Below are 56431 nucleotides of genomic sequence, written 5' to 3' on the forward strand. Positions count from 1 at the left end.
ACCGGTGGCCTGGTCGGGCTCGACGCCACCGCCGACGACGTCTACTCCCGCACCTACCCGCGCGTCCGCGACAAGGTGAACCGCTACTTCGCCCGCTACCCGCACGACTCTGAGCGCCTGGACGCGATCGCGGCCCACCTGCGTCTTCGCGAGGTCCTCCTCCCCGACGGCGACGTGCTGACCGTACGCCGCCTGCAGACCCTCGGCATGTGCCTGGGCATGAGCGACGGGGCCGAATACCTGCACTGGGTGCTGGAGGAGGCCTGGAGCGGCGGCAGGCTCTCCGACCTGTTCCTGTACGAGGTCATGATGGCCACCGGCTTCGTCGGCAACCCGCTCTACGCGGTCCTGCACGAGTCGATCTACGCCCAGGGCGCCGCCACCGGCTGGGCCGCGCACCGGCTGCTGCCCGAGGAGTTCCGCGAGGACGCCGGGCCGACGCTGCCCACCGGAGAGATGATCTATCCGTGGATGTTCGACGAGATCGCCGCGCTCCGCCCCTTCAAGGGCGCCGCCGAGATCCTCGCCACCGTCTCGGACTGGCCCGCCCTCTACGATCCCGCCCGGCTGGCCGCCAACCGGGTTCCGGTGACCGCCGCCGTCTACTACGACGACATGTACGTCGATCAGGGCCTGTCCATGCGCACCGCGAAGGCGGTGGGCAACGTGCGGACCTGGGTGACCAACGAGTGGGAGCACGACGGTGTCAGGGTCTCCGGCGGCAAGGTCCTCGCCCGTCTGATGGAGATCGCGGGCGGCGCCCACGGTTCCTGAGCGCCCATGACCGCTGAGCGTCCACGGCTCCTGAGCACCCGCGCTTCCCGAACGCCCACGCCTCCCGAACCGCGGTAACCGGCCGGACGTCACGGAGGCCGTGGGGTCCTCCCGCCGCCGGGCAGGAGGACCCCACGTTCCGGTCTCAGCCGGGAGCGGCCGTCTCGGTGAGGGGCAGACGCACCTCGAAGCGGGTGTCGCCGGGCTTCGACTCCACGCGCAGGTCGCCGCCGTGTCGGCCGGCGACGATGCGGAAGGAGATGTCCAGGCCGAGCCCCGTGCCCTCGCCGACCGCCTTCGTGGTGAAGAACGGCTCGAAGATCCGCTCGCGCAGGGCCTCGGGGACGCCGGGGCCGCTGTCGCAGATCTCGATCAGCGCGATCGTGTCGTGCTCAAGGCGGGTGCGGACGGTCAGGACGCCGGTGCCGGCCATCGCGTCCAGCGCGTTGTGGATCAGGTTGGTCCACACCTGGTTGAGCTCCCCGGCGTAGGCAGGGACGGGCGGCAGTTCCGGGTCGTAGTCGGTGACGATGCTGATCCCCGGCGGGATCTTGCCGCGGAACATGGTGAGGGTGCTGTCCAGGAGTTCCCGCACGTCCACCGTCTGGTACGGCGCCCGGTCCATCTGGGAGTACTGCTTGGCGGAGGCGATCAGCGAGGAGATCCGCTCGGTCGCGTCGGTCACCTCGTCCAGCATCTGGGTGATCTCGATGGCCTCCGCCAGCCAGTGCATCGCCCCGGACAGATACCGTTCGCCCAGTGCCTCGCGGATCTTGTCCAGCTTCTCCGGCTTGAAGCCGGCCGCCACCAGAGGCGAGGCGATCTCCCAGGGGTCCTCCACCCCCGCGTCCTCCATGGCGTCGGACAACTCGTCCTCGGCGTCGGAGATCTCCATCGGGGAGCGGGGCGGCATCTCCGCGAGGCTGGTGGCGCACGCCTCCTGCAGGTCGACCAGGGCGCCCAGCCGGTGGGGCTCGATGCCGTCCTCGGCCAGCACGGCCAGCCGCCTGCGCGAGGTCTTCATCCTGACCCGCAGGTCGTCGACGGCCCGCACCGCCGCCGCGGCCGGGTTGTTGAGCTCGTGGGTGAGCCCGGCGGTGATCGTGCCGAGCGCGGTCAGCCGCTGCCGCCGGTCGATGAGCTCCCGCTGTGCCATCCCGCCCAGACGGGCCCCGTCCAGAAGGTGCACCGCCATCGGGAACCACTCGGCCATGATCATGCCGTACTTCCTGGCGGGGAGCATGAACATGCGGGTCGGCTTGGTGGCGCGCAGCGTGTGGGCGTAGGTGGCCGGGGCGCGGTCTCCGAGGTAGGCGAGGACCGCGCCGCCGTAGGCGCCGGGCTGCGAGGTGGGGTTCATCGTGACAGGTCCGGCGGTGGTCTCGGTGACCATCACCACCTCGCCCTCGACGAGCACGGCGAAGCATTCGGCGGGATCTCCCTGCTTGACGATCGGGTCGCCCGCCTCGTACTCCTCCTCGTCCCCGTACCTCGCGAGCCACCGGAGCTTCTCGTCGTCGAGCTTCTCGAAGAGGAACAGGCCGCGGAGCACCTCGATGTCGATCATGTGACCTCCTTCGTGAGCGCCGCAGGAGACCTCGTCGGGGGCACTCACGTCTTCTCCAGGTAGCGGTGGACGAGGGCCACGGCCATCGCGCCCTCACCGACCGCGGAGGCGACCCGCTTGATGGAGTCGGCACGGACGTCGCCGGCGGCGAACACCCCCGGCACGTTCGTCTCCAGGTGGTACGGCCCGCGCCGGAGCGGCCAGTTGCGCGGCCTGTTCTCGTCGGCGGTCAGGTCGGGGCCGGTGAGGACGAAGCCCTTCGCGTCGCGTTCGACGGTGTCGCCGAGCCAGTCGGTGAACGGCTGGGCGCCGATGAAGACGAACAGCCACTCGGCCTCGACGGTGCGCTCGCCCTCGGGACCCTTCAGTGTGATCCGCTCCATGTGGCCCTCGCCCTCGGCGCCGACCACCTCGGTCTCGGTGTGCACCTCGATGTTCGGGATCTGGGAGATCTGCTCGATCAGGTAGTGCGACATGGTCCTCTCCAGCCCGTCGCCCCTCACGATCAGGTGGACCTTGCTGGCGTACCCCGACAGGTAGACCGCGCCCTGGCCCGCCGAGTTGGCGGCGCCGACGATGTAGACCTCGCGGTTCGCGCACTCGGGCGCCTCGGTGAGGGCCGCGCCGTAGTAGCAGCCGGAGCCGATGAAGTCGTCGAGGCCGGGGGCGTTCAGCCGCCGGTAGGAGACGCCGGTGGCGAGGATGACGGTGTGCGCGGCGATCGAGCCGCCGTCGGCGAAGCCGACCACCCTGGCCTGGCCCTTGACCTCAAGGCTGGTGACCGTGCGGGCGGTGAGCAGCTCGGCGCCGAATTTCAGCGCCTGGCGCCTGGCGCGATCGGCGAGCTGGGCGCCGGAGACGCCGTCGGGGAAGCCCAGGTAGTTCTCGATCCTGGAGCTCTGGCCCGCCTGCCCGCCCGAGGCGTGCTGCTCGACCATCACCGTGCGCAGCCCCTCCGAGGCGCCGTAGACCGCGGCTCCCAGGCCGCCGGGACCGCCCCCGATCACGATCAGGTCGTAGAAGTCGGTGGCCGGGGCGGTGGACAGCCCCACGGCCTCGGCCAGCTCCGAGGTGCTCGGCGCGGTGAGCTTCGTGCCGTCGCCGGTGATGACCAGTGGCAGCCTGGCCGGGCCGGCGGACCCCTTCTCCCCGGTCTCCGCGGCCGCCGCGAGCAGCTCGGCGCCCTCCGAGGAGTCGTCGAGCATCCAGCGGTAGGGCACCTGGTTGCGCGACAGGAACTCCCTGACCTCGTACGACGGGGCCGACCAGCGCGCGCCCACCACCCGCAGCTCGTCGGACTCGCGCCGATCCGTCCGCTGCCAGGCGTCGAGCTGGGCGTCCAGCACCGGGTAGAACTTCTCCTCCGGCGGGTCCCACGGCTTGAGCAGGTAGTGGTCGAGATCGACCACGTTGATCGCCTGGATCGCGGCATCGGTGTCGGCGTAGGCGGTCAGCAGTACGCGGCGCGCGTAGGGATACAGGTCCATCGCCTGCTCCAGGAACTCCACGCCGTTCATCTGGGGCATCCGGTAGTCGGCGAGGATCGCCGCCACGTCGTCGCCCCTGAGCCGCAGCTCGCGGACACTGGCCATGCCGTCGACCGCGGTGTCGGCCCGGATGACGCGGTAGGCGTGGCCGTAGCGGCGCCGCAGGTCGCGGGCGATGGAACGGGACACGCCAGGATCGTCGTCGACCGTCATGATGACCGGTTTTTCCATGTCCTGCCTTCCCCCGAGATGGAGATAGCCGATATTAAGGACAATCTCTCCGAAGGATGTCACACCCGTGTTAAAGCCAGCATTGATCAGGCGTGGTCATGAGAGGTGGGAGTCGCGGGGGGCGCGAGGGAACCGTAGGGACGGTGACCGGGCATCCCGGCGGCGCGCAGCAGGGCGGCCGGGCGGTCGCGGTCGGTGAGGAAGCGTCTGAGTTCGGGGTCGGTCGTCCAGATCTCGCGCATGGCCTCGCGTCCGACCCGGTCGGCGACGATCTGCAGGGCGATGTCCTGCCTCACGTACTCGACCGCCATCGCGACGACGGCCGGGTCCTCGGTGTAGACGCCCCACGCGGTACCGCCGGCGAAACCGCCGACGAGGGCCTCCCGCCGGTCCCCCGTGACGACGAGCAGCCGGTGGTCCTGGTCCTCCTTCACGTTCCCCTCGCCCTCGTGAAGGGGTACGGGGAAGGGGAAACGGCGCTCGTACAGGTTCCCGACCGGCTCCCGCGCCGCGCCGAAGTGCATCACCGAGGTCTCGACCCCGCGCTCGACGGCACGCTTGATCAGCGGGGAGAGCGGTTTCATCTCCTCGGGCCAGATCGACACGAACAGGTCGCCCCGTGCCCCGGCCACCACGTCCTCCGCCCGGTCGAGCAGCGCCACGGGGTCCTTGAGGCTGTGGATCAGATAGGCCTTGGGCGGCGCCACGATCGCGGGCAGCGCGACCTCCAGTGCCCCGATCGAGTCGGCGAACTCCCTGCGCATGCGCTCCAGCAGGGATCGTGGCGGCAGCGGCAGGTAGTCGGTGGCGTCGTCGGAGCCGCGCAGCTCGTAGGCCGCGCCCTTGGCCACCAGCTTGCCAAGCGTCTCGTAGACCGTGCTGCGCGGCACCCCCGAACGTTTGGCGACCTCGTAGCCGTTGAGGGGCTGTCCGGCACCGACCAGGGTGACGTACGCCTTGGCCTCGTAACCCGACATGCCCAAGCGCTGTAATTGCTCCACTACGTCCCGCATCGCAGTTATGGTACGGCGCGAGCTACCCGTTTAGCGCTGTCCTAAAGCACCTGTTTGTAGGATTTTTGTGACGTGAGGTCGTCCGGACCCATGGAACGGGGGCGCCGAAGCGTGGGAGCGCTCCACCGGGAGGCGTTTCGCTCTTGTCCGGTCGCTGACGTCATCATGCGTGCTCAGGTGCCTGCGACGGGCACCGCCCGATCCTGTCCGGGACCGGAGCCCGCCGGCTCCGGCGGCCCCGGCGGCCTCCGCGGGAGGGGGCGCCGCGGGCCGGGGCCCGTCCCGCGCGGGTGGCGTGCGCGGTAATTTCGGTCGCGGTCTCCGCGCCTCCGCTATGCCGCCTTCAAGGCCCGCAGGGCGAACTCCACGAGCGTGTCGGCGTACTCGTGGGTGAGAGGGGCGGTGCGCAGCATCCAGCGGTGGTAGATCGGTCCGTACAGCAGCTCCACGGCCACGTTCAGATCCGCGTCCTCGGCGACCTGGCCCACCCGCTGGGCACTGCGCAGCCGTTCCCTGGTCGCCTCCAGGTGCGGCCCCAGGAGTCGCGCGGTGATCTCGGTGCTGATCGCGGGGTCGTTCAGGGACTCGACGGTGAGTGCCCTGGTCATCGTGTCGAGCCCGGGATCGTTGTACTCGTCGACGATGGCCCGCAGCGTGAGGCGAAGGTCGGCCCCGAGGTCGCCGGTGTCGGGGAGTGCGACGCTCCCCTCCTCGTCGGAGGTCCTGGAGAGGAAGGCGTCGATGAACACGGCGCCCTTGGAAGGCCACCAGCGGTAGATCGTCTGCTTGCCCACTCCCGCGCGGGCGGCGATCGCCTCTATCGTCAGCTTGGCGTATCCGGACTCGGCGACCAGGTCGAAGGCGGCGCTCAGGATGGCCCGGCGCGACTGCTCGCTGCGACGGGCCGGGTTCGGGGTCTTCACGTGCCCGAACGTACCATTTAGCGAGTCGAAACGTATCGTCTTGCTCGGCTCGCGGTATTGGCCGCGTTCGCGGGTTGATTCTCCGAGAAGCCCCGGACACCGCCGCCGAAGGGGCGCGGGCGGGTGAGCGACGAGAGGAACGCCGAAGACCGCGGAGACCCCCGGCAGGGCTTCCGCGGCCTTCGAGTCTGCGGTCGGATCAGACCTGGCCGGCCTTCTCCAGAGCGGAGCAGCAGGTGTTCACGATGAGGCGGGTGACGAGGTAGGGGTCGACGTTGGCGTTCGGACGCCGGTCCTCGATGTAGCCCTTCTTCTCCACCTCGACCTGCCACGGGATGCGGACCGAGGCGCCGCGGTCGGAGACGCCGTAGCTGAACTCGTTCCAGGGGGCGGTCTCGTGGAGGCCGGTGAGGCGCTCCTCGATGCCGGCGCCGTAGTGCTTGACGTGCTCCAGGGCGTTCGTGGCGAGGGCCTCGCAGGCGGTGACGATCGGGTCGTACTCCTCGCGCATCGCCTTGGTGGAGAAGTTGGTGTGCGCGCCCGCGCCGTTCCAGTCGCCCTTCACCGGCTTGGCGTCCAGGGTCGCGCCGACGTTGAAGTCCTCCGCGGTGCGGTAGAGCAGCCAGCGGGCGATCCACATGTGGTCGGAGGCCTCGACGGGGCCGGCCGGGCCGATCTGGAACTCCCACTGGCCCGGCATGACCTCGGCGTTGATGCCGGAGATGGCCAGGCCCGCCTCGATGCAGTAGTCGAGGTGCTTCTCGACGATCTCGCGGCCGAAGACCTCGTCGGCGCCGACGCCGCAGTAGTAGCCGCCCTGCGGGGCGGGGAAGCCGCCGATCGGGAAGCCGAGCGGGCGGCCCTCCTTGAAGAAGGTGTACTCCTGCTCGATGCCGAACCACGACTCCTGGTCGGCGTACTTCTCGGCGACCTCGACGAGGGCGGCGCGGGTGTTGCTGGAGTGCGGGCTCATGTCGATGTTGAGCACCTCGCACAGCACCAGCACGTTGGCGCCGCCGCGGATCGGGTCCGGGCAGGTGAAGACCGGCTTGAGCACGCGGTCCGAGGAGGAGCCGTCGGCCTGGTTGGTGCTGGACCCGTCGAAGCCCCAGATCGGGAGCTCCGCACCGTCCGCCATCACCTTGGTCTTGGAACGAAGTTTGGCGGTCGGCTCGGTGCCGTCGATCCAGATGTATTCAGCCTTGAAGGTCATCGGCGGAGTCCTTGAGGATGGAGGGATCTTCTGCTCTCAAAGATTCGCAAGTCGCGATTTCGCATCTGTTGCCCATGTGTGAACAGAGTGTTACTCAGGCCTATATGGGCAGGCAGTGGCTGTATTGAAATCCTCACAGATGTTTTCCAGGGCTGTGAGCTGCCCTTTCATAGGACGATTGGAACGATTGAGACATCCGTCACAGGTGACGCTGGTTATTGCGCTGAGTCATTTTCGTCACCTTTGTCTCATGTGATATCAGGTGCCGAGGAGACGGGCCGAGACCGACTCGTGGGCGAGCCGCCGCATGATGTCGAGGACCCTGCCGTGCACGACGGTGCCAAGGACGAGGGCCTCGACCGCGGCCTCGCGGGGTCCGTCGAACGGGACGGTGCCGATCTCGTGCTCGGTCACGAGCCGCAGGGCGACGTCGGCGTAGGGGCGCAGGGCCTCGCCGTCGGCGGGCATGCCGAGCCGGCCGAGGGTGAGGACGGCCTGGGCCAGCTCGTCACGGGCCGGGGCTTCGGGATCGATCTGCCAGCCAAGATCTGTGATCATGGTGTCGGCCTCGGCGCGGGCACGCGTCCACTCCTCGTCGGGCGTGTGCGGCTCGACCGCGGGCGCGAGGGCGTACTGCGCGACCCCGAGGACGTGGTGCAGGTCCAGGCTCTCGTCGTCGACGGCGGCCACCACCTTGCCGATGGAGGCGATGGGCAGCCGCCCGACCTCCAGCAGCGCCCGGATCAGCCGCAGCCTGCGCACATGGCCCTCGCCGTACCGCGCGCTGGTGGCCGAGGTCTGCTCGCCCGCGGGAAGCAGGCCCTCGCGCAGGTAGTACTTGATCGTCGGGATGGACACGCCCGATGCGGCGCTGAGCTCGGATATCCGCATCATTGGATAGTACAGATGGCCAGTGTGGGGGGCGTCTAGCGCAGCGAGGGGCGGACGTCGATGACGGTCATCCCCGCGGCGAGGGCGGAGGCCACCCCCTCGTCGGTGTCCTCGTAGGCGACACAGGCGTACGGGGCGACGTCGAGGAGGCGCGCGGCGAGGAGATAGACGTCGGGGGCGGGCTTGCCGTAGCGGACGTCGTCCCTGGTGACCACGGTGTCGAAGAGGGGGCGTAGGCCGGTGACACGCAGGGTCTCCTCCACGGCCTGGCGGGCGCCTCCCGAGGCCACGGCCATCGGCACCCGTCCCCGGTGAGCCTCGGCGACCGCGCTGACCGGCCGGTGCGGGGTGACCGTGTGGATCAGCCACTGGTAGGCGTCGAGCGCCGCCGCCCGCACCGCCTGGTAGTCGAGTTCGGCTCCGGTCTCGGTCTCCAGCTCCGCCAGCAGACGGTCGGACGACAGGCCCGTGCGCGCCCGGTACCACGCGGAGTCGAGGTCGACCTGCCACCCGGCCAGCGCGGTCCGCCACGCGCTCTCGTTGGCGGAGGTGGTGTCGACGAGGGTCCCGTCGCAGTCGAAGATCAGGGCGGCGTAGGGGGTGGAGGGCTGGAGTCGCTGGTGGAGCATGGTCGCCTAACACGTGACGGTGGATCTACGCCCACTTTAACCCGCGCTGGAAAGGGAGGGCGCCTGTCCGGGGGGTGGTCGCGTCACCGTGACGGGTGGGATCGCGACGGCGGGTGCGAGGGGCGGTCAAGGCGGCGAATGTGCGGTTTTCGGCTTCCGCCGGTAGGGCGGGTAAGGCTTCCGAACTCGTCCGGCCCGGCGGGTGCGCGGTAGCCCGCGTACGGCCGAACGTGCCGATCCGTCGGAGCGCGGCCGGTGCGGGAGGACTCAGCTGATCTCGTCGCCCCAGCCGTCGTGCCGTGCCCTGGCCAGCTCGGTCTCCATCTCCTCAAGCTCCCGCATGAACCCCTGGAACCCCCGCGGGCCCAGGCGGCGCCAGACGAGCAGCTGCAGGGAGCGCGTCTCCTCGTCGATGAGCGGCTCCTGGTGAGGCGGCGATGTCAGCAGCTCCTGGGCCTGGCGCTCCGCGGCCCTGAGTTCTTCGGCGGTGAATCGGATGCCGTGCTCGTGCTCCAGCAGCCGGATGTGCGGGTCGTTGCGCAATCTCTGGTCCCGGGCGCGCCGTGCGCGCCGGGCGGCGAGCTCGTCGTGGACGTGCGCGCCGGAAACCTGGTGCGGCGTGTCGGCCGGACGTGGAGTCATCGTGGGGTTCGCCTCCGTCAGGCGGCTCCTTTTCTGGAACCTCTGTTGAGAACGACGCTCGAAAGGCGCCGAAGGTTGTCGATTTTTCCCCCCAAACCCCGGCCGGGTGGGCGCGGCGCCTCGAACGGTGCCCCCGACGGCCTTGACGCGAGCTTGACTTGATAATAATTTTCATCCAGAAGAATTCTGGTGAAAGGAATGCTTGTGGCCGCAGGTGCGCTCGGACGCATACAGACCGAGACACCCGCGCTGCCCGAGGCGCTGCGCAGGGTGGGGGAGGCGATCCTGGCCGACCCCGCCGAGGCCGCGCGATCGACGATCATCACGCTCGCCGAGCGGAGCGGCAGCTCACCCGCCACGGTGACCCGCTTCTGCAGGGTGTTCGGCTTCGCCGGGTACGCCGGGTTGCGGGTCGCCCTCGCCACGGAGAACGGGCGTGCCGCGCAGGCCAACTGGGACGCGGGGGTGGGCCACGAGATCGGTCCCACCGATCCGCTCGACGCGGCGATCGGCGTGATGGCCGCCGCCGACTCCCGGCTCATCCAGGAGACCGCCGCCCAGCTGGACGTGGGCACCGTCGCCACAATCGCCGACGCCATCGTCGCGGCCCGCCGCGTCCTCATCTTCGGGGTCTCCACCAGCGGGGCGGTCGCCGTGATGATGGGCGGGCGGCTGCGCCGCATCCGGATCCCCTGCTGGAGCCACGCCGACGCGCACGAGGCGCTCGCCGACGCCGCGCTGCTCGCCGACGGTGACGTCGCGATCGGCATCTCCCATCAGGGCCGCACCCGCGAGGTGCTGGAGTCCCTCGGCGAGGCGGGGGACCGGGGCGCGCTCACCGTCGCGGTCACCTCCTTCGCCCGCTCCCCGCTGGCCGAGCTGTCGGATCGGGTGCTGACCACCGCGAGCCGCGAGACCACCTTCAGGCTGGGCGGCCTCGCCGCCGTCCACTCCCAGCTCTTCGTCCTCGACACCGTCTATGTCGCGGTCGCGCAGCGCACCTACGAGCAGACCAACGAGGCGTTCGAGTTGACGATCAGGGCTCTGGAGAGCCATCGCGTGGAGAGGAGCTGACCGTGCGGATCGGTGCTGCCGAGTACGTTCACGAGGTCAAGGAACTGGTGGACGAGGTCTTCGGGACCCAGCAGGACGCGGTGGGGGCCGCGGCGGCGCTGATCGTCGAGTCCCTGCGCGGTGGCGGCGTGATCCAGGCGTTCGGCTCCGGGCACTCCGAGGCGATCGCGATGGAGATCGCCGGACGCGCGGGCGGCCTGGTGCCCAGCAACCGCCTCGCCCTGCGCGACGTCGTCCTGTACGGGGACGCCCCGGTCGCCACCCTTCTGGGAGCACCCGGCGAGCTGGAGCGCGACCCCTCGGTCGCCCGGCGGATCTACGACCTGGCTCCCGTCCGTCCCGAGGACGTGTTCGTGCTGATCTCCAGTTCAGGGGTGAACGGATCGGTGGTCGAGCTCGCCTCGATCGTCAAGGAGCACGGGCACGCCCTGATCGCCCTGACATCGGTGCGGCACAGCACCGCGATGACCTCCCGCCACCCCTCGGGCCGCAAGCTCCTCGACCTCGCCGACGTGGTGCTCGACAACCGCGCCCCGTACGGCGACGCGGTCCTCCCGCTCCCGGACGGCGGCACGTTCGGTGCGGTCTCCACCATCACCTCGGCGCTGCTCGCCCAGATGGTCGTGGCCGAGGTGGTGCGCGACCTGAGCGAGGCGGGCCTCACCCCGCCGATCTACCGCTCCGCCAACGTGACCGGCGGTGACGAGCACAACCGCGCCCTTGAGAACCGCTACGCCGGAAGGATCCGGCGAGGTGCCTGAGCACCGCCCTTCACTCCCAGGCCACTTCCAGGAGGAAGCATGACCCAGCTATCCAGGCGCGAGCTCCTGCGCGGCGCCGCCCTGGCCGGTCTCACCGTGCCGGTCCTGTCCGCGTGCGCCACCCCCGCGGGCAACGGCGGCGCCGCGTCCTCGGCGCCCGTCGTCGGGGCCACCAGCGCGGCCAACCCGCTCGGCCTCGTCGAGGACAGGCCCCTGGAGGTCTGGATCTTCGACGGCGGTTTCGGCGACGCCTACGCCACGGACGTCCACGAGCCGCTGCTCAACACCAAACACCCCAACCTGGAGATCAGGCACAACGCCACCAAGGAGATCGCGAAGACCCTCCAGCCGCGCTTCGCCGGTGGCGACCCGCCGGAGTTCGTCAACAACTCCGGCGCCAACGCGATGGACTTCGGCGCCCTCGTCCAGGACGGCCAGCTCGCCGACCTCACGCCGCTGTACGACGCGCCGAGCTGGGACGACCCCGCCGTCAAGGTGCGCGACACGATCGACCGGAACGCCATCGAGCTGGGCAGCTACGACGGCACGCCGTACGTCCTCAACTACGCCAACACCGTCTGGGGCATCTGGTACTCGCGAAAGCTCTTCGAGGCCGAGGGCTGGCAGGTCCCCAAGACCTGGGCCGACTTCCTGGCCCTGTGCGAGACCATCAAGAAGTCGGGCAAGATGGCGCCCTTCACCTACGCGGGCAAGCACCCGTTCTACATCTACGAGGCCATCCTCACACTCGCCGCGAAGATCGGCGGCAAGGACGTGCTGAAGAACATCGACAACCTCCAGGACGGCGCCTGGAAGGCCGAGCCGGTCAGGCAGGCCGCGGGGGCCTTCGTCGAGCTCGGGTCGAAGTATCTGCTCCAGGGCACCGCGGGGCTCGACCACGTGCAGACCCAGACGGCGCACAACAAGGGCCAGGTCGCGATGCTGCCCTGCGGCTCCTGGCTGGAGAACGAGCAGAAGGACTCCACGCCCGAAGGCTTCGACTACGCGATGTTCGCGCTCCCCGACTTCGGCACCTCCGACGCCCTGCCGTACGGCACCCTGCACGCCCAGCCGGGCGAGGAGTACGTCGTCCCCGCCAAGTCGGCCAACCCCCGCGCGGGGCTTGAGTACATGCGCGCCATGCTCTCCAAGGAGGGCGCGGGCAAGTTCATGGAGATGGTCTCCACGCTCACGGTCGTCAAGGGCGCGGACGCGGGCCGCACCCTCCAGCCGGGACTGAAGAGCGCCTCGGCCGCGCTGGAGGCGGCGGGCGACAACGCCGTCTGGTTCCTGTTCCGCAAGTGGTACGTCGAGCTGCACGACGAGGTGGCCGCCGCGACCGGGCAGCTCATGGCGGGCAAACTCACCGTCGACCAGTGGGCGGACCGGGCGCAGAAGAAGGCGGACGCCATCAAGAAGGACGCCTCGGTGAAGAAGTTCAGCCGATGACGGTGGGAGGCGACGGGGCGCCCGGGGGACGGCCCGTCGCTCACCGGGCACCGGTCATGGGCCGTTCCCTCGGTGGCGTGACGACGCCGAGGAAACGGTAGGCCGGCGATGGACCACGGCAGGACGCGGTTCGTCGCGGGGTTCCTCGCGATCCCGGTGACGCTCTACCTGATCTATGTGATCGCGCCCTACGCGCAGGCCTTCTACATCGCGTTCACCGACTGGCGCGGGGTGAACGCGACCCCGCGCCTCGTGGGGCTGGAGAACTTCCGGCGGCTACTGGCCGACAACGTGTTCTGGCAGGCGGTGAGCCACAACCTGATCCTGCTCCTCCTGCTGCCGATCCTCACGCTCGGGATCGCTCTCTTCTTCGCCTTCCTGCTCAACGCGGGCGGGCGGGGCGGCACCGGGGGCATCTGGGGGTCGAAGTTCTACCGGGTGGTGTTCTTCTTCCCCCAGGTGCTGGCCGTCGCCGTGGTCGCCGTACTGTTCCAGCAGGTCTTCAGGCCCGACCGCAGCGGCATGCTCAACGCGCCGCTCATCGCCCTGGGGTTCGAGCCGATCGGCTTTCTGTCCAGCACCGACGTCGCCTTCTGGTCGATCCTCGCCGTGCTGGTCTGGCAGGCGGTCGGCTTCTACGTCGTGCTCTTCTCCGCGGGCATCGCCTCCATCCCGCGCGACCTCTTCGAGGCGGCGGCGATCGACGGCGCCGGGGGGCCCTCGCTGTTCCTGAGGGTCACGCTGCCGCTGCTGTGGGACACCATCCAGGTCGGCTGGGTCTATCTGGGCATCGCCGCGCTGGACGTCTTCGCCATCGTGTGGGTGATGACGGCCGAGCACGGCGGCCCCGACCACTCCACGACCGTGATGGCGGCGGAGATCTACCGCACCGCCTTCCAGTACTTCAAGTTCGGCTACGCCTCCGCGATGGGCGTGGTCCTGTTCTTCTTCACCATCGGGTTCGCGGCGCTGGCCCTGCGCCTGTCGCGGCGTGAGCGGATCGAGTTCTAGTGGCCGACGTCGTGACATCCCCGAGCAGGGCGTTCGCCCGCGAGGAGCGCAGGCGGCGCCTGGGCCCCCTGGCGGCCCTGACGCACGTCGCGCTGCTCGTCTGGACGGTGCTGGTCGTCGTGCCGATCGTGTGGACGTTCCTCGCGTCGGTGAAGAGCGAGGACGAGATCTTCGGCGACGCCTGGTCGCTGCCCGCCCACCTCCGCCTCGACAACTGGGCCCGCGCCTGGGAGCAGGCGCACATCGGCCAGTACATGATCAACAGCATCGTCGTGGTGGCCTTCGGCACCCTGGGCACGATGCTGTTCGGCTCGATGGCCGCGTACGTGCTCGCCCGCTACCGCTTCCGGGGCAACCGGGCGATCTATCTGCTCTTCGTCTCCGGCCTCGCCTTCCCGGTCTACCTGGCGCTGACCCCGCTGTTCTTCGTCGTACAGAACATGGGGACGGTCCCGGTGATCGGCCCGTTCATCGGCCTGAACACGCACGGCGGGCTGGTGCTGGTCTACATCGCCTACTCGCTGCCCTTCACCGTCTTCTTCCTCGCGGCCTTCTTCAGGACGCTGCCCGGAGCGGTGGCCGAGGCGGCCTTCGTGGACGGGGCCTCGCACGCCCGGGTGTTCTTCCAGATCATGCTGCCGATGGCCAAGCCGGGCATCGTGAGCGTGACCATCTTCAACGTGCTCGGCCAGTGGAACCAGTATCAACTGCCCCTCGTCCTGCTCAACTCCAACCGGGACAAGTGGGTGCTCACCCAGGGCATCGCCGACATCTCCACCGCCGCGGGCTACGACGCCGACTGGTCGGCCCTGTTCGCCGCCCTCAGCATGGCCATCCTGCCGATGCTGATCGTCTACACGATCTTCCAGAGCCAGATCCAGAAGGGCCTCACCGCCGGCGCCCTCAAGTAGAGCGCCAAGCCGCTGTAGCCTCGGCAGCCTCGGCCGCGTTCCCAGTCGCCTCCGCGAGACGACCGGGTCTATCGGTTGGGGAGGTTTTTCAGGGCCTCGCGGCGGCTCAGGCCGCTGATGCGGGTGTGGTCGACGTAGCGGACGACCTCGTCGGGGTTGGTCTTGGCGTACTCGCGCAGGGCCCAGCCGATCGCCTTGCGGGCGAAGAAGTCGTTGTCGGACAGGCTCGGCTCGATGCAGGCGTACAGCAGGCCGGTGTCGGTGGCGGACTTGAAGCGGTTCTGACTGAGGATGGCCGTACGGCGCTTCCACAGGTCGGTGCCGCGGGCCCAGCGGAGCATGAGGGGGCGCATGGTGTCGGGGAAGGCCGCGAGCAGGCCGCCGACGCGGTGGACGGCGAGCTCGTCGACGTAGTCCCACCAGGCTCCGGTGACGATCATCTCCTCGTACATCGGCAGCGCGTCGAGCGTCTGGAAGGAGCGGTAGAGGCGGAAACCGGTCAGCTCGACCGCCGCGTAGCGCTCCTCGCGGTATTCGGCCTCGCGCCACAGAGTCAGCGCCGCCTCTCGCCACGCGGACGCCTCGTCGACGGGATAGTCGGCGAAGACCCGCCTCAGCGCGGCGCGGCGGGGCGCGGCCTGCACGCCGAGAAACGGCATCGACGACCTCATGTAGGTCTGCATCACCGGGGCCTTGGCGGGATCGGCCACGTCGGTGAGCGCCATTCGTACGGCCTTCTGCAGAATCTCCACGCTGCCCACCACTTCCCGTTCGCTTCGCGGACGCTTGATTCTCACAGGCCGCGCCGCCCGCCGCGCCGGTTCCGTGGGCGTTATTCCTTCTGGCTACTCCGCTCGCCGGTCGCCAGGCCGTCGAACAGGATGGTGATGTAGTGCTCGGCGAGGCCCGCGGTGTTGAGGCGGCCCCCCGGTCGGAACCAGCGCACCGTCACCCAGATGGTGTCGCGGATCATGCGGTAGGTGAGCTTGGGGTCGACGTCCGCGCGGAGCAGGCCGGCGGCCTGGCCGAGCTTGATCTGCCCGACCCACATGCGTTCGACCTCCTCCTCGGCCCTGACCAGGTAGTCGAAGCGGTCGCCGGGGAGCGACCTCAGGTAACTCCAGTCGTTCTGCATGACGGTGATCGCCGCGCGGTGGGGCTCCAGCGTGCCGAACCCGATGCGCACCATCTCTGAGAGGATCGTGCGGGGGTCGCCGTTTCGGTCCAGGGCGGCGCGGTAGCGGCCGACGAGGTCGTCGAGGAAGGTGGTGAGCACCTCGTCGACGATCGTCTCCTTGGAGTCGAAGTGGTGATAGAGGCTTCCGGACAGGATGCCCGCCTCTTCCGCGATCTCCCGGACGGTCGTCGCCTGGAAACCCTTGCGGGCGAAGAGCTCGGCGGCGAGTTTGACGAGATGGTCACGGCGCTCCGAGGCGGGCCCTGATGTGGCCGCGCGCTTGGTCCCGCCCTGGCGCCTGATCCGGGTCGTGGTCGCGCCGCCGGAGTTCTTTCGCGTGTTCACGCCCCCATTTTGACATCCTCCCCGCTCGTGAACGAGCGGGATTCCCACGGGGTCGCCCGTGAGGGTTCCTGCTTCAATGCCAATCGCCCGCCCGAGAGGACTCTCGTTGAGGTCTTACACCGGCTCCACAGGCGTTTCACCTCTCCGCCAGCCCGGCGGCGAGGATGTTCTTCGCGGCGTTGACATCCCGGTCATGGACCGCGCCGCAGGCGCAGGTCCACGACCGGACACCGAGCGGCATCTTACCCTGCGACGCCCCGCACGCCGAGCACAGCTTGGAAGAGGGAAACCAGCGATCCACGATCAGTAGCTCCCGCCCGTACCACTGCGCCTTGTACTCCAGCATCGAGCGCATCTGACGCCAGGAGGCATCAGAGACGGCGCGGGCCAGGCTGTGGTTCTTGACCAGGTTGCGCACGGTCAGGTCCTCCACGGCGATCACTTGGTTCTCGCGAACAAGCCGGGTGGTGACCTGGTGCAGGTGATCCCTTCTGCGATCGACGATCCGGGCATGCACCTTGGCGACCTTCAGCTTCGCCTTGGCCCGGTTGGCCGACCCGTTCTCCTTGCGGGCGAGGTCGCGCTGGGCTTTGGCGAGTTCGCGCCGGTCGGCCCGCTCGTGCCGGGGGTTGTCGATCTTCTCCCCGCTCGACAGCGTGGCCAGTGCGGTGATGCCCGCGTCCACCCCCACATTCTGATCGACCGGAGGCAGCGGGCTGATCGTCTCCTCGATGAGCAGGGACACGAACCAGCGGCCCGCCGCGTCCCTGCTCACGGTGACGGTGGACGGCTGCGCGCCTGCGGGCAGCGGACGCGACCACACGACGGCCAGCGGCGCATCCATCTTCGCCAGCGTCAACTCCCCCTCCCGCCAGCGAAACGCCGGCCGGGTGTACTCGGCCGCCGCCCGTGCCTTCTTCCTGCTCTTGAACGTCGGGTACCGGGCGCGCTTGGCGAAGAAGTTGGTGAACGCCGCCTGAAGGTGGCGCAGCGCCTGCTGCAGGGGCACCGACCTCGGGTTCAAGGGGTCGTTGCAACACTGCCTGTCAGCGAGCGTAGATGCTCGTTGAACGCCTCGGCGGGAGTACGCCAGCCGAGTGTCTTGCGAGGTCGGCTGTTGAGCGCGGCGGCGACGGCGTCCAGCTCGTTTCGGCTGTGCCTGCTCAGGTCGGTTCCCTTGGGGAAGTATTGGCGCAGCAGGCCGTTGGTGTTCTCGTTGGTGCCGCGCTGCCACGGGCTGTGTGGATCGGCGAAGTAGACCTGAAGCCCAGTGTCGATGCGCAGCCGAACGTCCGGACCAGCTCATCGGCCTGCTCCGGGGTCGGGTGGAAGCGGTACCTGTAGGCCCGCCTCACGATCTGCGCCATGGCCCAGATGTTAACCACGACCGGCTAAAGATCGTGCGGGTTCGGTACGACCCTCCGACTGACGGCGAATCGCCAATCCTTGTCCTGCTCCGCGGGGGTCAGATTCCTCTCCGTGGAGACCCCCGCCCTGAAGGCGGGGGTCTCCACGGAGAGGAATCTGACGAGCTCTTGCGCAATCGCTTGTTCATCGGAACGCGCCAGCTCATCCCGGTTCTCCCCCGCGACCGAACGCTCGTCACCTTCGGCGCCCTGCGGGTCTCGCCGTACGCGCGGGCCTCTCGTTTTCCGCCGGCCTATCAGCGGACCTTCGGCTCGTCCATCGTCGCGATCCGCAAAATCCTGAGCGGAAGCCCTATGGTCAGCCCACTAGCAATTAGGAAACTTTCCTATTAGATTTGCGCAGAGCCGCCGTGGGAGCGCTTTCCCCGGGGGTCCGGTGACAACGCGGTGCCTGCGCGTTCACGGCAGGAACGCCGACCGGTCGTCAGGCGAGGAGGGGTGAATGAAGCGCGGCCCAGAGCTGCTCCGTCTGGCGGAGACGGTCGTCTTTCCCGGGTTCGAGGGCAAATCGCCGCCGGACTGGATCCGACGCCGGATCGGCGAGGGACTGGCCGGAGCGGTGCTCTTCTCCAGGAACATCGCCACCCCCTCCCAGGTCGCCGACCTCACCGCCGTACTCCGAGGAGAGAACCCCCAGGTCCTCGTCGGCATCGACGAGGAGTCCGGCGAGGTCACCCGCCTGGAGGCCGCGGGCGGGAGCACCCGGCCGGGCAACTTCGCCCTCGGCGTGGTCGACGACACCGATCTCACCGAGGAACTCGCCGCCGACCTCGGCCGCGACCTCGCCCTCGCCGGCGTCAACCTCAACTTCGCCCCCTCGGCGGACGTGAACTCCAACCCCGACAACCCGGTCATCGGCCTGCGCTCCTTCGGCGCGGACCCCGACCTCGTCGCCAGACACACCGTGGCCTGGATCCGGGGCATGCAGTCGGCGGGAGTGGCGGCCTGCGCCAAGCACTTCCCCGGCCACGGAGACACCTCCGTCGACTCCCACCACGGCGTACCGCTCGTCACCGCCACCCCCGAGGAACTGCGCGACGTGGCGCTGCGGCCCTTCCGCGCCGCCGTCGAGCAGGGAGTGCGCACGGTCATGACCGGGCACCTGCTCGTCTCCGCCCTGGACCCCGCGATGCCCGCCACCCTCAGCCGGCCGGTCCTGCACGACCTGCTCAGGGTCGAGCTGGGCTTCGAGGGCGTCATCGTCACCGACGGCATCGAGATGGCCGCCGTCTCCGGCCCCTACGGCATCGGCGGCGCCTCGGTCCTCGCCGTCGCAGCGGGCGCCGACGCGATCTGCGTGGGCGGTGAGCACGCGGACGAGGAGACCGCGCTCGGGATCCGCGACGCGATCGTGGACGCCGTGATCGAGGGCAGGCTCTCCGAGGAGCGGCTCGCCGACGCCTCCCGGCGCGTCTGCGAACTCGCCCTCTGGACCACGGCCACCCACCGAAACGCGTCGGCGGGCTCCGCCTCCGGCCGACCCGGCGACCCGTCGATCGGCCTGACCGCCGCCCGGCGGGCCCTGCGGATCACCCGCCGCTCCTCGACCGCGGTCTTCCCCCTGTCCGCACCGCCGCACGTCGTCGAGCTCGCCCCCGAGATGAACCTCGCCATCGAGAAGGACACCCCGTGGGGCGTCGGGGAGCCGCTCGGCAAGCTTCTCCCCGGCACCACGGTCACCCGGCTGACCGCCTCCGGCGCCACCGGAGGCGCCATCGAGGCCGCACTCGCCGCGGCGGCCGAGCGTCCCCTCGTCGTCGTCGTCCGCGACGCCCACCGCCACCCCTGGCAGGCCGACGCGCTCCTGCACCTGCTTGCCGCCCGCGCCGACGCGGTCGTGGTCGAGATGGGACTGCCGGGCCGCTCCGACCTCGGCGCCGTCCACATCGCCACCCACGGCGCCTCCCGCGTCTGCGGCCAGGCCGCCGCCGAACTCCTCGCCGGGGATCAGGGCACGGCCTGAGCGGGAGCGCTCCCACCGACCACGACGACCCCGGAGCGCCGTGGCCTCGCGGAACGCGGGACCTCTTGGACCACAGGGCCTTCCGGAGTACGGAGTCTCCGGAAGGCCCTGTGGTCTCCCGGAGCGGGGGGTGAGAATTCTGTCGGTGCGGGCTGCTTGAATCGCGGAATGAATGCGGCACGGTTGCTGACAGAGCAGCGGGAGATCCACGGGGTCGATCTGGCGGGGCTCTCGCTCGGCGATCATCTGACCGGTGAAGGACCCTACGTGTTCAGGGAGTGTGATCTCACCGGCGCGGACCTCGCCGGGGCGTCACTGGTGGAGGCCTCGTTCGAGAAGTGCGTGCTGGAGCGGACCGACTTCCGCCGCGCGGACCTGGACGGGGCGCGTTTCTCCGGCGGCGGGGGAGCGGGGCTCAGGTTCACGAACGCCGAGCTGGTCGACGCGACCTTCACCGACGTCGACCTGTCGGGCGCGCGCTTCGAACTGGCCCTGCTCACCGACGTCACCTTCACCGGTTGCCGCATGATCGGCGCGGTGCTCTCCTCCTGCCGGGGCACCGGCTACCGGTTCGACGGCTCCAACCTGGCGTTGGCCGACCTCGCCGGCTGCTCGATGCGAGGCCTCCACCTGCGGGGCGTCCGCTTCGACGACGCCAACCTGTCGGGCTGCGACTTCACCAAGAGTGTGTTCGAGGACTGCCGCATGATCGGCGCCCGCACCGTCGAGACGGTCTTCACCAAGACGGACCTGCGCGGCGCCGATCTCGGCGAGGTCGACGACACCCGGCTCCGATCGCTACGCGGAGCGGTCGTCAGCCCCACCCAGGCTGCCCTGATCCTCGCCTCCCGGGGACTGACCGTGGGCTGACGGAGGCTCACCGCAGACCAGACACACCGGTCCCGACCGGCCGGCCCACCTCGACCGCACCCGCCTGGAGCCGTGACCCCCGACCCTTGTCGAGCGGGAATCGCGATCGGTCAGGGCCGAGCGTTGACCGGACGCCGAGCCCTCCAAGACCTGACAGAAGGTCGGCCGCCCACCTCGCGAGCGCCCGGACTTCCGGCCTGGTCAGAGCTGTCTGCCCGCATTGACGCTCTCGACTCCCAGCCACGGGATCCTGGTGGCGCGCTCAACAGCATCACTGAGACCGCCGCCGTGACCTGGGGGCGGCAGGGGGTCCGTGTGAACGGCACCACCCCCGGCGGCACCGCGACGCAGATGATCGACGAGTGGGAGGCGGTGTCCCCGGGGGCGTCGAGCGCATCAACGTGAGCATCCCGCTCGGCCGGATGGCCGAGCCTCGCGAGGTCGCCGAGGTGGCGGCGTGGCTGCTCAGCGATCGGGCCTCGATGGTGACCGGCGGCGCCGGCGCTTGAGTCCGCGCTAATCAGTAGCTTGGGCAGTTACTGAGACCAGCTCTCCAGGGTTAGGCCGGTTCGAAGGGCAGGTATCGCCTGCGTTGTCCCGCCGGATGACGCGGGCTGACCGGCCAAGAGCCGTAGCCGGTGCACCGCCCCACCAAACGTGCCCCTCGTGCACTTCACAGGGGATGTGCACGAGGTCATCCCGTTCGATGGCAGATCCGAAAAACAGCGCGTAGGCCACAGCGCAACCAAGTTCCACAGTGGGCCGGTCCGGTCGGCGCATTTCACCTGCTCCGACGACATCGGCCCTGCAGTGGTGCGTGAGATACGCGTCAGCTACGGCGATCGACCCTGAGCGGTCCCGTCGCGGGGGCTTCAGCATCGGAGAGCGCGCTGGGCGGTCGGAGAGTGAGCGACTACGGTCCGCGCATCGTACGGCGGGGTGGGGGAGCGCGGAGGTGGGTGGGTGTTCCGGCCGGCGTACAAAAGCCCGCAACCATCGCGCCCGAGCAGGCCGGAGGCCTGAAACGCCAGGGAGCAACTGAGACGGCCGGCCGGAGCACCCGCCTACCGGAGCGCGCACATCGGATCAGCCGGGAAACAACCGCAGCGCCCCCGTAACCCGAGAACACCACAGAACACGACCCGCACAGACCGACCCGCAGCCGAAAACACGGCCATAGGTAAGGTGCCTTATGTCTAATTGATACTGACATAGGGGGATACCTCATGCCTGCTTCCGCGGCCTACGTGACCTTCACGGATCCGGACAAGATCGATGACGAGAAGGGAATCGCCGTCGCCGCCTGGGCCGACCAGGGGATCACCGGTCACATCGTGCGCTGGGACGACCCCGACGTCGACTGGGCCGCGTTCGACGCCGTCGTGGTCCGCACCGCCTGGGACTATGTGGCGAGGCGGGCAGAATTCCTCGACTGGGCGCGCCACGTGGAGTCCGTCACCCGGTTGCTCAACCCGGCCGCCGTGCTGGAACGCAACACCGACAAGGTCTATTTGAAAGACCTGAAGGCGCCGATCATCCCCACCTCCTGGGGCGCGCCGGGCGAGGCCGCGGACCTCCCGCACCTCGACGAGTATGTGGTCAAGCCATCGATCTCGGCCGGAGCCCGCGACACGATCAGGACCACGGACCGCGCACAGGCCGAGGAGCATGCGGCCAAGCTGGCCGCCAACGGCCGGACCGCGATGGTCCAGCCGTACCTGGACATGGTCGAGGGCGAGGGGGAGACCTCGCTGCTCTACTTCGGCGGCAGGTTCAGCCACGCCGTCCGGCGCAGCCCGATGCTGACCGAGAGCGCCACCAAGCCGGGACAGGGTAACGACCACGGGGAGCTTCGCACCCCGGACCCCGACCAGTTCGCGCTCGCGGAGCAGGTGCTTGGCGAGTTTCCCGAACTGCTCTACGCCCGGGTGGACCTGGTCCGGCTGGCCGACGGCAGCCCGGTGCTCATCGAGATCGAGCTCACCGAGCCCTACCTGTTCCTGGGCTACGCGCCCGACGCCGCCGCGAACCTGGCGACCGCCCTGGCCAAGGCGATCTGACCGATCGCGTTGGTGTAGAAGCACGACGCTCTTGCTCAGCGGCTCCGGACCACATTCCTCCGGTGCTTCGAAGCCGAAAATGCTCCAAGGTCCGATGGCGGAGGACTACGCGCAGCCGGAGATGCCGCCGTCGACGGGGATCACGGTCCCGGTGAGGTAGGCGCCGGCGCGCGAGGACAGGAAGATCGCGGTGCCCGCCATGTCCTCCGGGCTGCCGATCCTGCCCAGTGGGACGTGCGAGGCGACGGCCGCACGCATCGCCGGGTCGTCGAGCGCGAAGGCCATCATCTTCGACTCGAACGGCCCGGGAGCGATCGCGTTGACCGTGATCGACTCTCCCGCGAGCCGCTGGGACAGGTGCCGGGTGAGCATGTGCACGGCCGCCTTCGCCGCCGAGTAGGCGTAGTTCTCCATCGCCGGCACCCGGAGACCGTCCACCGAGCCGATGTTGATGACCCTGGCAGGGTCCTCCGGGCTCGCGGCGGCGCGCAGCAGCGGCAGGAACCGCTGGGTGAGGTGGAAAACGCCCTTGACGTTGATCCCCCAGAGCTTGTCGAAGGCGTGCTCGGGATACTCCTCCAGTGGCGCCCCCCAGGTCGCCCCGGCGTTGTTGACCAGTACGTCGAGCCGAGCCTCCCGCTCCGCGACCGCCTCGAACAGCGTGGACACCCCCTCCTGTGTGGACAGGTCGGCGGGTATCGCGGTGCACCCCAGCTCGGCGGCCGTCTCGCCGACCTCGGCCGCCTTGCGCGAGGAGATGTAGACCGTGGCCCCCGCGTCGACGAACCCGGACGCGATCATCCGGCCGATTCCCCGGGATCCGCCGGTGACGACGACCGTCTTGCCTTCCACCGAGAACAGAGTCATGTTCCGCAGCATGCCGCACCCCGGTGACCTCGTCCATACCAGCCGGTCGGTGCAGCGCATCGGCCGCCCCTTTCTCGAATAAAAATCCCTTTTGTCAGCATTCGTCCCAGGGAATCTGAAAAATAATGTCGCCAAATAAAACGAGAGTGAAACAATCTTCCACCGCCCGTTGACACGCGCTGTTTGTATGGTGTGCCTTCGTTGTCAGGGAGTCACCGATCCGGAGGTGGGTACGGCATGCTCAGAAGGGGTGCGCGCCTGGCGGCGCTGAGCCTGGGACTGTCAATGGCACTCTCGACAACGGCACTTCCCATGGCACACGCCTCACCCCCGGAACACCTCCCGTCGTCTCCAAGGCACTTCCCCCCACTTCCCGAACGCCCTCCGTCTCCCCAGCCCCTCACACTCTCCGCCGCGGGGGCCTCGCAGTCGCAGCCACAGCAGCAGAAGAGGATCGTCCGGCTGGGCGCGACGCAGAGCGTGGACTCGATGAACCCGTTCCTGGCGGTCCGGGTGGTCTCCACGTCGATTCACCGCTGGATGTACGGCTTCCTCACGGTGCCCGACTTCAAGACCCTGAAGCCCGGCCCGGACCTCGCCGAGTCGTGGGAGACCTCACCGGACAAGCTGACCTGGACCTTCACCATGCGTGCCGGAGCCACCTGGTCGGACGGCAGGCCCGTCACCGCCCAGGACGCCGCGTGGACCTTCAACAAGATCATGACGGATGACGGGGCCAAGACGGCCAACGGCCCCGCCGTGGAGAACTTCGACACCGTGACCGCGTCCGACGACCGGACCTTGGTCATCACCACCAAAAAGCCTCAGGCATCGATGCTGGAGCTGCCGATCCCGATCATGCCCAAGCACGTCTGGGAGAGCGTCCCTGACATCGGCACCTACGAGAACGAGGCCTACCCCGCCGTCGGCAGCGGCCCCTACATCGCCGTCGAGCACAGGAAGAACGCCTATGTGAGGCTCAAGGCCAACCCGTCGTACTGGCGCGGCGCTCCCGGCATCGACGAGCTGCACGTCATCTTCTACGAGAATCCCGAGGCGGCGATCGCCGGTCTGAAGAAGGGCGACATCGACTGGATCGGCCGCCTGCAGGGCCCGCAGTTCCAGGCCCTCGCGAACGACGCGAACATCACGCAGTGGAACACCCAGGGCCGCCGGGCCGCCTACCTGCAGTTCAACCCGGGCGCCGCGACGGCCGACGGCGAGCCGATCGGCGACGGGCACCCCGCGCTGAAGGACGTCAGGGTGCGCCGGGCCATCCACCACGCGATCGACAAGAAGACCCTCGTCGAGCAGGCGCAGAACGGTCTCGCCGTACCGGCGGACGGTTCGATCGTCCCGCCGATGTACCAGGAGTTCTTCTGGAAGGCCGAGGGCGAGGCGGCCGTCGCCTTCGACCTGGCGGAGGCCAACCGCATCCTCGACGAAGCCGGCTACACCAAGGGCGCGGACGGCATCCGCACCATGCCCGACGGCGGACGCAGGCTGGAGATGCGCTTCAGCATCCACACCGACGAACCCGTCGAGGACAAGATCGCCCAGTTCCTCACCGGCTGGCTGAAGGACATCGGCATTCAGGTCACCACCCGCAAGCTCGACTCCAACAAGTTCACCGAGGAGACGGGCAGCACGGCCCTCTACGACATCGCGATCAGCGGCTGGTCGGTCAACCCGGACCCGGAGGAGATCCTCGCCACCCACCTGTGCAGCCGCAGGCCCACCGCGAGCGGCCAGGGCGGCGGCACCGAGTCGTTCTTCTGTGACAAGGAGTACGAGCGGCTCTACCAGGCCCAGCTGGCCGAACTCGATCGGGCCGCCAGGGTCGAGCTGATCAAGCGGATGCAGGAGCGGCTCTACACCGAGGCCCCCGTCGTCGCGCTCTACTATCCCAACAACCTGGAGGGCTACCGCAAGGACCGGATCGCCGCCATCACCCCGATCCCCGAGGACAGGGGCATCCTGTACGGCGGGAGCAGCTACTGGCCGGTCTACTCGCTGCGTGCGGTGGAGCGCGTCGCCGCCCCGGCCGGGAGCGGTTCGGGAACCGGCACCGTGGTGGCCGTCGCGGCGGCCGTTGTACTGGCTCTCGGCGCCGGGGCTTTCCTCCTGCGGCGCCGCCGCGCCTCCGTCGACGACCGCGAGTAGCAGCCGATGCTCACAACACCGCAGGAGATGAGGGACGGCACCGAGGAGGGCGGTGCCCGCCGGGCCGTGGTCCGCTACGCGCTGGGCAAGCTCGGCGGGGCGCTGCTCGGCATCGGGCTGGTGATCGTCGCGACGTTCTTCCTGTTCCGCCTGATTCCCGGCGACCCGACCATCGCCTACACCCGCGACGTGCCGGTCACCCCCGAGCAGCTCGCCCTGCTCAGGCGGCAGATGGGCCTGGATCGGCCGCTGGGCGAGCAGTTCCTGGACTTCGTGCTGCGAACCCTGCGGCTGGACCTCGGCACCTCGTACGAGTACCGCAGGCCGGTCGCCGAGCTCATCGGCGAGCGGGTGGGTCCCACGCTGCTGCTGGTGGGTACCGGGCTCGCCGTCGCGGTCGGCCTGGGCATGTGGCAGGGCACGAGGGCCGCCTGGCGTCACGGCGGTCGGTTCGACCGCCTCTCCACGGGAACCGCGCTCACCCTGTGGTCGGTGCCGACCTTCTGGCTGGGACTGCTGCTGCTCATGGTCCTCGCCGCGGGGGCGGGCCCGATACCCGGCCTGTTCCCCACCCGGGGCATGCGGGACGTCGACGCGCCGGACGGGCCGCTCTACCTCCTGCACGTCGCCCATCACCTGGTGCTGCCGTGCCTCACCCTGGTCGCCGTCGTCTACGCGCAGTACCTGCTGGTCATGCGCTCCTCGCTGCTGGACGAGATCGGCCAGGACTACGTGACCACCGCCCGCGCCAAGGGATTGCGCGACGACGACGTGCGGCGGCGCCACGCGGTGCCGAACGCGCTGCTGCCGACGGTGACCCTGGTGTTCATGCAGATCGGTTTCGTGGTCGGCGGCGCGGTCTCGGTGGAATTCGTCTACTCCTGGCCCGGTCTCGGCCTGCTGTTCGTCGAGGCGATCAGGGGACCCGACTACGCGGTCATGCAGGGGACCTTCATGCTCGTCTGCGTCGCGGTGATCGTCATGAACACGCTGGCCGACGTGGTCTACCACGTCCTGGATCCGAGGGTGAGGTCGGCGTGAGCACGAAGGAGGAGGACGCGAGGGACACGAGTGAGGAGCGGGCAGGCGAGGAAGGCTCACCGGTAACCGCCGATGGAGCCGCCATGACGTCGCGAACCGCCGATGGCGACTCCGCGACTCCGCGCACGATCGCCAGGACGCGCCGCCGTGCCGCGTTCGCGCGATTCCGTCGCGCGTACGGCCGCGACAGGGCCGGGCTGTACGGCGCGGCGATCCTGCTGGTCGCCGTCCTGGCGGCCCTCGTCACGCCGCTGGTCACCGACCCGTCCGGCCTGGACGTGACCAGGGCGACGGGAGCCAAGATGGCTCCGCCGGGCGTCGGCTTCCCGCTCGGCACCGACGAGTCCGGCCGCTCGGTCCTGCTCATGCTCCTGTGGGGCGCGCGGGTCTCGCTGCTCATCGGGTTCATGTCGGCGCTGCTCAGCATGGTGATCGGTACGGTCTTCGGCATCGCCTCCGGGCACTTCCGGGGCTGGGTCTCCGCCGTGCTGATGCGCGTCACCGACTGGTTCCTGGTGCTGCCCGCCCTGGTCCTCGCCCTGGTGCTCGCGGCCGTACTCGGCGGCGGCACCTCCACGATCATTCTGGCGATCGGGGTGACCTCGTGGGCCTCCACGGCGAGGCTGATCCGGGCACAGACGCTCGCGGTCGAGGCGAGGCCCTACATCGAGAGGTCCAGGGCACTGGGCGCCGGGCACTGGCACGTGATGACCCGGCACGTGCTGCCGAACGTCGCCCCGCTGGTCCTGGCGAACACCACCCTCACGGTCGCCGGCGCCATCGTCACCGAGTCCACCCTCGCCTTCCTCGGCGCCGACTCCGGCCAGGTGTCGTGGGGCGGCATGCTGCGCGCCTCCTACGACTGGGGCGCGGCCACCTCGGGCGCCTGGTGGTACGTGCTGCCGCCGGGCCTGTGCATCATCCTGGTCGTCCTGGCGTTCACCCTCTGCGGGCGCGCCCTGGAGACCGTACTCAACCCACGCCTTCGGAGGGCCTCGTGACCGTACTCGACCGATGGTCTCCGGGGGTCTCGTGAGCCTGCTCGAACTGCGCGACGTGGCGGTGACCTACCGGAGCACGACCGGAGACGTCCCCGCGGTGCGTGGGGTCTCACTCGGCCTGGCGGAGGGCGAGGCCCTCGGCGTGGCGGGGGAGTCGGGGTCGGGCAAGTCGACGCTGGCCATGTCGCTGCTGCGGTTGCTGCCCAGGGACGCGCTGGTGTCCGGGGAGATCCTGCTGGACGGCGAGGATGTTCTCACGATGAGCTGGGGGCGGCTGCGCGCGGTCCGGTGGGCGTCGGCCTCCCTGGTCTTCCAGGGGGCACAGCACGCCCTGAACCCGGTGCGCAGGATCGGTGACCAGATCGCCGAGCCGCTGCGGGTGCACGGGATGGCGACCGGCGCGGCGGCGCGGCGCAGGACGGCGGAGCTGCTCGAGCAGGTCGGCCTGCCCGCCTGGCGGGCTCGCGGCTACCCGCACGAGCTGTCCGGCGGGCAGCGCCAGCGCGTGATGATCGCGATGGCGCTCGCCTGCTCCCCGCGCCTGATCGTCGCCGACGAACCGACCACCGCGCTGGACGTGATGATCCAGGCGCAGGTGCTCTCGCTCATCCGCTCGCTCATCGCCGAACACGGGATCGGCCTCATCATGATCTCTCACGACCTCTCGGTCCTCGCCGCGACGTGCGACCGGCTGGCGGTGATGTACGCGGGCCGCGTGGTCGAGTCCGGTCCCTCGCGCGAGGTCTTCCTGGACGCGAGGCACCCCTACGGCAGGGCGCTGGCCGAGGCGTTCCCCACCGTCGGTGACCCGGCCTCCAGGATGGCGCCGAGAGGGCTGGGCGGCGACCCGCCCGACCCGGCCCACCTGCCCGCGGGGTGCTCCTTCCATCCCCGCTGCCCGGTGTCGCTCGTCTCGTGCGCGTCGGAGCCGGTCGAGCTCAGGGCGGTGGGCCGTACCGGGCCGGGTGGCGCCGAGGTGCCGCACAGCGCCGCGTGCGTCCACGTCTCCGAGGAGGCCCGATGACTCCGATCGAAACGCGGGACGCGGAGTTCTTCGTCCACGTCCTGTGTTCCCGAGGAGGCTCGATGATCCCGCCCGACGAGTGCGTCCACGGCGTCCCCGAGGAGGCCCGATGACCCTGCTCGAAGCGCGGGACCTGCGCGTGGAGTTCGCCTCGCGCGGGCGCCGCGCCCGCGCGGTGGACGGGGTGAACCTCGCCGTGGGCGAGGGGGAGATCGTCGCGCTGGTCGGCGAGTCCGGCTGCGGCAAGACGACGCTCGCCCGCACCCTGCTCGGCCTGGAGCGGCCCGCCTCGGGGTCGGTCCAGTACGGCGGGGCACCGCTGGCCTACTCCTCACGCGCGCTGCGGGCCCACCGGCGCGAGGTGCAACTCGTGCTCCAGGACCCCACGGGATCGCTCAACCCCCGGCACACCGTCTACGAGGCGGTGGCCGAGGGGCCGCGCATCCACCGCCTGCCCGCGGAGGCGGACCGGGTCGCCTCCGCGCTGTCGCGCGCCGGGCTGCGGCCTCCCGAGCGGTTCTTCGGCCGCTACCCGCACGAGCTCTCCGGCGGCCAGCGCCAGCGCGTCGTCATCGCGGGAGCCCTCGCGCTGGAGCCCAGGGTGCTGGTCGCCGACGAGCCGGTGGCCTCGCTGGACGCGTCGGTACGCGGCGAGATCCTCGCCCTGCTGCTGCGCCTCCGCGACGAGTTCGGCCTGTCGGCGCTGGTCGTCACCCACGACCTGGGACTCGCCTGGAACATCGCCGACCGTGTCGCGGTGATGTATCTCGGCAGGATCGTCGAGGCCGGACCCGTGGAACGGATCCTCACCGCGCCCTCGCACCCGTACACCCAGGCGCTGCTGTCGGTGCTGCCGGAGTCGCCGTCGCCCGTGGTGCTGGGCGGCGAGCCACCGGACCCGACCCGCGTCCCGCCGGGCTGCCGCTTCCATCCGCGCTGCCAGGTCCTCGCCTCGGGCGCGGCGGCCGAGGCGGGGGTCGACGGACTGTGCGCGTCACGGCCGCTTCCCGTCCTGCCCTCCTCGGCCGAAGCCCAGGTCGCCTGCCACCACGCCGAGGCCCGCCGAGGGGTGAGAGGTTAGAAGCGGGAGACGGTGACCGGGAGAGGTCACAGACCGGGGAGGCGGCCGTTCCTGAACAGGTCGACGAAGAGACCGTGGTCGGCCCTCGCCCGTGCCCCGTAGGTGTGGGCGAACTCGACGAGGCCGCGGGTGAAGCCGTCGGTGTCGCCGTCGATCACGGCCACGATCGCGTCCTCGGTGGAGAAGTCGACCAGGTCGTGACTGGACTCGTCGTCGGCCACCGAGTGCATCCTGGCCACGGCCCGGCCCAGGTCGCGGATGACCGAGGACAGCTCGTCCGGCTCGTTGACGTCGCCCCAGTCCAGGTCGGCGGAGTAGGGGGAGACCTCGGCGACCATCTGGCCGACGCCGTTCAGCGTGGTGTAGCCGAGCCACGGGTCGGCGTACGCCTGCAGGGCCCGCTGCGACTCGGCGGTGCGGTGGCCCTGGTGCTTGAAGTAGCCGTGCACCTTCTCGTCGGTGATGTACCGCGCCACGGCCGGCACCTGGGCCTGCTTCATGTAGAGGATGACGTCGTTCTCCAGGGCCTGGGTGTGGCCCTCTAGGAGCATGTTGTACGAGGGCAGCCCGGCCGAGCCGATCCCGATGCCGGTACGCAGCGCGAAGTCCTTGATCGTGTGCTCGATCTCGGAGGCCGCGGGGAGGGTCGTCAGATAGTCGCGGAAGGCCACCTCCACCGCCTCGCGAGTCTCCTGGTCCACCGGATAGCGGCCGTCCATGACGGCGAACCTGCGGTCGAAGTTCTCGATGGTGGTCTCCAGCTCCAGCAGCGCCACCCGGGTGTTCAGCCGGGCGTGCTGCAGCACCCGGTGCAGCACGCCGGTGGTGGTCTCCAGGGTGAGCGAGCCGATCGCGTCGTCCCCGCCCTCCGAGATGCCGTGCAGCTCGGAGAGATAGGAGTGGGTGAACCCGGTCACCAGCTCGCCGATGACATCGTCCGACAGCGCCTTGGCGTACCCGATGAGCGCGACGCTGGCCGCGAACCGTCGCAGGTCCCAGATGTACGGGCCGACGTAGGCCTCGTCGAAGTCGTTGACGTTGAACACCAGGACGCCCGAGGCGTTCATGTAGGTGCCGAAGTTCTCGGCGTGCAGGTCGCCGTGGATCCAGACGCGTCGCGTCTGGTCGTCGAGGAAGGCGTCGTCGGTGAACTCGCCGGTCATGTCCGCGTAGAACAGGCAGGCGCTGCCCCGGTAGAAGGCGAAGGGCGAGGCGGCCATCTTCCGGAACTTGCGCCGGAAGGCGGCGGGGTCGCGCTTCATGGAGTCACCGAATTCGGTGATGAGGACGTCGAGAATGCGCGCCGAGCGCCCATCGGTGGTCATGGTGGGCAGATTAGGTCGCGGGACCGAAATTCCGCCAGGGCCGGAGCATTACGGATCTGGAACGCACCAAAGAACCGGCCCCGTTCCCATCCGGCGCGCGAGCTCGGGCGCGGCCGTCCAAGAGGACGGAGAGGCATCGACAAACACGCCGGTTGATCATAGATTCGCGGGAAGCCGAGGGCACGGACGGGGAGCGAACGCGAAGGCGCGGTCGGGGAGTTCACGGGAGAGGCGGAGATCGGCATGGCGGTGCTCGAAGGCAGGACGGCGGTGGTCACCGGGGGGTCCAGGGGCATCGGCCGGGCGATCGTGGAGCGCCTCGCCCGCGACGGGGCGGACGTCGTCTTCGGCTACGCGAACGCCGCCGTGTCCGCGAACGAGGTGGAGCAGATCGTCAAGGAGGCGGGCGGCAGCGCCCGCGCCGTCCAGGTGGACCTCGCCAGGCGCGGCGCCGCGGAGTGGCTGATGGAGACCGCGGAGCAGGTCCTCGGCGGCCTCGACATCCTGGTGAACAACGCCGCGCTGAGCTTCACCCCGATCTCCATCGCGGAGACCAGCGAGAAACTGTACGACCGCGCCATGGCGGTCAACGCCAAGGCCGCCTTCCTCACCATCCGGTACGCCGCGAGGCACATGCGCGACAGCGGCCGCATCGTCAACATCTCCACTCTCAACACCGTTCGCCCCGCGGCCGGTATCGCCCCCTACGCGGCGAGCAAGGGCGCGCTCGAACAGCTGACCGCCGTCGCGGCCCGCGAGCTCGGCGGGCGGGGCATCACCGTCAACACGGTCTCCCCGGGCGCGACGGACACCGACCTGCTGCGCGGTACCAACCCGGAGAAGGTCCTCACCGAGATCGCCGCACTCACCCCGCTCTCCCGCCTCGGCGCCCCCTCGGACATCGCGGACGTCGTCGCCTTTCTGGTGGGACCCGACGGCCGCTGGCTCACCGGCCAGAACCTCCAGGCCAACGGCGGCCTCAGCTGAGCCGCGCGGTCCACGACGTCGAGGAGACGTCCGAGCGCGAGCCGTGAGTGGTGTCAGGTGACCCGGCTCGTGTGGGTGAACAGGCCGCTGTAGGCGTTCAGCGCCGGCTGGCCGCCCAGGTGGGCGTACAGGACGGTGGAGTCGCGGGGGATCTCCCCGCCGGTGACGAGGTCGATCAGGCCGGCCATCGACTTGCCCTCGTAGACCGGGTCGATGATCACGCCCTCCAGTTCGCCGGTGAGCCGGATCGCGTCCAGGGTCGACCGTACGGGGATCCCGTACAGGTCGCCCGCCCACCCGTCGAGGATCGTGATCTCGTCCTCCCTCAGGGGGCGGCCGACGCCGATGAGCTCGGCCGTGGCCCGCGCGATCCGGGCCACCTGGTCGCGGGTCTCCTCAAGCTTCGCGCTCGCGTCGATCCCGATCACGCGGCGCGGCCGGCCACCGGCCTCCTCCAGGGCGGCGAACCCGGCGATCATGCCGGCCTGGGTCGAGCCGGTGACCGCGCAGACCACGACGGTGTCGAAGAAGACGCCCAGTTCGCGTTCCTGCTCCGCCACCTCGTACGCCCAGTTCGCGAACCCGAGCCCGCCGAGCCGGTGGTCGGAGGCGCCCGCCGGGATCGGGTACGGCGTGCCACCGCGAGCCTTCACGTCCTCGATCGCCCGGTTCCACGAGTCCTTGAAGCCGATGCCGAAGCCGGCCGGGTCGAGCCGGACCTCGGCGCCCATGATCCGGCTCAGCATGATGTTGCCGACCCGGTCGTTGACGGAATCGGGCCAGTCGACCCAGTTCTCCTGCACCAGCACCGCCTTCAACCCCAGCGACGCGGCGACGGCGGCGACCTGGCGGGTGTGGTTGGACTGGTATCCGCCGATCGACACCAGCGTGTCGGCGCCCTGGGCGAGCGCGTCCGGGACGATGTACTCAAGCTTGCGGGTCTTGTTGCCGCCGTAGGCGAGCCCGGAGTTGCAGTCCTCGCGCTTCGCCCAGATCGCCGCCCCTCCGAGATGCCGGGTGAGCCGCGGCAGCGGATGGACGGGACTCGGCCCGAAGGTCAGCCGGTGGCGGGGGAAATCGGACAGGGTCATACTCGCTCCACGGTGGCGGGGAAATCGGACAGGGGCATGCTCACTCCTCGGTGGCCGGCAGCGTGCGCCAGGTGTCGAAGGCGATCGCCGCCGCCTGGTCCGCGTCTCCGGCGGCGCAGAACCGGATCAGCTTGTCGTGCCGGGTGAGGGAGGCGCGCCCGCCCAGCGACGAGAAGCGCAGCCGCTCGGCGCGGCGCAGCACCGGCGTGAACTGGTCGAGGACCGAGGTCAGGGCCCGGTTCGAGGCCACCCGCACGGGGATGCCGTGCAGTTCGTCGTCGGCGCGCAGGGCCGCCTCGACGTCACCCCGCTCGATCGCCGCGCGGAACCGGTCGTTGGCCTCGCGCATCGCGTCGAGGTCGGCTTCGGTGAGATCGCCCACCGCCTCACGGACGGCGAGTTCGTGCATCGCCGCCACCACGTCGCGGGCCTCACGGATGTCGCGCAGGTTCAGCGAGCTCACCGTCGTGGAGCGTCCCGGCTGGGCCACGACCAGCCCGGCCTCCGCGAGCCGCAGCAGCGCCTCGCGGACAGGGGTGCGGCTGACCCCGAGCCAGGTCGCCAGCTCGACGTCGCGTAACTGCTCGCCCGGCGCGAGGCTGCCGTCGACGATGGCGTCGCGCAGACGGTGGTAGACGTCGTCACGCAGGAGGCGTCGGTCGATGGCGGGCAGGTCCCTCGGGATGGGCATGCAATATATTGCACACATTAAACGGAAATCTTCAACCGGAGCCGATGTCGACGTGCGCCGTCGCGCCGGATGTCGTCCGGGATTCCCGTCCGGCCGAGCGCGGTGAGGTGCGCCTCGCGGGGAGGCGGGTGGCCACGCCCCGGCGGGTCCCTTCCCGCCAGGACGCGTTCCCGTGATGGGAAGCGCGCCCTGGCGGGCGTGGGGGACCCGCCAGGACGCGTTCCGCCCCCGGCGCGGCGACGGAGGACCCCGGCGAGGGATGGGGTCCTCGGTCCGCTAGTCGCGCTCGGAGCCTGTGGCGGCGAAGGCGTGGACCGAAGGGTCCGCCGCCTCCTCCGGGAGGTCGTCGTCGGGTGTGGGCCGCCGGTAGTGCCGTGAGATGAGACGGGCCGCTCCCGCCGGGTCGTCGGCCGGGTGGGACGACTCGACGCCGTCCTCATTCCAGACAAATAGCCCGTTTTTGCACCAAACGGTTAGATCGGTCATTACCGAGAGTACGGACATGCCGTTTCCGTTGCTCTGGTAGGTGTGGGTGAATCCCTGACGGTGCAACGCGTGACGCAGCAGACGCGTCGCCTCGCGGGGCTCACGCCAGGGCGCGTGCGGCGTATTCGTGCGGACCGACAGCACCGGCTTCCACCCCCTCGTAGACCTTTCGGTGGATTTGTACCAACGATTGGATGATGCGGGTCTTGGGAGGTTGGGTCAAGGGGCTGTTCCCCACTAGAACCAGATCGTCTAGTTTTGTTGGCACAAAGGGGACTTAATGGCACGGTCAACGCTGTATCAGCAGGTGGCCTCCGACCTGCGGAGGACCATCTACTCCGGTGCGCTCGGGCCGGGAGATCAGCTGCCGACCGAGGCGGAACTCATGCTCGTGCACCAGGTGAGCCGCAACACCGTACGGCTCGCCCTCGGCGAGCTCGTGAACGAGGGCCTGGTCACCCGCACCCCCCGCAGGGGCACCGTCGTGAGGGAACGCCGCCCGCTGCTCATGCACCCCCAGCGCGAGCTGCAGCCGCGGCGCGAGGAGACCATGGAGGCCTTCGCCTGGGCCGTCTCCCGCGAGGGGCGCGCGCCGAGTCAGGAGATCGAGGTCTCGATCGTGCAGCCGGCCGAGGAGATCGCCAGCAGGCTGGAGCTCTCCGACGAGGAGCTCGCCGTGGTCCGCCGCAGGCTGCGCTTCGTGGACGGCCAGCCGTACAACACCAACGACTCCTACTTCCCCCTCGCCCTGGTCGCGGACTCCGAGATCACCCGTCCCGGTGACATCAAGCGCGGGGCGAACAAGGTCCTGGAGGAACTCGGCCACCGTCAGGTGCGGGTGGTGGACGACATCTGGGCGCGGATGCCCAACAGCGCCGAGAGCGAGCGGCTCCAGCTCCAGCTCGGCACGCCGGTCGTCGTCTACATCCGGGTCGGCTACGACGAGGACGACACCCCCGTGCGCGTGGCGGTCTCCGTGCTGCCCGCGGACAAGCACCTGATCCGGTACGAGCTGGAAAGCCGTTGACGTCTCCGTGACCGCCCTGACGGGCCGGCCGCCGTTCCGCCCGCGCCGCGGGCGAGCACAGGGCCGCGCCCGCCGGGTGGCTAGACGCCGCTCTCCGCGCCTGCCCGCGCCTCTCGTCCTGGCGGGCCTCTCCGCGCCGCCTCTCCCCATCGCGGTCTCGCCGCTCACCCCAGACCCCTAGGCATCCGCCTAGCCCGGCATGGCTGCCGTGCGCCATCCCATGGTCACGCTCCGTGTCATTTCACGCACCAAACGCAACGAAGGGATGAACCATGCACTCGAACACCGCCAGTCCCACCGCCACGCGCCCGTTCACGCTGCGCAGGGCCACGGACGGTGACCTCGAAGGAGTGCTTGCGCTCCTCGCCGAGACCGCCGGATGGCTGAACGGCCGCGGCGTGCGGCAGTGGCCCGCGGACGGCTTCCCCGCCGGGCGCATCACCCCGCTGATCGGCGAGGGGGTCCTGTACCTGCTGGAAAGGCAGGCCGGGGAGGAGCAGCCCGACCTGGACGCCGACGACGGACGGGTCCGGGAGGGCGGACCCGTCGCAACCCTCGCCCTGGACGGTCACGCCGACCCCGAGTTCTGGAGCCGGGACGACGAGCCCTCCTCAGCGCTCTATGTCCACAAGCTGGCCGTGGCGCGCGACCACGCCGGTACGGGCCTGGGAGAGGCGCTCCTTGACTGGGCGGGCCTGCGGGCCCTGGCCTTGGGGAAAAGATGGCTCAGGCTTGACTGCTCCAAGGACAACCCAAGGTTGCAGGACTACTATCGGGGACAGCGTTTCGCGCATCTCCGCACGGTCGACCTGCCGCACCGCGCCTCCGGCGCCCTGTTCCAGCGGCCGGGGGGCCTGCGCGCTCGCGCGTCCGGCCTCGTGCTGCCCTTCTCGGACCGGCGCGGAGCGTTCGTCTCCGAGCATGTCTGAACCACGGCGATCCCAGGACAAAACCATCCGATAACCTCCATTCATGACCGGATCCTTACTTGAGGTGATCACGCTCGATGTGCGTGACGCCGTCGCCGCGGAAGCGGGCGGCGCCGATCGCCTGGAGGTCGTCGCCGACATGACCTCCGACGGGCTCACCCCGGCGGTGGAGACGGTCGCGGCGATCTCCAGGAAGTGCGCGCTTCCGCAGATGGTGATGCTGCGCGGAGAGGCGTCGTTCCTGGCCACGCCCGAGTCGCTGAAGGCCCTGAGCCGCGCTGCCAGGGCCCTCGCCGACGCGGGCGCGGCCGGGTTCGTGTTCGGTTTCCTCGACGAGGCGGGAGCGGTCGACCTGGCCGCCACCGAGACGCTCATCCATGCGGTCGCGCCGCTGCCCTGGACCTTCCACCGGGCGGTGGACCACGCGGCCGACATCCAGGCGAGCTGGCGCGCCGTCCGCCTCCTGCCCAACCTCGCCACCGTGCTCACCTCAGGCGCGCCCGGTGGCGTGGCGGACGGGCTGCCGGTGCTCAAGACCCGGTGCGAGGCCGGCGACGGCCCGCTGATCATGGCCGGCGGCGGGTTGCGGCCCTGCCACGTCGGAGCGCTGATGGAGTACGGCGTGCGGGCCTTCCACGTCGGCAGCGCCGTGCGGGCGTCCTGGTCGGACCCGGTCGACGCCCACCGGGTCCGCGAGTGGCGCACCCTGATCGACTGAGCCCAACTGAGCCTCGTCGGGCCGTGTCGGGTCCCGACGAGGCCTTCGGGGCGCGGTGATCGGCCGCGAGGTGGCGGGATCCCCGCCGTACCACTCGGCTCGGGCGTCGCTCGGCGGAACCCGTGTCCGGAACCCGTGTCCGGAACCGGGTCCGGGAGGTGACCGGGGTCAGGCCGGTGGCTTCGCGAGGCCGTCGCCCAGTGCCAGGTCGGCGCGGCGGAGAGCGGCGGCCATGGTCTTGACCGTGGCGGGCTCGTCCATCACGCCCTCACCGGCGTCGCGCCGCTCCTCCCAGGCGCGCACCCGGTGGGCGTACTCCCCGTACCGGGACAGGTGGAAGGCGTAGACCGCCGCGTACCGGCTGACCAGGTGTGACGGGTGCATGTCCCAGCCCTGGTAGAAGCCGTGTCTCAGGGAGTGCCCGACGAGCTCCGCGTGCCGCCGCCACAGGGCCCGCACCTCACTCCCGCCGTCCGAGGCGGGGGAGGCGGCCAGCGAACCGTCGGACAGCTCCACCCCGGTCCCGGCGAAGACGGTCTGCATGACGTGCCTGGCGTGGTCACAGGCGGGGTGGTCCAGCCGCTGCTCGTGCGGGGGAAGGGCGCAGCTCGCCGTGTAGTCGAAGACGCCGAAGTGGGCCGCGGCCAGCCTGCCCCGCAGGGAGGTCACCAGGCCCGCGTCGAGGAACAACACCGTCTGCGGCGCCTCCACCTGGATCTCGAACCTCAGCGCGCCCCGGCCGAGACCCAGTCCGTCCTCCAGCGCGTCGAGGCAGTCGGCGAACTGGTACAGGTAGTCCCTCATCAGCACCTTCGGGAAGGTGACGACGAAGCCCTCGGGCAGGTGCCCGGCCCGATCGAGCACGCCGGTGAGGAAACCGTCCAGGGTCCTGACGGCGCGGACCGGGTCGCCGTCGGCGAAGGACTTCACCCGCAGCCCCCAGCGGCGGGGGAGCGTCCCGGACGCGTGCATGGCCGCGATCGCCCTGGCGGCGGAGGAGGCGTGGCCGTCCTCCTCCGCGGGGTGCGTTCCGTAGCCGTCCTCGAAGTCGATCCGCAGGTCCTCGACGGGCTCCCCGGTGAGCTTGGCGGCCACCATCCGGTGCACGGCTCCGGCGACGTCCTCGCCCGCGCCGAAGGGCGCACCGAGGGGAGCATCGAGAAAAACGCCGGGGGTCGTGTCGAGGATCGCGGCGAGGTCGCCTTCCGGCAGGTGCCGCCGGAACAGCTCCAGCGCCGTGTCCCCCCACTTCCGCGTCGTCGCGGCGTCGAACCGGTCGGCGGGGACGTAGACCGTGTGCACGGGCTGCCACTCGACCGGTCGGTACGGGTACAGCGCGGCCTGCTCACGATGGGTCTGCTCGAAACCCGGGATCAGGGCGGACGGGTCGGCGAGCGTGACGCGCATGCTGGTGCTCCTCCTGGACGTGCTGGTTCGCGCGGGGGCCGGTTCGGGGTGGGCATGCCGATTCGGCCGGGGCGCGCGGGCGCGGAAGCGCCCCGATCCCCGGCCATCCCCGGCCATCGGCCGGTAGAGCCTGCCCGGCCGGTTGCCGGTTCAGCCTGCCTGGCCGGTTCGGTCGGCCTCCAGGTCGCTTCCCGACCGTAGCTCCCGATCGCAGGCGGTGAGCATGGCGGCGAGACCGAGGAGCTTCACCCGATCTCCTCGGTCGAGGGACCTGGCCAGAGCCGCCTCGGCCGCCTCGATGGCGAGCCAGTGCTCGTAGGTGATCGGCGAGACGCCCCGGGAGGCGAGAAGCTCGTCCGGGTCCGCGCGAGGTACAGGATCGAGGTCGGCGAGGTCGGCGAGGAGGGTGCGGACCGTCTCCGCGGCGTCGGACTTGTTGGTGCCGATCACACCGGTGGGACCCCGCTTGAGCCAGCCCGCGACGTATTCGCGGTCGCGGACCCGGCCGGCCTCGTTCGGCACGGTCATGCTGGTCTCCGAGAAGGGAACGCCGGGCAGCGGCACGCTCTGGTAGCCGACCGAGCGCAGCACCATGCCGACCGGGAGGGTCTCGAACTCGCCGGTGCCGACGACCCTGCCGTCCTCCAGCCGGGTGCGCTCCAGCCTGAGCGCCTCCACCCGCCCTTCGCCGAGGATCTCCACCGGGCGCATCCAGAACCGCACGTCCAGCCGCCGGGGGAGGCCCCTGGAGGGGCGGGTCGCCCAGCTCCGCAGAACCTCGACGTTCCCCCGGACCTGCCGGGAGGCCGCCGTGACGTCCGCCACGCACTCCTCGGGCCGTACGCGCACGTCCGCGTTGGCCAGCTCGCCCAGCTCCCTGAGCTCCTTCAACGTGAACTTGGCGTGCTCGGGTCCCCGGCGCCCGATCATGTGGACGGTCTTCACCTCGCTGGCGGCGAGCCGGGTCAGCACCTCCTCCGGCACGTCCGTGGCGCGCAGCTCTTCTGCGGTCTTGGCCAGGACGCGCACCACGTCGACCGCCACGTTGCCCACGCCGATCACCGCGACCTCGGGGCTGTCGAGGACGAAACGGTCGGCGGGCATGTCGGGGTGACCGCAGTACCAGTTGACGAAGTCGGTGGCGGCCACGCTGCCCGGCAGGTCCTCGCCGGGAATGCCCATCCGCCGGTCCACCATCGCGCCGGTGCAGTAGACCACGGCGTCGTAGCAGTCGAGCAGGTCGGCGACGTCGACATCCTTGCCCAGCTCGACGCCACCGAGGAACCGCACCTCGGGAAGCTCCAGCACGCCGCGCAGGTAGCCGGCTATCGACTTGATCGAGGTGTGGTCGGGAGCCACCCCGTACCGCACCAGCCCGTACGGCGTCGGCAGCCGTTCCAGCACGTCCACCCTGAGAGGCACGGTGGCCTGTTTCGTCAGAGCCTCGGCGGTGTAGATCCCGGCGGGTCCTGACCCCACGATCGCGACTCGCAGTGACATATCGCCTCCTCGGCGTTGGATGTCATGAACGCGACGCCCTGCTCGATTCTGTATCACCGAGGGGGGCGACTGCCAGACTCACGCGCTGACATGATCGAGCTTTTCTTCGGTGAACGGCGGATGTGGTGATCAAGATGTCATCCGATGCCGGGTTCCGCCTCCCGTCGTCGCCGGAAGATCCTTCACGGGAGCGTCAGGGACGTGTTCCCGTGTTCTCCCACGTGGCCCCCCGCCCACCCGACGGTGAACCGGTCCGGGGGTCCGGAGGCCGGAATGCCGGGGGAGAAAGGCGCAGGCGGCGTCGCGAGGCTCCGGCGGAGCTCCGTGAAAGATTAATCAAATGCTCAAGGAAAGCCGGGAGGCAGCAGTTTGGCCAAGTGCTCGCTTGCTTTGCGAATTTGATATATTCGAGATGTTGTCGCAGGTCAGATACACTGCCGATGGCCACTAGCAAATGTGATCGGGGGATCAGTGGCTTTGGTGGAACGCAATTACACGCTTGACTTCGCCGCGGGAGACCGCCGGGACCGCGCCATCCTTCGGCACATGCTCCTCTCGCTCTTCGTGGGAATGTTGCTCGGGGGCATCGGAGCGCTGGCGGCATACGGGCCCGATCTGCTGTACGCGCTTTACAACCCGTACGCCTACCTTCTCCTCGTCGTCGTCGTGGGGCGGACCGCGACCGGCTTCGGCTGGGCGGTGCTCTCCAGCGTGCTGGCCACGTTCGGGCCGATACTCTCGCTGCTCGTCGCCGCGATCTTCGAGTCGAGTGCCTGGAGCATGAGCCTCGGCGACGACGGCACCTCGATAAACCTCATGATCACGAACCTCGTCGCGATCGGCGTCCTCTCCTACCTCGCCAAACGCCGCGACCGCTGGGGGACCACCGCGGCCGGCGGCGCGGCCGGGCTGGCGCTGCTCGACGGGATCGACAAGACGATGCCCGGTGGGCCCGAGTACGTCTCCGGTTTCTGGCCGTGGGGCGTCGCGGCGGTGGCCGCGATCGCGGTGGGGATGCTGGGCTCGCTGGGGCGCGGACGCGACCATGTCTGCTCCGCGCTGATCGCACTGGTCCTCGGGGCCTCGTACTTCGTTTTCCTCACCGGGCTCTGAGGGGCGCGGTGAGGGTTCGGAAGCCGCCGACCGCAGACAATCGGCTTGCGAGACTCGATAGCCTGTAGGGCATCAAACCTCGCTAGCTAGGAGTAGCCGTGCTGCTGCGCATGTCGTCGCTGTTTCTTCGAACGCTGAGGGACGACCCGGCAGACGCGGAAGTCCCGAGCCACAAGCTGCTCGTCCGCGCCGGTTACGTCCGCCGCGTCGCGCCCGGCGTCTATTCCTGGCTGCCGCTCGGCAAGGCGGTCCTGGAGAACGTCACGCGCGTCGTGCGCGAGGAGATGGACCGCATGGGCGGCCAGGAGGTGCTCTTCCCCGCCCTGCTGCCCCGCGAATACTACGAGGCGACCGGCCGCTGGACCGAGTACGGCGACACGCTCTTCCGCCTCAAGGACCGCAAGGGGGCCGACTATCTCCTCGGGCCCACCCACGAGGAGATGTTCACCGACATGGTCAAGGGGGAGTACTCCTCCTACAAGGACTATCCGGTGACCCTCTACCAGATCCAGACCAAATATCGCGACGAGGCCCGTCCCCGGGCCGGCATCCTGCGCGGGCGCGAGTTCGTCATGAAGGACTCCTACTCCTTCGACCTCGACGACGACGGCCTCAAGCGTTCCTACGAGCGCCACCGCGAGACCTACATCAAGACCTTCGACCGCCTCGGCATCGCCTACAAGATCTGCTTCGCCACCTCGGGAGCGATGGGCGGGTCGGCCTCCGAGGAGTTCCTCGCTCCCGCTGCCACCGGTGAGGACACCTTCGTCGCCTGCCACAACTGCGGCTACGCGGCCAACGCGGAGGCCGTCGTCACCCCCGCGCCGGCCGCGATCACCGGTGAGCGGCCCGCGATGCGGGTGCTCGACACCCCCGACACCCCGACCATCGAGTCACTGGTCGGCCACGTCAACGAGCACCACGGCCTCGACATCACCGCGGCCCAGACGCTCAAGAACATCGTGGTCAAGGTGACGGTTCCCGGCACCGGCAAGACCGAGACCCTGATCATCGGCGTGCCCGGAGACCGCGAGGTCGACTTCAAGCGGCTGGAGGCATCCCTCGCCCCCGGCGAGCCCGCGATCTTCGAGGCCGAGGACTTCGCCAGGCACCCCGGCCTGGTCCGCGGCTACATCGGCCCCCAGGTCCTCAGGGACCTCGGCATCCGCTACCTCGTCGACCCCCGCGTGGTCGACGGCACCGCCTGGGTGACCGGCGCGAACGAGCCGGGCAAGCACGCCGTGGACGTCGTCGCCGGCCGTGACTTCGTCGCCGACGGCACCATCGAGGCCGCGGAGGTCCGCGCGGGCGACGCCTGCCCGGTCTGCGGCTCCGGCCTGTCCATCGACCGCGGCATCGAGATCGGCCACATCTTCCAGCTCGGCCGCAAGTACGCCGACGCCGCGAAGCTCGACGCACTCGGCCCCGACGGCAAGCCCATTCGCGTCACCATGGGCTCCTACGGCATCGGCGTCTCCCGGGCCGTGGCGGTGCTGGCCGAGCAGAGGCACGACGAGCTCGGCCTGATCTGGCCCCGTGAGATCGCCCCCGCCGACGTCCATGTCGTGGGCACCGGCAAGGACGGCCAGATAGAGGCCGCCACCCGCCTCGCCGAAGAGCTGGAGGCCCGCGGGCTGCGCGTCCTGGTGGACGACCGCGCGGGCGTCTCTCCGGGTGTGAAGTTCAAGGACGCCGAGCTGCTCGGCATGCCGACGATCCTGATCGTCGGCCGAGGTCTCACCCAGGGGGTCGCGGAGCTGCGCGACCGCGTCACCGGCGCCAAGGAGGAGATCCCGCTCGCCGAGGCCGTCGACCGCGTCGTGGCGGCCTGCCAGGGCTGAGAACGGCCCATCGGGGGTGATTCCGAACGCGTGGAACGGCCCCGCGGAGGATGACCCCAGAACACGTGAGAGCGGCCCGCCCCTTCGAAGGGGCGGGCCGCTTTTTCGAGTGCGTGGCCGCGCGTCAGTAGTGGTGGTGTTGACGCCGGGAGCTACGGCCGATCGCCTTACCCACGTGAAACCCGCCGGGCAGGTTGACGGTCACGTATTTGCGGCCGTCGGGAGTTCTGGTGACGTGAAATCCGCGACCGCCGAAACTGTGGCCGACCCCGCGCGGAGACAGGTCGATCCTGAAAGGACCGACTTTGATTGACTTCCTGTATCCCCAGCCCATCGTCTTCTCCCCGGACTCGCGGAAACGCCGTGTCGTCTCGTGAGAACGAGCGGCGTCCGCGAAGGGTTCCGGAGTGATGCCCATCAGCGACGGCTGCTGCTGACGGTCTTGCGCCAGTGGAAGCCACCGGGAAGATTGATGCTCAGCGTGCGGCGCCCATCGGCCGTTCTGGTGACCCTGAAGGCGCGGTTTCCCCAGCTGTGGCCCACTCCACTCCGCGAAAGGTTAAGACGGAACGGACCGAACTTCATGGATTTCCGGTATCCCCAGCCCATTACTTCCTCCTTAGGCGTATTCAGCGAGATCCAACTACCCGGTAACCGCGGTGCAAACGTGGTCGAAAGCGGGTTTGATTCGCGACTCGCGACCCCGGAGACCTCTATTGGAGATCGATTCCCGCGTTGACCAGTCCGTTCTGCCGGAAGGCGGTCACCCGTGAAATGCGGAGGGAAAGGTCACTGGGACGTGGCCGGGGTGGCAGTGGGCTCCGGGCTCGGCGGCGCGGTCCTGGGCGGCATGCCGGGAAAGGCGTCGATCTCGGGCCGCAGGCTGTAGGAGCGGGTGACGCACTCCTGCATGACCAGAGCGGCCATCTTGCGCAGTGTGGTGTCGGTGGTCGCGGCCAGCTCCAGATAGGCGCCGGTCACCCCCCGCTCGACCAGCACGGCCAGCTCCACCGCCTGGGCCGGGCTGGAGGGCGTGATCGGAAGCTCGTACACCGCTTTCGGCTCGGCGGGCGTGCCACCGGCGGTGATGATCATCGTACGGAGCTGGTCGCGGCGGGCGCGATGGGCGTTGTAGGCCGTCGTCATCGCCGCCCGCAGTCTGCCCGTGGTCCTGGCCCCGAGGATCCCGTACGCGTACACGGCGGCGTGCTCGGCCGCCAGCGCCGTGCCGAGCCCTTGATCGGCCCCTGCGGACCCCCGCGCGCCTCTCACAGCGACCTCGACAGGGCGAGGGCGTGCGCGGCCTCGCAGGCGCCGATGGACGCGAGCAACTGGGCGAGCGGGGGTGAGACCCCTTCGATCTGACGGGTGCGCAGCGCCGCGGCCTTGCGTTCCAGGTCGCGCAGGGCCCGCACCGACGTGCTCCGAGCCGGGCCACCTGACGGGGACGGCGTGGGCGAAGGAGAGGGGGGCGCGACCGTGGACGCCGGAGCGGGCGGGAGGCGGCGGCGGAGCTCGGCGAGATGGGCCTCGTGCCGCTGTCTGAAGGGCTCCAGCCGGGGCGAGGCGGCCGAGGCGTACAGCGCCACGGTCCGCTCCTTGCCTGCGATCAGCTCGCGCAGGAGCAGCGTCTCGGGGTCGGGCGGCGCGGCCACGGGCGGCACCGGCTCCTGGGTGGCGCACCCCGTGACCGTCACGGCTGCCACCCCGAGAGCGCCGCCCCTCAGCAGGGCGCGCCGGGAGACGGAACGCACGACGACCTCCGGTTCTGTATCGGGCAGCTGACGCACTTAGCATCGTACGGGCTTGGAATAATGGCACTCACCTCGCTTCTCGGGCGGCTCCGCCACACCGAGTGGCGCTGTTTCTACGCCCTGGTGTGGATAGGCTGGTTAATCGCATGGGCGAGGTCCGCCCGGCTGAGATCGTGACAATGGGAGGTCGGCATGGGCAGCGCCACATCCCGCGACCGCCTGATGAAGCTTCTGGAACCTGTCGTCGGAGCCGGAGGGCTCGACTTGGAGGACGTCACGGTCACCCCCGCGGGCAAGCGGCGGCTGCTGCGTGTCGTGGTCGACCGTGACGGCGGCGTGAGCCTCGACGACGTCGCGGAGATCAGCCACGTCGTCTCCGAGACACTGGACGCCGACGAGGCGATGGGAACCACCCCGTACGTGCTGGAGGTCTCCTCTCCAGGAGTCGACCGCCCCCTCACCGAGCCGCGTCACTGGCGCCGCGCGGTGAAGAGGCTGGTCAAGGCCGACCTGCGGGACGGCACCGCCGTGGAGGGCCGGATCGTCGCCACCGACGAGACCGGCGTGGAGCTGGACGTCGACGGCGCACCGCGCCGCATCGACTATGAGGACCTGACCCGAGGACGGGTGCAGGTGGAATTCCGCCGGCTCGACGACGCCGAAGACGACGGCGAAGACGGCGGCGAGGGCTAAGGGGGAAGCCTCGTGGACATCGACATGAGCGTCCTGCGCAGCCTGGAGAGGGAGAAGGACATCTCCTTCGACCTGGTCGTCAAGGCGATCGAGGACGCGCTGCTGATCGCGTATTTCCGGAGTGAGGGCGCGGCGGCCAAGGCGCGCGCCGAGCTCGACCGCAAGTCAGGGCATGTGACCATCTTCGCGGCCGAGCTCGACGACGAGAGCGGGGAGGTGCTCAGGGAGTTCGACGACACCCCGGGCAACTTCAGCCGCATCGCCGCGACCACGGCCAAGCAGGTGATCCTGCAGCAGCTCCGCGACGCCGAGGACGAGATCAACTTCGGTGAGTTCGCCAGCCGTGAGGGCGAGCTCGTGGCGGGGGTCATCCAGCAGGGCAAGGACCCGAGGGTCGTTCTGGTCGACCTGGGCAAGATCGAGGCGGTGCTGCCGCACAGCGAGCAGGTCCCGGGCGAGGAATACGTCCACGGCGACCGCATCCGCTGCTACGTGGTGCAGGTCAAGAAGGGCCACAAGGGGCCCTCGGTGACTCTTTCGCGCACCCACCCCGGCCTGGTGAAGAAGCTCTTCGCGCTGGAGGTGCCCGAGATCGCCGACGGCACGGTCGAGATCGCCGCCGTCGCCCGCGAGGCCGGTCACCGCACCAAGCTCGCGGTCCGGTCCCGGCGCCCGGGGGTGAACGCCAAGGGTGCCTGCATCGGCCCGATGGGCTCGCGGGTACGCAACGTGATGACGGAGTTGCACGGCGAGAAGATCGACATCATCGACTGGTCGGAGGATCCCGCGGAGTTCGTGGGGAATGCGTTGTCCCCGGCCCGCGTTTCCCACGTAGAGGTGATCGATTTCGACGGCCGCGCCGCGCGCGTGACCGTGCCTGACTACCAGCTCTCCCTCGCCATCGGCAAGGAGGGGCAGAACGCCCGGCTCGCCGCCCGCCTCACCGGTTGGCGGATCGACATCCGTCCCGACACCCAGCCGGGGGACGCGGCCGGTTCCGCAGATGCGCCCACACGGTAAGCTGGAATATGGTGGCCAGGCTGCCCCACGAAGAACATGTGTGGGGTGCCGGGTTCGCACGGTTTCCTCCGAGCTGCTCCGCCTGGTGGTGGTTGAGGGCGTTATCGTCCCTGACCTGCGAAGACGGCTCCAAGGGCGTGGTGCTTCACTGCATCCCACCTTGAGCTGTCTCGAACTCGCAGAGCGTCGCCGAGCGTTTTCGCGGGCTTTTCGCGTCGCGGAATCGCTCGACCTGTCGCGACTGCGCGGCCACCTGGAAGAGCAACAGGCTGAAAGGATCGGGTGAAATGGTTACCGACTGTCATGTAGGACGCCGAACTGATGGGCTGGTCAGATAGCTATGAGCGCCTGATGAGCATGCGGCGATGAGTACGTCAACGTAACGACGGTCCGGCGGCACCGCCTCCCGGGCCGAGACAAGGGAGTGCAGTGGCGAAGGTCCGGGTATACGAGCTCGCCAAGGAGTTCGGTGTGGAGAGCAAGGTCGTGATGGCCAAGCTCCAGGAGATGGGCGAGTTCGTGCGTTCGGCGTCCTCGACTATCGAAGCACCGGTAGTCCGCAGGCTCACGGAAGCTCTGGGCGGCCCCAGTAAGGGTTCGTCCGACAGGGGCAGAGGCCCCAGGCCGCCTCAGGCGGCCCCTCGGCCGGGTGACGGCCAGCCAAACGGTGCCACCTCGGCGCCGACATCCATCCCCAAGCCGGGTCCGGCCCCCAGGCCGGGTCCTCGACCGGGGCCCGTGCAGGCTCGCCCCGCGGCCCCCGCGCCGCAGGCGGCCCCGCCGGTGGTTCCTCCGGCTCCGCCGGTCCAGCCCCCGCAGCCGCCGCGTCAGCAGCCGCCGCAGGTGCAGGCACCGCGGTTCGAGGCGCCCCGCACCGAGAGCGGGCGCCCCGCGGCCCCCGGCCCCAAGCCGGGTCCCAGGCCCGCTCCGCGTCCGGGTCCCGCACAGCGCCCCGAGGCGCGCCCCGAGGGCGGTCGTCCCTCGGGCGGTCCCGGTGGAGCGCCCTCGGGCCCCAGGCCCGGTGCCGGTGCCCCCGGTGCCGGTGCGCCCAAGCCCGGCCCGCGTCCGGGTCCGCGCGGCCCGCGCCCCGGCAACAACCCGTTCTCCTCGAACGCGAGCGGCATGGGCCAGGCCCGTCCGCCGCGCGGTGGCGGCCCCGGTGGTCCCGGTGGTCCCGGCCGTGACGGCGGTCCCGGCGACAGGGGTCCGCGTCCCGGCCCCCGCGAGGACCGCGGTCCTCGCCAGGACCGCGACAACGCCGGTCCCCGTCCGCCCGGCGCCCGTTCCGGCCCGCCCGGATCGGGTGGCCCGCGTCCGGGTCCCGGCGCCGGTGGCCCGCGTCCCGGTGGCGGCGCCGGTGGTCCCGGTGGCCCGCGTCCGGGTGGTCCGCGTCCCAGCCCGATGATGATGCCCCAGGGCCGGCCCGCCGGTCCCGGCGGCGGTGGCGCCGGTCGTCCCGGCGGCGGTGCGGGTGCCGGTCGCCCGGGTGGCGGCGCAGGCCGTCCCGGTGGCGGCGGTCGTCCCGGTGGCGGCGGCGGCTTCGCCGGTCGCCCGGGTGGCGGTGGCGGCGCGGGTCGTCCCGGCACCGGAACCGGTGGCCCCGGTGGCGGCGGCGGTTTCGCCGGTCGTCCCGGTGGTGGTGGCCGTGGCCGCGGTGGAGGCACCGCGGGCGCGTTCGGCCGTCCCGGAGGACGCCCGACCCGCGGTCGCAAGTCCAAGCGCCAGCGGCGTCAGGAATTCGACAACATGCAGGCCCCGGCGATCGGCGGCGTGCAGGCTCCTCGCGGCAACGGGCAGACGATCCGCCTGTCGCGCGGCGCCTCCCTGTCGGACTTCGCCGACAAGATCGGCGCGATCCCGGCGTCCCTGGTGCAGATCATGCTGCACCTGGGCGAGATGGTGACCGCCACGCAGTCGGTCAACGAGGAGACGCTCCAGCTTCTCGCCGCCGAGCTCGACTACAACCTGCTTGTGGTCAGCCCGGAGGAGGAGGACCGCGAGCTCCTGGAGACCTTCGACATCGAGTTCGGCGAGGACGAGGGCGACGAGTCCGACCTGGTCGCGCGCCCGCCGGTGGTGACCGTCATGGGTCACGTCGACCACGGTAAGACCAAGCTGCTCGACGCCATCCGCAACACCAACGAGGTGGCGCGGGAGGCTGGTGGCATCACCCAGCACATCGGTGCCTACCAGATCGCCACCACGCACGAGGACGAAGAGCGGAAGATCACCTTCATCGACACCCCGGGTCACGAGGCGTTCACCGCCATGCGTGCCCGAGGTGCCAAGGTGACCGACATCGCCGTCCTGGTCGTCGCGGCCGACGACGGCGTGAAGCCGCAGACCATCGAGGCGCTCAACCACGCCCAGGCGGCCGACGTGCCGATCGTCGTCGCGGTCAACAAGGTCGACAAGGAGGGGGCGGACCCGAGCAAGGTGCGCGCCCAGCTCACCGAGTACGGTCTGGTCGCCGAGGAGTACGGCGGCACCACGATGTTCGTCGACATCTCCGCCAAGAACGGGATCGGCATCGAGCAGCTGCTCGAGGCCATCCTGCTCACCGCGGACGCCGAGCTCGACCTGCGGGCCAACGCCACGATGGACGCCCAGGGCGTCGCCATCGAGGCGCACCTCGACAAGGGCCGCGGTCCGGTCGCGACCGTGCTGGTCCAGCGCGGCACGCTCCGTGTCGGCGACTCGATCGTCTGTGGCGAGGCCTTCGGCCGCGTCCGGGCGATGCTCGACGACAAGGGCGAGGCGATCCCGGAGGCCGACCCGTCCCGTCCGGTGCAGGTCCTCGGTCTGACCGCGACGCCGGGAGCCGGTGACAACTTCATCGTCGTCACCGACGACCGGATGGCGCGCCAGATCGCCCAGCAGCGCGCCGCGCGCAAGCGCATCGCGGACATGGCCAAGTCCGGCCGCCGCCGCACCCTCGAAGAGCTCTTCAGCGAGATGGAGAAGGGCCAGGTCGACGAGCTCAAGCTCATCATCAAGGGTGACGTCTCCGGTTCCGTCGAAGCTCTGGAAGACGCGCTGCTCAAGATCGATGTCGGCGACGAGGTGCGCCTGCGGGTGCTCCACCGCGCCGTCGGTGCGATCACCGAGTACGACGTCAACCTGGCGGTCGCCGACGACAACGCCGTCATCATCGGCTTCAACGTGCGTCCCGAGGTCAGGGCGCGCGATCTGGCCGAGCGCGAGGGCGTCGACATCCGCTACTACTCGGTCATCTACCAGGCGATCGAGGAGATCGAGGCGGCCCTCAAGGGCATGCTCAAGCCGGAGTTCGAAGAGGTCCAGATGGGCACCGCCGAAGTCCGCGAGGTCTTCAAGGTGCCGAAGATCGGCAACATCGCCGGTGCGCTGGTCCGTTCGGGCACGATCGTCCGCAACAGCAAGGCCCGGATCATCCGCGGCGGGGTCGTCATCTCCGACAACCTCACCGTCTCCTCGCTGCGCCGTTTCAAGGAAGACGCGACCGAGGTCCGCGATGGGTTCGAGTGCGGTATCGGTGTCGGCTACAACGACATCAAGATCGATGACGTCATCGAGACCTTCGAGATGCGGGAGAAGCCGCGAACCTGATGCCTCTCGACAGGCAGGGAAACCGTTCCACCGGCCGCGCACCCTCGGGTGCGCGGCCGGTGGGCGGGACCCGAGCCCGTGGCACGGTGTCGATCGTGGCGAGTGACCCATCATGTATGTAGGTGCACTGACATTGGACATCCTGCTCGGCGACGTCCACTCGCTGAAGCAGAAGCGCTCGGTGGTGCGTCCCATCGTCGCGGAGGTGCGGCGACGGTTCCCGAATGTGGCCGTCGCGGAGACCGGTCACCTTGACCTGCATCGCCGTACCGAGATCGGGATCGCGGTCGTCTCCGCCACCGCCGCCAACTGCGGTGAGGTGCTCGACGACTGCGAGCGCCTGATCGCCTTCCACCCGGAGATCGAGTTGCTGTCCGCCAGACATCGGCTCTACAACGAGGACGAAGACTAGATACGGAGACGGCCGGTCGCGGAAGGACCCCTACCGCCACCGGCCATCCCCGTGAGAAGGGGGGAGTTATGGACGCCGCACGCGCGCGCAAGATCGCCGATCGGATCCAGCAGATCGTGGCGGAGATGCTGGAGCGCCGCATCAAGGACCCCAGGCTGGGGTTCGTGACCGTGACGGACACGCGCATCACCAACGACCTGGGCGAGGCCACGGTGTTCTACACCGTGTTCGGCTCCGAGGCCGAGCGGGCCGACTCCGCCATGGCACTGGAGAGCGCCAAGGGGCTCATCCGCTCGGAGGTGGGCCGCCAGACGGGGCTGCGCCACACGCCGACGCTGACGTTCACCCACGACCCGCTCCCTGACACCGCCCGTCATCTGGAGGATCTGCTCGCCGAGGCGAAGGCCAGGGACGTGGAGATCGCCAAGCGGGCCGAAGGGGCGTCGCACGCCGGGGACGCCGATCCCTACCGCAGGCCCGAGGACAGGGAAGACGGCGACGACTCCGGGGACGAGGAAGACGAATCCCCGGAACGCGCGGGACGCTCCGCGACGTGAGGCCCGCCTCGCGTGACGACGGCTCGGTGGGCCCGGTGTCCGGTCGAGACTGGGCACGGGCCGTCGAGCTCATCTCCGCCGCGGACGAGATCGCGCTCGCCTGTCACGTCTCGCCCGACGGTGACGCGCTCGGCTCCATGCTCGCCGTCGGGCTCGCACTACGCGCGGCGGGCAAGCGGGTCACCGCCTCCTTCGGCGACCGGCGCTTCAGTGTGCCCAGGCTGCTGCGTTTCCTGCCGGGGCAGGAGCTGCTGGCCGACCCTGCGCACTACCCCGCCGCGCCCGAGGTGATGGTCACCTTCGACGTCCCCACCGTCGGGCGTCTCGGCGTGCTGACCGGCAACACGGTCAAGGCGAACGAGCTGGTCGTGCTGGACCACCACCCGTCCAACACCGGGTTCGGCACCCTCAACCTGGTCGATCCCGACGCCGCGGCCACCGCCGTGCTCGCCGAGGAGCTGATCCACAGGCTCGGCCTGCCGATCGACAAGGACATCGCGACCTGCCTGTACGTCGGGCTCGTCACCGACACCGGCTCCTTCAGGCACTCCTCCACCACCCCGGTGGCGCACGCGATGGCCGCCCGGCTGCTCGACACCGGGCTCGATCCCGAGAAGATCTCCCGCGAGCTGTGGGACCGTTCTCCGTTCGGCTACCTGAAGGTGCTCGGCGTCGTGCTCGACAGGGTGCGGCTGGAGCCCGAGGTGGGCGGTGGCCTGGTCTGGACGTTCGTCACCCGAGCCGACCGCGCCGCGTACGGGCTGCCCTACGACGAGGTCGAGGGGATGATCGACGTGATCCGGCGCACCGACGAGGCGGACGTCGCCACGATTCTCAAGGAGGACGACGACGGCGTCTGGCAGGTCTCCATGCGCTCCAAGGGCGGGGTGGACGTCTCGCGCGTCAGCGTCGCGTTGGGGGGCGGCGGGCACGCCAAGGCGGCGGGTTTCACCTCTCACCAGCCTGTCGAGGAGACGATCGCGAGTCTCCGGGCACTGCTGTAAGCCCTTCACCGCACGCTTGTAAGGACCACAATGAGTACGGCTCGCGCCAAGCGCACCCCGCCGCCGAGCGGACTGATCATCGTTGACAAGCCCGCCGAGTGGACCTCGCACGACGTGGTGGCCAAGCTCCGCGGCATCGCGGGCACTCGCAAGGTCGGCCACGCGGGCACCCTCGACCCGATGGCCACCGGCGTGCTGGTGGTCGGTGTCGAGAAGGCCACCCGCCTGCTCGGCCACCTCGCGCTCACCGAGAAGGGCTACGACGCCACGATCCGCCTCGGCCAGACCACCAACACCGACGACGCCGAGGGCGAGATCACCGCGTCGGTGTCGGCGGCGCAGGTCGCCGAGGAGGACGTCAGGAAGGGCGTCGCCACGTTGACCGGCCCGATCATGCAGATCCCGCCGCAGGTCAGCGCGATCAAGGTGAACGGCGAGCGGGCCTACAAACGGGCCAGGGCGGGGGAGGAGGTCGACCTCAAGGCTCGCCAGGTGACCGTGTCGAGCTTCGAGATCACCGCCGTGCGCCGGCACGGTAATCTCGGCGAACTCGTCGACGTCGACGCCTCGGTGTCCTGTTCCAGTGGCACCTACATTCGTGCGCTCGCCCGTGATCTCGGCGCCGACCTGGGCGTCGGCGGCCATCTGACCGCCCTGCGCCGTACCCGGGTGGGCCCCTACGACCTGTCGGTGGCCCACACCCTGGAGCACCTCGCCGCCGAGTGCGTGATCCTGCCGATGGCCGACGCGGTCGCGGCGGCCTTTCCCCGCCGGGACGTGACCGCCGAGGAGGCGGCCACCGTCGCGCACGGCGGGCGGCTGCCCGCACTGGGCGCGGGGAGCGGGCCGATCGGGGTGTTCGCCCCCGACGGCACCCTGGTGGCGCTGGTGGAGGAGCGCGGCCAGGTCGCCAGGTCCCTGGCCGTCTTCGTCCCCTGACGGCTGTCCGTCGTTGTTTCGGGCGTTGTCCCGGGCCTTTCGCGGCGAGGGGCGCGCCACGGGCAAGGGGCTCCCCGATTGGGGGGAAGGACTCAGAGCATGGCAGGCTTTAGGGGTTCATCCGCTACGAGGGAAGAGGCTACGGTGCGAGGCTGGCACGGATTGGACGACGTGCCCGAAGACTGGGGCAGGTCCGTCGTCACGATCGGCGTCTTCGACGGCGTTCACCGCGGGCACCAGCAGATGGTGGCCCGTGCCGTCGCGATGGCCGCTCGTCTCGGGGTGCCCTCGGTGGTGGTGACCTTCGACCCGCATCCTGAGGAGGTCGTGCGGCCGGGCACGCACCCTCCGAGACTGACGACGGCGAGGCACCGCACCGAGCTCCTCGCTGGTCTGGGCGTCGACGCGGTGTGCGTCCTGCCGTTCACGCTGGAGTTCTCCCAGATGAGCCCGGACGAGTTCGTGCAGACCGTCCTCGTCGACCGGCTGCACGCCGCCGGGGTCGTGGTGGGGGAGAACTTCCGCTTCGGCCACAAGGCCTCCGGCGACGTGGAGACGCTGCGCACCCTGGGGGAGAAGTACGACTTCGTGGCCGAGGCGGTCCCGCTGGTCAGTGACGGGGAGACGATCTCCTCCACCCTGATCCGCGAGCAGATCGCCTCCGGCGACATGGAGGCGGTCAGGCAGACGCTCGGCCGCCCGCACCGGGTCGAGGGCGTGGTCGTCCGCGGTTACCAGCGCGGCCGGCAGCTGGGTTTCCCGACGGCGAACCTGGAGTCACCGGAGTTCACCGCCATCCCCGCGGACGGCGTCTACGCCGGCTGGCTGCAGGGGGTCGAGACCGGCAACCTGCCCGCGGTGTACGGTGGCGAGCGCTGGCCCGCGGCGATCTCCGTGGGCACCAACCCGACCTTCGAGGGAGTGCCCCGCACCGTCGAGGCGTACGCCCTCGACCGCGACGACCTCGATCTCTACGGCGCGCACGTGGCCGTCGACTTCGGGCCGAGGCTGCGCGGCAACACCAGGTTCGACTCGATCGAGGCTCTCGTCGCGCAGATCCACGCCGACGTGGACGAGGTCCGGCGCTTGACGAGCTGACTTTCCCCGCAGGTCCCCACGGGGTTTCCGCGCTGGTCCCGTCCGGCCCTCATGCCACGCCGACCCCGGATCCCGGAATTCCGATCCCATGCCCGATCTTATGCCCGGTCCCGCCTGGCCCTCGTGTCACACGGCCCTCACGTCACGTGGACCTCGGGGCCCGAAATGCCGGTCCTGTAGGGGTTTCGGGTGAGGCTCGCCGCACTCTCACAGGATGTGCGGGGGTCGCGAAGCCGGTGGTAGCCTGGCATGTCAGCTCTGTAACCGGTGTCGTATGATCCCGGTGCTGATCTCGCCACGGCGACTGTAGGCACGCACGGTCGTTCGGGGAGCCGGAATTGCGCGTGCCCGCAGAGGTTCAAGGAGAAAAGTGTCTCTCGACACCGCAGCAAAGAAGAAGATCATCGGTGACTACGCCAAGGGTGAGACCGACACCGGTTCCCCCGAGGTGCAGATCGCGCTGCTGAGCAAGCGCATCAGCGAGCTCACCGAGCACCTGAAGGTGCACAAGCACGACCACCACAGCCGCCGTGGCCTGCTGCTGCTCGTCGGCCGCCGCCGTCGGCTGCTGAAGTACCTGCAGAGCAAGGACATCGCGCGCTACCGCTCGCTCATCGAGCGGCTCGGCCTGCGCCGATAGTGTTGTGGGGGAGTGGCGTTCGCGCCGCTCCCTCATCTCTCATGGGGGACGATGTCGGCGCGTCGCGCCACGAAGACGCCGCCCCGGTGAGCAAACTGAATAGCCGAGACAGTGCCCCGCGTCCGCAAGCAAGCGCGCCCCACGGCGTCGGAGGGCCGGTCCTCGGTAGTGGCCCCCGGTCATCATGGCACAAAGCCATACGGAACCGGGCGCTTCGATCGAAGACCGGCGCTGCACCTACGGGGAGCCGGCAAAACACGACGAACCAGGCGCGACACGTGCGTCTGGCCGGACGCGGGCGACCGATCCACAAGGAGGTCCCCCGTGGAGGGTGTCCACAGCAGCGAAGCCGTCATCGACAACGGCTCATTCGGCACACGTACCATCCGGTTCGAGACCGGGCGGCTCGCGCGCCAGGCGGCGGGTTCCGCCGTCGTCTATCTCGACGACGACACGATGGTCCTCTCAGCGACCACCGCGTCCAAGAATCCCAAGGAGAACCTCGACTTCTTCCCCCTCACGGTGGACGTCGAGGAGCGAATGTACGCCGCGGGCCGCATTCCCGGCTCGTTCTTCCGGCGTGAGGGCCGTCCCTCCGAGGACGCCATCCTCACCTGCCGTCTGATCGACCGGCCGTTGCGCCCCTCGTTCGTCAAGGGCCTGCGCAACGAGATCCAGGTGGTCGCCACCATCATGGCGCTCCACCCCGAGCACCTGTACGACGTCGTGGCTATCAACGCCGCGTCCCTGTCCACCCAGCTCGCCGGGCTGCCGTTCTCCGGTCCGATCGGCGGCGTCCGCGTCGCGCTGATCGAGGGCCAGTGGGTCGCCTTCCCGACCAACACCGAGCTGGCCAGTGCCACCTTCGACATGGTGGTCGCGGGCCGGGTCCTGGACGACGGCGACGTCGCGATCATGATGGTCGAGGCCGAGTCCACCCGCGACACGCTCAAGCTCGTCGCCGAGGGTGCGGTGGCTCCGACCGAGGAGACCGTGGCCCAGGGCCTTGAGGCCGCCAAGCCGTTCATCAAGGTGCTGTGCGAGGCGCAGGCCAAGGTCGCGAAGGTCGCCGCCAAGGAGACCGCCGAATACCCGCTGTTCCTCGACTACCAGGACGACGTCCTGGAGGCCGTGACCGGCGCGGTGCGCAGCGAGCTCGCCGCCGCGCTCACCATCGCCGGCAAGCAGGAGCGCGAGATCGAGCTCGACAGGGTCAAGGCCCTGGTACTGGAGAAGGTCGGCCCCGACTTCGAGGGCCGCGAGAAGGAGCTCGGCGCCGCGTTCCGGTCGCTGACCAAGAAGCTCATGCGCGAGCGGGTCATCGCCGAGGGCGTCCGCATCGACGGCCGGGGCGTCAAGGACATCAGGCAGCTCGGTGCCGAGGTCCACGTCGTGCCCCGGGTGCACGGCTCGGCCCTGTTCGAGCGCGGTGAGACCCAGATCCTGGGCATCACCACGCTCAACATGCTCCGTATGGAGCAGATGATCGACACGCTCAACCCCGAGCGCACCAAGCGCTACATGCACAACTACAACTTCCCCCCCTACTCCACCGGTGAGACCGGCCGGGTGGGCTCGCCCAAGCGGCGCGAGATCGGTCACGGCGCGCTCGCCGAGCGGGCGCTGCTGCCGGTGCTGCCGGCGCGCGAGGAGTTCCCCTACGCGATCCGCCAGGTCTCCGAGGCGCTGAGCTCCAACGGTTCGACCTCGATGGGGTCGGTCTGCGCCTCGACGATGGCGCTGCTCGACGCGGGTGTCCCGCTCAAGGGCATCGTCGCGGGCATCGCGATGGGCCTCATCAACGAGGGTGACCAGTACGTCACGCTGACCGACATCCTCGGCGCCGAGGACGCGATGGGCGACATGGACTTCAAGGTCGCCGGCACCAAGGACGTCATCACCGCGCTCCAGCTCGACACGAAGCTGGACGGCATCCCGGCCTCCGTGCTGTCGGCCGCGCTGAGGCAGGCCAAGGGCGCCCGTCTGGCGATCATCGACGTGATGCAGGAGGCCATC

Annotated in this window: 53 protein-coding genes and 3 pseudogenes (2 of these 56 cut by a window edge); 32 read left to right on the forward strand and 24 right to left on the reverse strand. The window is 69.9% G+C overall.

Annotation, left to right across the window (positions count from 1 at the left end):
• A protein-coding gene (locus ACIBH4_RS35090) for an alpha/beta fold hydrolase (protein ID WP_362501062.1) crosses the window boundary here: on the forward strand, positions 1-774 show its 3' portion. The gene continues 486 nt to the left of window position 1, outside the view; 774 of the gene's 1260 nt are visible here — the last part of the coding sequence; the start codon falls outside the window, past its left edge; the stop codon is at positions 772-774.
• Positions 775-919: 145 nt separating this feature from the next.
• Here the strand turns inward: ACIBH4_RS35090 and ACIBH4_RS35095 are convergent, their stop codons facing one another.
• The 8 genes from ACIBH4_RS35095 to ACIBH4_RS35130 form a co-directional block, all read right to left on the reverse strand.
• Entirely contained in the window at positions 920-2341 is a 1422-nt protein-coding gene (locus ACIBH4_RS35095; protein ID WP_362501064.1) for an ATP-binding protein, read from the reverse strand.
• A 44-nt stretch (positions 2342-2385) separates the two neighbouring features.
• A complete protein-coding gene (locus tag ACIBH4_RS35100; protein ID WP_362501066.1) occupies positions 2386-4059 on the reverse strand; it encodes an FAD-dependent oxidoreductase in 1674 nt (557 codons plus the stop codon).
• A gap of 86 nt (positions 4060-4145) precedes the next feature.
• Positions 4146-5072 carry a helix-turn-helix domain-containing protein gene (locus tag ACIBH4_RS35105; RefSeq protein WP_362501068.1) on the reverse strand — a complete coding sequence of 309 codons (927 nt, stop codon included), beginning with the start codon at positions 5070-5072 and terminating at the stop codon, positions 4146-4148.
• 332 nt (positions 5073-5404) lie between these two features.
• A complete protein-coding gene (locus ACIBH4_RS35110; RefSeq protein WP_362501069.1) occupies positions 5405-5995 on the reverse strand; it encodes a TetR/AcrR family transcriptional regulator in 591 nt (196 codons plus the stop codon).
• 199 nt (positions 5996-6194) lie between these two features.
• Complete coding sequence (gene glnII, locus ACIBH4_RS35115; protein ID WP_362501071.1) at positions 6195-7208, reverse strand: glutamine synthetase; 1014 nt, start codon at positions 7206-7208, stop codon at positions 6195-6197.
• Positions 7209-7466: 258 nt separating this feature from the next.
• A complete protein-coding gene (locus ACIBH4_RS35120) occupies positions 7467-8099 on the reverse strand; it encodes a MerR family transcriptional regulator (protein ID WP_362501073.1) in 633 nt (210 codons plus the stop codon).
• A gap of 35 nt (positions 8100-8134) precedes the next feature.
• Positions 8135-8728 (reverse strand): HAD family phosphatase, encoded by a 594-nt coding sequence (locus tag ACIBH4_RS35125; RefSeq protein ID WP_362501075.1) that lies wholly within the window; start codon positions 8726-8728, stop codon positions 8135-8137.
• 267 nt (positions 8729-8995) lie between these two features.
• Positions 8996-9370, reverse strand: coding sequence for a hypothetical protein (locus tag ACIBH4_RS35130; protein ID WP_362501077.1), 375 nt, complete (start codon positions 9368-9370; stop codon positions 8996-8998).
• 198 nt (positions 9371-9568) lie between these two features.
• On the opposite strand from ACIBH4_RS35130, the gene ACIBH4_RS35135 reads away from it, so the two are divergent.
• The 5 genes from ACIBH4_RS35135 (at position 9569) to ACIBH4_RS35155 (ending at position 14576) form a co-directional block, all read left to right on the forward strand.
• On the forward strand, positions 9569-10444 hold the full coding sequence (locus ACIBH4_RS35135; protein ID WP_362502206.1) for a MurR/RpiR family transcriptional regulator: 876 nt from the start codon (positions 9569-9571) through the stop codon (positions 10442-10444).
• 2 nt (positions 10445-10446) lie between these two features.
• Complete coding sequence (locus tag ACIBH4_RS35140; protein WP_362501078.1) at positions 10447-11205, forward strand: SIS domain-containing protein; 759 nt, start codon at positions 10447-10449, stop codon at positions 11203-11205.
• 39 nt (positions 11206-11244) lie between these two features.
• Positions 11245-12654 (forward strand): N-acetylglucosamine/diacetylchitobiose ABC transporter substrate-binding protein, encoded by a 1410-nt coding sequence (gene ngcE, locus ACIBH4_RS35145; RefSeq protein WP_362501080.1) that lies wholly within the window; start codon positions 11245-11247, stop codon positions 12652-12654.
• A 108-nt stretch (positions 12655-12762) separates the two neighbouring features.
• Positions 12763-13665, forward strand: a complete 903-nt coding sequence (locus ACIBH4_RS35150) for a sugar ABC transporter permease (RefSeq protein ID WP_362501082.1) — start codon at positions 12763-12765, stop codon at positions 13663-13665.
• A complete protein-coding gene (locus ACIBH4_RS35155) occupies positions 13665-14576 on the forward strand; it encodes a carbohydrate ABC transporter permease (RefSeq protein WP_364232672.1) in 912 nt (303 codons plus the stop codon). The genes ACIBH4_RS35150 and ACIBH4_RS35155 overlap by 1 nt, the downstream gene beginning before the upstream one ends.
• Before the next feature lie 68 nt (positions 14577-14644).
• On the opposite strand, the gene ACIBH4_RS35160 is transcribed toward ACIBH4_RS35155, so the two are convergent.
• The 5 genes and pseudogenes from ACIBH4_RS35160 to ACIBH4_RS35180 all read right to left on the reverse strand — a co-directional run.
• Positions 14645-15328: a DNA alkylation repair protein gene (locus ACIBH4_RS35160; RefSeq protein ID WP_362501086.1), complete on the reverse strand. Its 684-nt coding sequence runs from the start codon at positions 15326-15328 to the stop codon at positions 14645-14647.
• An 80-nt stretch (positions 15329-15408) separates the two neighbouring features.
• Entirely contained in the window at positions 15409-16098 is a 690-nt protein-coding gene (locus tag ACIBH4_RS35165) for a TetR/AcrR family transcriptional regulator (protein ID WP_362501088.1), read from the reverse strand.
• Positions 16095-17113 (reverse strand): annotated as a pseudogene (locus ACIBH4_RS35170) (RNA-guided endonuclease InsQ/TnpB family protein); the annotation flags it as partial. The pseudogene ACIBH4_RS35170 and the gene ACIBH4_RS35165, both read right to left, overlap by 4 nt.
• A gap of 5 nt (positions 17114-17118) precedes the next feature.
• Positions 17119-17376 (reverse strand): annotated as a pseudogene (locus tag ACIBH4_RS35175) (IS30 family transposase); the annotation flags it as partial.
• A 35-nt stretch (positions 17377-17411) separates the two neighbouring features.
• Positions 17412-17465, reverse strand: a pseudogene (locus ACIBH4_RS35180) (hypothetical protein); the annotation flags it as partial.
• A gap of 502 nt (positions 17466-17967) precedes the next feature.
• On the opposite strand from ACIBH4_RS35180, the gene ACIBH4_RS35185 reads away from it, so the two are divergent.
• From ACIBH4_RS35185 to ACIBH4_RS35200, 4 genes are all read left to right on the forward strand, one after another.
• Entirely contained in the window at positions 17968-19488 is a 1521-nt protein-coding gene (locus ACIBH4_RS35185; protein ID WP_362501090.1) for a glycoside hydrolase family 3 N-terminal domain-containing protein, read from the forward strand.
• Positions 19489-19656: 168 nt separating this feature from the next.
• Positions 19657-20358 carry a pentapeptide repeat-containing protein gene (locus ACIBH4_RS35190; protein ID WP_362763916.1) on the forward strand — a complete coding sequence of 234 codons (702 nt, stop codon included), beginning with the start codon at positions 19657-19659 and terminating at the stop codon, positions 20356-20358.
• 362 nt (positions 20359-20720) lie between these two features.
• A complete protein-coding gene (locus tag ACIBH4_RS35195) occupies positions 20721-20867 on the forward strand; it encodes an SDR family oxidoreductase (RefSeq protein WP_362763919.1) in 147 nt (48 codons plus the stop codon).
• Positions 20868-21584: 717 nt separating this feature from the next.
• Positions 21585-22418, forward strand: coding sequence for a hypothetical protein (locus ACIBH4_RS35200; RefSeq protein WP_362763922.1), 834 nt, complete (start codon positions 21585-21587; stop codon positions 22416-22418).
• Positions 22419-22523: 105 nt separating this feature from the next.
• Here ACIBH4_RS35200 and ACIBH4_RS35205 read toward each other — a convergent pair whose 3' ends face one another.
• Positions 22524-23285 (reverse strand): SDR family oxidoreductase, encoded by a 762-nt coding sequence (locus tag ACIBH4_RS35205; protein WP_362501098.1) that lies wholly within the window; start codon positions 23283-23285, stop codon positions 22524-22526.
• A 489-nt stretch (positions 23286-23774) separates the two neighbouring features.
• On the opposite strand from ACIBH4_RS35205, the gene ACIBH4_RS35210 reads away from it, so the two are divergent.
• From ACIBH4_RS35210 to ACIBH4_RS35230, 5 genes are all read left to right on the forward strand, one after another.
• Positions 23775-25448, forward strand: a complete 1674-nt coding sequence (locus tag ACIBH4_RS35210) for an ABC transporter substrate-binding protein (protein ID WP_362763925.1) — start codon at positions 23775-23777, stop codon at positions 25446-25448.
• A 6-nt stretch (positions 25449-25454) separates the two neighbouring features.
• A complete protein-coding gene (locus ACIBH4_RS35215) occupies positions 25455-26489 on the forward strand; it encodes an ABC transporter permease (protein WP_362501101.1) in 1035 nt (344 codons plus the stop codon).
• Positions 26490-26572: 83 nt separating this feature from the next.
• A complete protein-coding gene (locus ACIBH4_RS35220) occupies positions 26573-27490 on the forward strand; it encodes an ABC transporter permease (RefSeq protein ID WP_362501103.1) in 918 nt (305 codons plus the stop codon).
• Between the two features lie 13 nt (positions 27491-27503).
• Positions 27504-28514, forward strand: coding sequence for an ABC transporter ATP-binding protein (locus tag ACIBH4_RS35225; protein WP_362501105.1), 1011 nt, complete (start codon positions 27504-27506; stop codon positions 28512-28514).
• 109 nt (positions 28515-28623) lie between these two features.
• Complete coding sequence (locus ACIBH4_RS35230) at positions 28624-29595, forward strand: ABC transporter ATP-binding protein (RefSeq protein ID WP_362501107.1); 972 nt, start codon at positions 28624-28626, stop codon at positions 29593-29595.
• A 26-nt stretch (positions 29596-29621) separates the two neighbouring features.
• Here the strand turns inward: ACIBH4_RS35230 and ACIBH4_RS35235 are convergent, their stop codons facing one another.
• Entirely contained in the window at positions 29622-30920 is a 1299-nt protein-coding gene (locus ACIBH4_RS35235; protein ID WP_362501109.1) for a DUF2252 domain-containing protein, read from the reverse strand.
• A gap of 243 nt (positions 30921-31163) precedes the next feature.
• Between ACIBH4_RS35235 and ACIBH4_RS35240 the strand changes: the two genes are divergently transcribed.
• Entirely contained in the window at positions 31164-31907 is a 744-nt protein-coding gene (locus tag ACIBH4_RS35240; protein ID WP_362501111.1) for an SDR family oxidoreductase, read from the forward strand.
• Between the two features lie 53 nt (positions 31908-31960).
• Here the strand turns inward: ACIBH4_RS35240 and ACIBH4_RS35245 are convergent, their stop codons facing one another.
• From ACIBH4_RS35245 to ACIBH4_RS35255, 3 genes are all read right to left on the reverse strand, one after another.
• Positions 31961-32998 (reverse strand): 1-aminocyclopropane-1-carboxylate deaminase, encoded by a 1038-nt coding sequence (locus ACIBH4_RS35245; protein ID WP_362501113.1) that lies wholly within the window; start codon positions 32996-32998, stop codon positions 31961-31963.
• Between the two features lie 40 nt (positions 32999-33038).
• Complete coding sequence (locus tag ACIBH4_RS35250) at positions 33039-33689, reverse strand: GntR family transcriptional regulator (protein WP_362763928.1); 651 nt, start codon at positions 33687-33689, stop codon at positions 33039-33041.
• Between the two features lie 276 nt (positions 33690-33965).
• Entirely contained in the window at positions 33966-34319 is a 354-nt protein-coding gene (locus tag ACIBH4_RS35255) for a hypothetical protein (RefSeq protein ID WP_362763931.1), read from the reverse strand.
• A 136-nt stretch (positions 34320-34455) separates the two neighbouring features.
• Between ACIBH4_RS35255 and ACIBH4_RS35260 the strand changes: the two genes are divergently transcribed.
• From ACIBH4_RS35260 to ACIBH4_RS35270, 3 genes are all read left to right on the forward strand, one after another.
• Complete coding sequence (locus ACIBH4_RS35260) at positions 34456-35202, forward strand: GntR family transcriptional regulator (protein WP_362501119.1); 747 nt, start codon at positions 34456-34458, stop codon at positions 35200-35202.
• 272 nt (positions 35203-35474) lie between these two features.
• Positions 35475-36131, forward strand: a complete 657-nt coding sequence (locus tag ACIBH4_RS35265) for a GNAT family N-acetyltransferase (RefSeq protein ID WP_362763934.1) — start codon at positions 35475-35477, stop codon at positions 36129-36131.
• 43 nt (positions 36132-36174) lie between these two features.
• Positions 36175-36849 (forward strand): copper homeostasis protein CutC, encoded by a 675-nt coding sequence (locus ACIBH4_RS35270; RefSeq protein ID WP_362501123.1) that lies wholly within the window; start codon positions 36175-36177, stop codon positions 36847-36849.
• A 168-nt stretch (positions 36850-37017) separates the two neighbouring features.
• Here ACIBH4_RS35270 and ACIBH4_RS35275 read toward each other — a convergent pair whose 3' ends face one another.
• Positions 37018-38256 (reverse strand): DUF6986 family protein, encoded by a 1239-nt coding sequence (locus ACIBH4_RS35275; protein ID WP_362501125.1) that lies wholly within the window; start codon positions 38254-38256, stop codon positions 37018-37020.
• A gap of 150 nt (positions 38257-38406) precedes the next feature.
• Entirely contained in the window at positions 38407-39756 is a 1350-nt protein-coding gene (locus ACIBH4_RS35280) for an FAD-dependent oxidoreductase (RefSeq protein ID WP_362501127.1), read from the reverse strand.
• 480 nt (positions 39757-40236) lie between these two features.
• On the opposite strand from ACIBH4_RS35280, the gene ACIBH4_RS35285 reads away from it, so the two are divergent.
• Both ACIBH4_RS35285 and ACIBH4_RS35290 read left to right on the forward strand, forming a co-directional pair.
• Positions 40237-40869: a hypothetical protein gene (locus ACIBH4_RS35285; RefSeq protein WP_362501129.1), complete on the forward strand. Its 633-nt coding sequence runs from the start codon at positions 40237-40239 to the stop codon at positions 40867-40869.
• 98 nt (positions 40870-40967) lie between these two features.
• Positions 40968-42710, forward strand: coding sequence for a proline--tRNA ligase (locus ACIBH4_RS35290; RefSeq protein ID WP_362763937.1), 1743 nt, complete (start codon positions 40968-40970; stop codon positions 42708-42710).
• A gap of 124 nt (positions 42711-42834) precedes the next feature.
• Here ACIBH4_RS35290 and ACIBH4_RS35295 read toward each other — a convergent pair whose 3' ends face one another.
• The 4 genes from ACIBH4_RS35295 to ACIBH4_RS35310 form a co-directional block, all read right to left on the reverse strand.
• Entirely contained in the window at positions 42835-43128 is a 294-nt protein-coding gene (locus ACIBH4_RS35295) for a DUF4236 domain-containing protein (RefSeq protein WP_362501133.1), read from the reverse strand.
• The gene (locus tag ACIBH4_RS35300; protein WP_350944719.1) at positions 43128-43319 is read right to left on the reverse strand and encodes a DUF4236 domain-containing protein; all 192 of its coding nucleotides are present in this window, start codon (positions 43317-43319) and stop codon (positions 43128-43130) included. Before ACIBH4_RS35300 ends, ACIBH4_RS35295 begins: the two co-directional genes overlap by 1 nt.
• A gap of 180 nt (positions 43320-43499) precedes the next feature.
• The gene (locus ACIBH4_RS35305; RefSeq protein WP_362763940.1) at positions 43500-43982 is read right to left on the reverse strand and encodes a ferritin-like domain-containing protein; all 483 of its coding nucleotides are present in this window, start codon (positions 43980-43982) and stop codon (positions 43500-43502) included.
• Positions 43979-44464 carry a hypothetical protein gene (locus tag ACIBH4_RS35310; protein ID WP_362501137.1) on the reverse strand — a complete coding sequence of 162 codons (486 nt, stop codon included), beginning with the start codon at positions 44462-44464 and terminating at the stop codon, positions 43979-43981. The genes ACIBH4_RS35305 and ACIBH4_RS35310 overlap by 4 nt, the downstream gene beginning before the upstream one ends.
• 192 nt (positions 44465-44656) lie before the next feature.
• On the opposite strand from ACIBH4_RS35310, the gene rimP reads away from it, so the two are divergent.
• The 11 genes from rimP to ACIBH4_RS35365 all read left to right on the forward strand — a co-directional run.
• Positions 44657-45157 (forward strand): ribosome maturation factor RimP, encoded by a 501-nt coding sequence (gene rimP / locus ACIBH4_RS35315; RefSeq protein ID WP_362501139.1) that lies wholly within the window; start codon positions 44657-44659, stop codon positions 45155-45157.
• Between the two features lie 12 nt (positions 45158-45169).
• On the forward strand, positions 45170-46177 hold the full coding sequence (gene nusA / locus ACIBH4_RS35320; protein WP_362501141.1) for a transcription termination factor NusA: 1008 nt from the start codon (positions 45170-45172) through the stop codon (positions 46175-46177).
• Entirely contained in the window at positions 46161-46463 is a 303-nt protein-coding gene (locus tag ACIBH4_RS35325; protein ID WP_350944851.1) for a YlxR family protein, read from the forward strand. Before nusA ends, ACIBH4_RS35325 begins: the two co-directional genes overlap by 17 nt.
• A 143-nt stretch (positions 46464-46606) precedes the next feature.
• A complete protein-coding gene (gene infB / locus ACIBH4_RS35330) occupies positions 46607-49765 on the forward strand; it encodes a translation initiation factor IF-2 (RefSeq protein WP_362501144.1) in 3159 nt (1052 codons plus the stop codon).
• 112 nt (positions 49766-49877) lie between these two features.
• Entirely contained in the window at positions 49878-50177 is a 300-nt protein-coding gene (locus ACIBH4_RS35335) for a DUF503 domain-containing protein (protein WP_350944711.1), read from the forward strand.
• Between the two features lie 68 nt (positions 50178-50245).
• Entirely contained in the window at positions 50246-50734 is a 489-nt protein-coding gene (rbfA, locus tag ACIBH4_RS35340; RefSeq protein ID WP_362501146.1) for a 30S ribosome-binding factor RbfA, read from the forward strand.
• Complete coding sequence (locus ACIBH4_RS35345; protein ID WP_362501148.1) at positions 50731-51738, forward strand: bifunctional oligoribonuclease/PAP phosphatase NrnA; 1008 nt, start codon at positions 50731-50733, stop codon at positions 51736-51738. Before rbfA ends, ACIBH4_RS35345 begins: the two co-directional genes overlap by 4 nt.
• Before the next feature lie 30 nt (positions 51739-51768).
• Positions 51769-52677 (forward strand): tRNA pseudouridine(55) synthase TruB, encoded by a 909-nt coding sequence (gene truB / locus ACIBH4_RS35350; protein WP_362501150.1) that lies wholly within the window; start codon positions 51769-51771, stop codon positions 52675-52677.
• 144 nt (positions 52678-52821) lie between these two features.
• Complete coding sequence (locus tag ACIBH4_RS35355) at positions 52822-53775, forward strand: bifunctional riboflavin kinase/FAD synthetase (RefSeq protein WP_362501152.1); 954 nt, start codon at positions 52822-52824, stop codon at positions 53773-53775.
• Positions 53776-54145: 370 nt separating this feature from the next.
• Complete coding sequence (gene rpsO, locus ACIBH4_RS35360; protein WP_350944705.1) at positions 54146-54415, forward strand: 30S ribosomal protein S15; 270 nt, start codon at positions 54146-54148, stop codon at positions 54413-54415.
• Positions 54416-54739: 324 nt separating this feature from the next.
• Positions 54740-56431: the 5' portion of a polyribonucleotide nucleotidyltransferase gene (locus ACIBH4_RS35365; RefSeq protein WP_362501155.1), read on the forward strand. The gene runs 663 nt beyond the window's last position; the window shows 1692 of its 2355 coding nt (coding positions 1-1692); its start codon is at positions 54740-54742; its stop codon lies beyond the right edge, outside the window.

Source organism: Streptosporangium sp. NPDC050284, from assembly GCF_044459525.1.
In the GTDB taxonomy this organism is placed as follows: Bacteria; Actinomycetota; Actinomycetes; order Streptosporangiales; family Streptosporangiaceae; genus Streptosporangium.

Bases quoted from the DNA above. Each gene is read 5' to 3' on its own strand.
- ACIBH4_RS35095 (WP_362501064.1), bottom strand. From the start codon at position 2,341: ATGATCGACATCGAGGTGCTCCGCGGCCTGTTCCTCTTCGAGAAGCTC.
- ACIBH4_RS35100 (WP_362501066.1), bottom strand. From the start codon at position 4,059: ATGGAAAAACCGGTCATCATGACGGTCGACGACGATCCTGGCGTGTCC.
- ACIBH4_RS35105 (WP_362501068.1), bottom strand. From the start codon at position 5,072: ATGCGGGACGTAGTGGAGCAATTACAGCGCTTGGGCATGTCGGGTTAC.
- glnII (WP_362501071.1), bottom strand. From the start codon at position 7,208: ATGACCTTCAAGGCTGAATACATCTGGATCGACGGCACCGAGCCGACC.
- ACIBH4_RS35120 (WP_362501073.1), bottom strand. From the start codon at position 8,099: ATGCGGATATCCGAGCTCAGCGCCGCATCGGGCGTGTCCATCCCGACG.
- ACIBH4_RS35125 (WP_362501075.1), bottom strand. From the start codon at position 8,728: ATGCTCCACCAGCGACTCCAGCCCTCCACCCCCTACGCCGCCCTGATC.
- ACIBH4_RS35130 (WP_362501077.1), bottom strand. From the start codon at position 9,370: ATGACTCCACGTCCGGCCGACACGCCGCACCAGGTTTCCGGCGCGCAC.
- ACIBH4_RS35135 (WP_362502206.1), top strand. From the start codon at position 9,569: ATGCTTGTGGCCGCAGGTGCGCTCGGACGCATACAGACCGAGACACCC.
- ngcE (WP_362501080.1), top strand. From the start codon at position 11,245: ATGACCCAGCTATCCAGGCGCGAGCTCCTGCGCGGCGCCGCCCTGGCC.
- ACIBH4_RS35150 (WP_362501082.1), top strand. From the start codon at position 12,763: ATGGACCACGGCAGGACGCGGTTCGTCGCGGGGTTCCTCGCGATCCCG.
- ACIBH4_RS35185 (WP_362501090.1), top strand. From the start codon at position 17,968: ATGAAGCGCGGCCCAGAGCTGCTCCGTCTGGCGGAGACGGTCGTCTTT.
- ACIBH4_RS35190 (WP_362763916.1), top strand. From the start codon at position 19,657: ATGAATGCGGCACGGTTGCTGACAGAGCAGCGGGAGATCCACGGGGTC.
- ACIBH4_RS35200 (WP_362763922.1), top strand. From the start codon at position 21,585: ATGCCTGCTTCCGCGGCCTACGTGACCTTCACGGATCCGGACAAGATC.
- ACIBH4_RS35205 (WP_362501098.1), bottom strand. From the start codon at position 23,285: ATGACTCTGTTCTCGGTGGAAGGCAAGACGGTCGTCGTCACCGGCGGA.
- ACIBH4_RS35210 (WP_362763925.1), top strand. From the start codon at position 23,775: ATGAACCCGTTCCTGGCGGTCCGGGTGGTCTCCACGTCGATTCACCGC.
- ACIBH4_RS35215 (WP_362501101.1), top strand. From the start codon at position 25,455: ATGCTCACAACACCGCAGGAGATGAGGGACGGCACCGAGGAGGGCGGT.
- ACIBH4_RS35220 (WP_362501103.1), top strand. From the start codon at position 26,573: ATGACGTCGCGAACCGCCGATGGCGACTCCGCGACTCCGCGCACGATC.
- ACIBH4_RS35225 (WP_362501105.1), top strand. From the start codon at position 27,504: ATGGTCTCCGGGGGTCTCGTGAGCCTGCTCGAACTGCGCGACGTGGCG.
- ACIBH4_RS35230 (WP_362501107.1), top strand. From the start codon at position 28,624: ATGACCCTGCTCGAAGCGCGGGACCTGCGCGTGGAGTTCGCCTCGCGC.
- ACIBH4_RS35235 (WP_362501109.1), bottom strand. From the start codon at position 30,920: ATGACCACCGATGGGCGCTCGGCGCGCATTCTCGACGTCCTCATCACC.
- ACIBH4_RS35240 (WP_362501111.1), top strand. From the start codon at position 31,164: ATGGCGGTGCTCGAAGGCAGGACGGCGGTGGTCACCGGGGGGTCCAGG.
- ACIBH4_RS35245 (WP_362501113.1), bottom strand. From the start codon at position 32,998: ATGACCCTGTCCGATTTCCCCCGCCACCGGCTGACCTTCGGGCCGAGT.
- ACIBH4_RS35250 (WP_362763928.1), bottom strand. From the start codon at position 33,689: ATGCCCATCCCGAGGGACCTGCCCGCCATCGACCGACGCCTCCTGCGT.
- ACIBH4_RS35260 (WP_362501119.1), top strand. From the start codon at position 34,456: ATGGCACGGTCAACGCTGTATCAGCAGGTGGCCTCCGACCTGCGGAGG.
- ACIBH4_RS35265 (WP_362763934.1), top strand. From the start codon at position 35,475: ATGCACTCGAACACCGCCAGTCCCACCGCCACGCGCCCGTTCACGCTG.
- ACIBH4_RS35270 (WP_362501123.1), top strand. From the start codon at position 36,175: ATGACCGGATCCTTACTTGAGGTGATCACGCTCGATGTGCGTGACGCC.
- ACIBH4_RS35275 (WP_362501125.1), bottom strand. From the start codon at position 38,256: ATGCGCGTCACGCTCGCCGACCCGTCCGCCCTGATCCCGGGTTTCGAG.
- ACIBH4_RS35280 (WP_362501127.1), bottom strand. From the start codon at position 39,756: ATGTCACTGCGAGTCGCGATCGTGGGGTCAGGACCCGCCGGGATCTAC.
- ACIBH4_RS35295 (WP_362501133.1), bottom strand. From the start codon at position 43,128: ATGGGCATCACTCCGGAACCCTTCGCGGACGCCGCTCGTTCTCACGAG.
- ACIBH4_RS35300 (WP_350944719.1), bottom strand. From the start codon at position 43,319: ATGGGCTGGGGATACCGGAAATCCATGAAGTTCGGTCCGTTCCGTCTT.
- rimP (WP_362501139.1), top strand. From the start codon at position 44,657: ATGGGCAGCGCCACATCCCGCGACCGCCTGATGAAGCTTCTGGAACCT.
- ACIBH4_RS35325 (WP_350944851.1), top strand. From the start codon at position 46,161: ATGCGCCCACACGGTAAGCTGGAATATGGTGGCCAGGCTGCCCCACGA.
- ACIBH4_RS35335 (WP_350944711.1), top strand. From the start codon at position 49,878: ATGTATGTAGGTGCACTGACATTGGACATCCTGCTCGGCGACGTCCAC.
- rbfA (WP_362501146.1), top strand. From the start codon at position 50,246: ATGGACGCCGCACGCGCGCGCAAGATCGCCGATCGGATCCAGCAGATC.
- truB (WP_362501150.1), top strand. From the start codon at position 51,769: ATGAGTACGGCTCGCGCCAAGCGCACCCCGCCGCCGAGCGGACTGATC.